General features: G+C 66.7%; 58 protein-coding genes, 1 tRNA gene and 1 pseudogene (1 of these 60 running past the window's edge). 7 read left to right on the top strand and 53 right to left on the bottom strand.

All coding sequences use genetic code 11. The features are described from left to right. The first annotated feature begins 382 nt into the window (after positions 1–382). Complete coding sequence (locus F0P95_RS07735; protein WP_054663411.1) at positions 383–841, top strand: cell wall hydrolase; 459 nt, start codon at positions 383–385, stop codon at positions 839–841. 82 nt (positions 842–923) lie between these two features. Continuing rightward, a complete protein-coding gene (locus F0P95_RS07730; protein ID WP_182336344.1) occupies positions 924–1541 on the top strand; it encodes a glutathione S-transferase family protein in 618 nt (205 codons plus the stop codon). An 89-nt stretch (positions 1542–1630) separates the two neighbouring features. Here the strand turns inward: F0P95_RS07730 and msrA are convergent, their stop codons facing one another. Genes msrA through msrB form a run of 3 tightly spaced genes read right to left on the bottom strand, consistent with a single transcriptional unit; the run spans position 1631 to position 4670 of the window. Next, a complete protein-coding gene (gene msrA / locus F0P95_RS07725; protein ID WP_182336342.1) occupies positions 1631–2365 on the bottom strand; it encodes a peptide-methionine (S)-S-oxide reductase MsrA in 735 nt (244 codons plus the stop codon). A gap of 16 nt (positions 2366–2381) precedes the next feature. After that, entirely contained in the window at positions 2382–4130 is a 1749-nt protein-coding gene (locus tag F0P95_RS07720; protein WP_182336341.1) for a cytochrome c biogenesis protein DipZ, read from the bottom strand. A gap of 36 nt (positions 4131–4166) precedes the next feature. Next, positions 4167–4670 carry a peptide-methionine (R)-S-oxide reductase MsrB gene (gene msrB / locus F0P95_RS07715; RefSeq protein ID WP_182336340.1) on the bottom strand — a complete coding sequence of 168 codons (504 nt, stop codon included), beginning with the start codon at positions 4668–4670 and terminating at the stop codon, positions 4167–4169. A gap of 144 nt (positions 4671–4814) precedes the next feature. Between msrB and F0P95_RS07710 the strand changes: the two genes are divergently transcribed. Both F0P95_RS07710 and F0P95_RS07705 read left to right on the top strand, forming a co-directional pair. After that, positions 4815–5531: a response regulator transcription factor gene (locus tag F0P95_RS07710; protein ID WP_054663396.1), complete on the top strand. Its 717-nt coding sequence runs from the start codon at positions 4815–4817 to the stop codon at positions 5529–5531. After that, complete coding sequence (locus F0P95_RS07705; protein WP_182336339.1) at positions 5528–7024, top strand: sensor histidine kinase; 1497 nt, start codon at positions 5528–5530, stop codon at positions 7022–7024. The genes F0P95_RS07710 and F0P95_RS07705 overlap by 4 nt, the downstream gene beginning before the upstream one ends. Before the next feature lie 24 nt (positions 7025–7048). Here the strand turns inward: F0P95_RS07705 and F0P95_RS07700 are convergent, their stop codons facing one another. From F0P95_RS07700 to F0P95_RS07675, 6 genes are all read right to left on the bottom strand, one after another. After that, the gene (locus F0P95_RS07700; RefSeq protein WP_182336338.1) at positions 7049–8110 is read right to left on the bottom strand and encodes a suppressor of fused domain protein; all 1062 of its coding nucleotides are present in this window, start codon (positions 8108–8110) and stop codon (positions 7049–7051) included. Between the two features lie 105 nt (positions 8111–8215). Beyond that, on the bottom strand, positions 8216–8695 hold the full coding sequence (locus F0P95_RS07695) for a hypothetical protein (RefSeq protein ID WP_182336337.1): 480 nt from the start codon (positions 8693–8695) through the stop codon (positions 8216–8218). Positions 8696–8816: 121 nt separating this feature from the next. Beyond that, a complete protein-coding gene (gene prpE / locus F0P95_RS07690; protein ID WP_182336336.1) occupies positions 8817–10697 on the bottom strand; it encodes a propionate--CoA ligase in 1881 nt (626 codons plus the stop codon). Positions 10698–10803: 106 nt separating this feature from the next. Then, complete coding sequence (locus F0P95_RS07685) at positions 10804–11418, bottom strand: RluA family pseudouridine synthase (protein ID WP_182336335.1); 615 nt, start codon at positions 11416–11418, stop codon at positions 10804–10806. A 131-nt stretch (positions 11419–11549) separates the two neighbouring features. Further along, the gene (locus F0P95_RS07680; RefSeq protein WP_161613304.1) at positions 11550–12533 is read right to left on the bottom strand and encodes a malate dehydrogenase; all 984 of its coding nucleotides are present in this window, start codon (positions 12531–12533) and stop codon (positions 11550–11552) included. 123 nt (positions 12534–12656) lie between these two features. Further along, entirely contained in the window at positions 12657–13151 is a 495-nt protein-coding gene (locus tag F0P95_RS07675; RefSeq protein WP_056931941.1) for a peptidylprolyl isomerase, read from the bottom strand. Between the two features lie 208 nt (positions 13152–13359). Between F0P95_RS07675 and typA the strand changes: the two genes are divergently transcribed. The 3 genes from typA (at position 13360) to F0P95_RS07660 (ending at position 17351) form a co-directional block, all read left to right on the top strand. Beyond that, the gene (typA, locus tag F0P95_RS07670) at positions 13360–15189 is read left to right on the top strand and encodes a translational GTPase TypA (RefSeq protein WP_054663375.1); all 1830 of its coding nucleotides are present in this window, start codon (positions 13360–13362) and stop codon (positions 15187–15189) included. Positions 15190–15194: 5 nt separating this feature from the next. Next, complete coding sequence (locus F0P95_RS07665; RefSeq protein ID WP_182336334.1) at positions 15195–15677, top strand: DUF2127 domain-containing protein; 483 nt, start codon at positions 15195–15197, stop codon at positions 15675–15677. 75 nt (positions 15678–15752) lie between these two features. Beyond that, the gene (locus F0P95_RS07660) at positions 15753–17351 is read left to right on the top strand and encodes an amidase (protein WP_182336333.1); all 1599 of its coding nucleotides are present in this window, start codon (positions 15753–15755) and stop codon (positions 17349–17351) included. A gap of 21 nt (positions 17352–17372) precedes the next feature. Here F0P95_RS07660 and F0P95_RS17505 read toward each other — a convergent pair. The 44 genes and pseudogenes from F0P95_RS17505 to F0P95_RS07445 all read right to left on the bottom strand — a co-directional run. Continuing rightward, positions 17373–17718 (bottom strand): annotated as a pseudogene (locus tag F0P95_RS17505) (mechanosensitive ion channel family protein); the annotation flags it as partial. A 163-nt stretch (positions 17719–17881) separates the two neighbouring features. Then, positions 17882–19267 carry a class II 3-deoxy-7-phosphoheptulonate synthase gene (locus F0P95_RS07655; protein ID WP_182336332.1) on the bottom strand — a complete coding sequence of 462 codons (1386 nt, stop codon included), beginning with the start codon at positions 19265–19267 and terminating at the stop codon, positions 17882–17884. Between the two features lie 49 nt (positions 19268–19316). Beyond that, positions 19317–19832 carry a disulfide bond formation protein B gene (locus F0P95_RS07650; RefSeq protein WP_182336331.1) on the bottom strand — a complete coding sequence of 172 codons (516 nt, stop codon included), beginning with the start codon at positions 19830–19832 and terminating at the stop codon, positions 19317–19319. Between the two features lie 294 nt (positions 19833–20126). Then, positions 20127–20513, bottom strand: coding sequence for a 50S ribosomal protein L17 (gene rplQ, locus F0P95_RS07645; protein WP_054663360.1), 387 nt, complete (start codon positions 20511–20513; stop codon positions 20127–20129). 192 nt (positions 20514–20705) lie between these two features. Continuing rightward, entirely contained in the window at positions 20706–21704 is a 999-nt protein-coding gene (locus tag F0P95_RS07640; protein WP_054663357.1) for a DNA-directed RNA polymerase subunit alpha, read from the bottom strand. Positions 21705–21759: 55 nt separating this feature from the next. Then, positions 21760–22389, bottom strand: coding sequence for a 30S ribosomal protein S4 (gene rpsD / locus F0P95_RS07635; RefSeq protein ID WP_054663355.1), 630 nt, complete (start codon positions 22387–22389; stop codon positions 21760–21762). A gap of 14 nt (positions 22390–22403) precedes the next feature. After that, positions 22404–22796 (bottom strand): 30S ribosomal protein S11, encoded by a 393-nt coding sequence (rpsK, locus tag F0P95_RS07630; protein ID WP_054663352.1) that lies wholly within the window; start codon positions 22794–22796, stop codon positions 22404–22406. Positions 22797–22808: 12 nt separating this feature from the next. Further along, the gene (gene rpsM, locus F0P95_RS07625; RefSeq protein ID WP_054663350.1) at positions 22809–23165 is read right to left on the bottom strand and encodes a 30S ribosomal protein S13; all 357 of its coding nucleotides are present in this window, start codon (positions 23163–23165) and stop codon (positions 22809–22811) included. 348 nt (positions 23166–23513) lie between these two features. After that, complete coding sequence (gene secY, locus F0P95_RS07620) at positions 23514–24869, bottom strand: preprotein translocase subunit SecY (protein ID WP_054663347.1); 1356 nt, start codon at positions 24867–24869, stop codon at positions 23514–23516. Positions 24870–24876: 7 nt separating this feature from the next. Continuing rightward, positions 24877–25320, bottom strand: coding sequence for a 50S ribosomal protein L15 (gene rplO, locus F0P95_RS07615; RefSeq protein ID WP_056931945.1), 444 nt, complete (start codon positions 25318–25320; stop codon positions 24877–24879). 6 nt (positions 25321–25326) lie between these two features. After that, complete coding sequence (gene rpmD / locus F0P95_RS07610) at positions 25327–25518, bottom strand: 50S ribosomal protein L30 (RefSeq protein WP_005408214.1); 192 nt, start codon at positions 25516–25518, stop codon at positions 25327–25329. Continuing rightward, positions 25511–26053, bottom strand: coding sequence for a 30S ribosomal protein S5 (rpsE, locus tag F0P95_RS07605; protein WP_054663341.1), 543 nt, complete (start codon positions 26051–26053; stop codon positions 25511–25513). Before rpsE ends, rpmD begins: the two co-directional genes overlap by 8 nt. A gap of 160 nt (positions 26054–26213) precedes the next feature. Then, positions 26214–26567 (bottom strand): 50S ribosomal protein L18, encoded by a 354-nt coding sequence (gene rplR, locus F0P95_RS07600; protein ID WP_054663339.1) that lies wholly within the window; start codon positions 26565–26567, stop codon positions 26214–26216. A 33-nt stretch (positions 26568–26600) separates the two neighbouring features. Beyond that, positions 26601–27128, bottom strand: a complete 528-nt coding sequence (gene rplF / locus F0P95_RS07595; RefSeq protein ID WP_054663337.1) for a 50S ribosomal protein L6 — start codon at positions 27126–27128, stop codon at positions 26601–26603. Positions 27129–27145: 17 nt separating this feature from the next. Next, positions 27146–27544, bottom strand: a complete 399-nt coding sequence (gene rpsH / locus F0P95_RS07590) for a 30S ribosomal protein S8 (RefSeq protein WP_054663335.1) — start codon at positions 27542–27544, stop codon at positions 27146–27148. Between the two features lie 216 nt (positions 27545–27760). Beyond that, entirely contained in the window at positions 27761–28066 is a 306-nt protein-coding gene (gene rpsN, locus F0P95_RS07585) for a 30S ribosomal protein S14 (protein WP_054663332.1), read from the bottom strand. Positions 28067–28084: 18 nt separating this feature from the next. Then, positions 28085–28627: a 50S ribosomal protein L5 gene (rplE, locus tag F0P95_RS07580; protein WP_054663329.1), complete on the bottom strand. Its 543-nt coding sequence runs from the start codon at positions 28625–28627 to the stop codon at positions 28085–28087. An 11-nt stretch (positions 28628–28638) separates the two neighbouring features. Beyond that, positions 28639–28956 (bottom strand): 50S ribosomal protein L24, encoded by a 318-nt coding sequence (rplX, locus tag F0P95_RS07575; protein ID WP_054663326.1) that lies wholly within the window; start codon positions 28954–28956, stop codon positions 28639–28641. A 16-nt stretch (positions 28957–28972) separates the two neighbouring features. Beyond that, positions 28973–29341 carry a 50S ribosomal protein L14 gene (rplN, locus tag F0P95_RS07570; RefSeq protein ID WP_003479595.1) on the bottom strand — a complete coding sequence of 123 codons (369 nt, stop codon included), beginning with the start codon at positions 29339–29341 and terminating at the stop codon, positions 28973–28975. 12 nt (positions 29342–29353) lie between these two features. Continuing rightward, positions 29354–29623: a 30S ribosomal protein S17 gene (rpsQ, locus tag F0P95_RS07565; protein ID WP_054663323.1), complete on the bottom strand. Its 270-nt coding sequence runs from the start codon at positions 29621–29623 to the stop codon at positions 29354–29356. A gap of 11 nt (positions 29624–29634) precedes the next feature. Next, a complete protein-coding gene (rpmC, locus tag F0P95_RS07560) occupies positions 29635–29820 on the bottom strand; it encodes a 50S ribosomal protein L29 (protein WP_054663321.1) in 186 nt (61 codons plus the stop codon). After that, positions 29820–30233, bottom strand: a complete 414-nt coding sequence (gene rplP, locus F0P95_RS07555) for a 50S ribosomal protein L16 (RefSeq protein ID WP_054663318.1) — start codon at positions 30231–30233, stop codon at positions 29820–29822. Before rplP ends, rpmC begins: the two co-directional genes overlap by 1 nt. A gap of 5 nt (positions 30234–30238) precedes the next feature. Then, positions 30239–30964, bottom strand: a complete 726-nt coding sequence (gene rpsC, locus F0P95_RS07550; protein WP_182336330.1) for a 30S ribosomal protein S3 — start codon at positions 30962–30964, stop codon at positions 30239–30241. Between the two features lie 2 nt (positions 30965–30966). Further along, positions 30967–31302: a 50S ribosomal protein L22 gene (gene rplV, locus F0P95_RS07545; RefSeq protein ID WP_054668596.1), complete on the bottom strand. Its 336-nt coding sequence runs from the start codon at positions 31300–31302 to the stop codon at positions 30967–30969. A gap of 12 nt (positions 31303–31314) precedes the next feature. Continuing rightward, positions 31315–31584, bottom strand: coding sequence for a 30S ribosomal protein S19 (gene rpsS / locus F0P95_RS07540; RefSeq protein WP_055767489.1), 270 nt, complete (start codon positions 31582–31584; stop codon positions 31315–31317). A gap of 6 nt (positions 31585–31590) precedes the next feature. Further along, positions 31591–32418 carry a 50S ribosomal protein L2 gene (rplB, locus tag F0P95_RS07535; RefSeq protein WP_056931946.1) on the bottom strand — a complete coding sequence of 276 codons (828 nt, stop codon included), beginning with the start codon at positions 32416–32418 and terminating at the stop codon, positions 31591–31593. A 10-nt stretch (positions 32419–32428) separates the two neighbouring features. Beyond that, a complete protein-coding gene (gene rplW / locus F0P95_RS07530; RefSeq protein ID WP_054663307.1) occupies positions 32429–32728 on the bottom strand; it encodes a 50S ribosomal protein L23 in 300 nt (99 codons plus the stop codon). Beyond that, entirely contained in the window at positions 32725–33330 is a 606-nt protein-coding gene (rplD, locus tag F0P95_RS07525) for a 50S ribosomal protein L4 (RefSeq protein ID WP_182336329.1), read from the bottom strand. Before rplD ends, rplW begins: the two co-directional genes overlap by 4 nt. A gap of 12 nt (positions 33331–33342) precedes the next feature. Next, positions 33343–33993 (bottom strand): 50S ribosomal protein L3, encoded by a 651-nt coding sequence (gene rplC / locus F0P95_RS07520; protein WP_054663304.1) that lies wholly within the window; start codon positions 33991–33993, stop codon positions 33343–33345. Positions 33994–34004: 11 nt separating this feature from the next. Next, complete coding sequence (gene rpsJ / locus F0P95_RS07515) at positions 34005–34316, bottom strand: 30S ribosomal protein S10 (protein WP_005408208.1); 312 nt, start codon at positions 34314–34316, stop codon at positions 34005–34007. Between the two features lie 400 nt (positions 34317–34716). Next, a complete protein-coding gene (locus tag F0P95_RS07510; RefSeq protein WP_182336328.1) occupies positions 34717–37449 on the bottom strand; it encodes a M14 family metallopeptidase in 2733 nt (910 codons plus the stop codon). A 416-nt stretch (positions 37450–37865) separates the two neighbouring features. Beyond that, on the bottom strand, positions 37866–39056 hold the full coding sequence (tuf, locus tag F0P95_RS07505) for an elongation factor Tu (protein ID WP_054663274.1): 1191 nt from the start codon (positions 39054–39056) through the stop codon (positions 37866–37868). 54 nt (positions 39057–39110) lie between these two features. Continuing rightward, complete coding sequence (fusA, locus tag F0P95_RS07500; RefSeq protein WP_054663300.1) at positions 39111–41240, bottom strand: elongation factor G; 2130 nt, start codon at positions 41238–41240, stop codon at positions 39111–39113. Positions 41241–41379: 139 nt separating this feature from the next. After that, a complete protein-coding gene (gene rpsG, locus F0P95_RS07495) occupies positions 41380–41847 on the bottom strand; it encodes a 30S ribosomal protein S7 (RefSeq protein WP_104938134.1) in 468 nt (155 codons plus the stop codon). Positions 41848–41859: 12 nt separating this feature from the next. Further along, positions 41860–42234 carry a 30S ribosomal protein S12 gene (gene rpsL, locus F0P95_RS07490; protein ID WP_004145320.1) on the bottom strand — a complete coding sequence of 125 codons (375 nt, stop codon included), beginning with the start codon at positions 42232–42234 and terminating at the stop codon, positions 41860–41862. 250 nt (positions 42235–42484) lie between these two features. Then, entirely contained in the window at positions 42485–46708 is a 4224-nt protein-coding gene (gene rpoC, locus F0P95_RS07485; protein WP_054663294.1) for a DNA-directed RNA polymerase subunit beta', read from the bottom strand. Positions 46709–46798: 90 nt separating this feature from the next. Further along, the gene (gene rpoB / locus F0P95_RS07480; RefSeq protein WP_056932020.1) at positions 46799–50992 is read right to left on the bottom strand and encodes a DNA-directed RNA polymerase subunit beta; all 4194 of its coding nucleotides are present in this window, start codon (positions 50990–50992) and stop codon (positions 46799–46801) included. A 309-nt stretch (positions 50993–51301) separates the two neighbouring features. After that, positions 51302–51670: a 50S ribosomal protein L7/L12 gene (gene rplL / locus F0P95_RS07475; RefSeq protein WP_054663288.1), complete on the bottom strand. Its 369-nt coding sequence runs from the start codon at positions 51668–51670 to the stop codon at positions 51302–51304. Positions 51671–51733: 63 nt separating this feature from the next. Further along, a complete protein-coding gene (gene rplJ, locus F0P95_RS07470) occupies positions 51734–52267 on the bottom strand; it encodes a 50S ribosomal protein L10 (RefSeq protein ID WP_054663285.1) in 534 nt (177 codons plus the stop codon). A 383-nt stretch (positions 52268–52650) separates the two neighbouring features. Further along, the gene (gene rplA / locus F0P95_RS07465; RefSeq protein WP_054663283.1) at positions 52651–53349 is read right to left on the bottom strand and encodes a 50S ribosomal protein L1; all 699 of its coding nucleotides are present in this window, start codon (positions 53347–53349) and stop codon (positions 52651–52653) included. A gap of 4 nt (positions 53350–53353) precedes the next feature. After that, the gene (rplK, locus tag F0P95_RS07460; protein WP_054663281.1) at positions 53354–53782 is read right to left on the bottom strand and encodes a 50S ribosomal protein L11; all 429 of its coding nucleotides are present in this window, start codon (positions 53780–53782) and stop codon (positions 53354–53356) included. Between the two features lie 202 nt (positions 53783–53984). Next, positions 53985–54545 carry a transcription termination/antitermination protein NusG gene (nusG, locus tag F0P95_RS07455; protein WP_056931950.1) on the bottom strand — a complete coding sequence of 187 codons (561 nt, stop codon included), beginning with the start codon at positions 54543–54545 and terminating at the stop codon, positions 53985–53987. Between the two features lie 10 nt (positions 54546–54555). Beyond that, entirely contained in the window at positions 54556–54963 is a 408-nt protein-coding gene (gene secE, locus F0P95_RS07450; protein ID WP_182336327.1) for a preprotein translocase subunit SecE, read from the bottom strand. Positions 54964–55010: 47 nt separating this feature from the next. Beyond that, a tRNA-Trp gene (locus F0P95_RS07445) sits at positions 55011–55080 on the bottom strand (it continues 6 nt past the right edge of the window).

The following is a 55080-nucleotide window of genomic DNA, read 5'->3' as shown; positions in this document are numbered from 1 at the left end:
CCCGGGCACGGACGAGCGCCGGCAGCCACCAGTACCGGGCCCGCTGCCCCCATTTTTCGTGACCTGCGACACATCCCGACCGACCCTGGACGACACGCCGCCGCCACATCCGCGCCGGTTCCGGGACCCGCAACGAAGCTGAATGTCAAGAATCCGCATTCAGGATGAGTTTGGGATTACCCCCCTACCTTGCGCCAACTTTCCGCTCACCCCCCAGTTCTGGTGAGCACGGCGCAGCCCCCAGGCGATCGATTGATCGGGGTCTGCCCACGGGGCGGCCCCGATGCCATGGCCGCCTCCCCATGACGCCAAGCTGCTGCCGTCCTGTCCCCTGCTGTGTGGGGAACAGGCAGGTTGCCGCCCATACGGAGCAAGGAGACCTATGAAACTGGCCTGGATTCTCTGGCTGTCGCAGTTGTTGCCGCAGCCGGCCGCCGATTCGCTGTGCCTGAGTACCACCGTCTATCTGGAAGCCCGCGACCAGACCCTGCGCGGCCAGCAGGCCGTGGCCGAAGTCGCGCTGCGCCGCCTCGACAGCGGCCTGTGGGGCGACTCGATGTGCCAGGTGGTGACCGCACGCAAGCAGTTCGCGCCCACCCTGGTGGCACCGGACACCCAGTTGCGCAACAACGATGCCTGGGCCGAGGCCGTGGACGTGGCCTTCGCCGCCGAACGCAACTGGGCCCTGCCGGCCGGCCAGCGCAAGGAGATCGTGCCCGGCGCCAGCCACTTCGCCGCGCACGCGATCGCCAGCCCGAGCTGGCGCAACGCCTACCAGGTCGCCACCATCGGCGGGCACACCTTCTACAAGGTGCAGTCGCTCAAGCCGCGCACGTCCTGAGGCGGCGGCATCGCATGCCGGTCACGCCAGCGAACGCGCCGGCGACGATAATGCGGGGGTCCTTCCACCCCCGAGGTATCCGATGAAGCTCTACACCAAGCCCGGCGCCTGTTCGCTGGCCGACCATATCGCGCTGATCTGGTCCGGCCTGCCGTTCGAGGTCCAGATCGTCGACCATGCCACCATGAAGTCGCCGGCGTACATGGCCATGAACCCGGCCGGTGCGGTGCCGGTGCTCGAGGACGACGGCTGGGTCCTGACCCAGAACGCGGCCATCCTCCACTACATCTGCGACAAGGCGCCGGACGCCGGCCTGGACGGCGGCAGCGACCCGCGCACCCGTGCCGAGGTCAACCGCTGGCTGTCTTTCGTCAACGCCGACCTGCACCCGCAGTACTACCCGATCTTCGGTTCGACCCGATACCTGGAGGACGAGGCGGTCATCGCCCGCACCCAGCAGAATTCGCGCGACAAGCTCAAGGGCCTGTACCAGCGCCTCAACGACCGCCTGGCGCAGGTCGACTGGCTGGGGGGAACGCCGCGCCCGTCCATCGCCGATGCCTACACCTACGTGACCCTGCGCTGGGCACGTGGCCTCAAGATCGATCTGGCCGGCATGGACGCGCTGGACCGCTTCGAGCAGCGCATGCAGGCCGACCCGGCGGTACAGGCCGCGCTCAAGGCCGAAGGCCTGGGCTGAGTCCGCGCTCCAACGCCTGGAAACCGAAGGGCCGCCGGTGGCATAGCCGGCGGCCCTTCGCGTTCTGGAGCCGCTGCGCGGCCCCGGCTTCAACGCACCGATACCGGCATCACCAGCCGTGGCGCGTCGCGGTAGAGCGCCGGGTATCGCTGCTGCAGCGCCTCGACCTTGGGCAGGTCGTAGAACCGGATGTACGCCGCGTCCGGATGCAGCGCGAGGTAGTTCTGGTGGTAGTCCTCCGCCGGGTAGAACCGCCTGCCGCCCTCGACCCGCGTCACCACCGGCGCGGCGAACACGCCGCTGCGCTGCAGCTGGTCGATATAGGCCAGCGTGGCCGCGCGCTGCGCCGCGTCGTCTGCATGGACCGCCGACCGGTACTGGCTGCCGCGGTCCGGGCCCTGGCGGTCGCGCTGGGTGGGGTCGTGCACCACCGAGAAGAACACCTGCAGCAGCTGCGCAAGGCTGACCCGTGACGGGTCGTAGGTCACCTGCACGGCTTCGGCATGGCCGGTGCCGCCGCCGCTGACGCGCGGATAGCGGGCATCGGCAGCGCTGCCGCCGATATAGCCGGACACGGCGCTGTCCACGCCCCTCACGTGCTGGAACACGCCCTGCACGCCCCAGAAGCAGCCGCCGGCGAACACCACCTGCGCGCGGTGTACGCCGGGCTGGCGCAGGTCGGCCGCGCCCGTCGGCACGGGCACATCCACCGATGCCGGCGCCGCATGTACCGGGCGGCCGAGGCCGGACGCGGCCAGCACCAGCAGCCCGGCGACCAGCGCGGCAATGCCGCCGGCCACCCATTTTTCCATGCTCATCGTCATCGCTGGCCTCCGCGGCTCAACCAAAGGTGAAGGCATAGGCGCGCACGCCCGGGTCGAGGAACTCGATCTCGAAACTGCGCTCGCCGACTTCGCCGTCCTGGCGGATCAACTGGTAGAGCCGGTTTTCATCCACCTGGCCATCGCCGCCGGCGCTCACGTCGGCGCCGGCCATCGCGCCCGGCGCATGCCCGTCGACACGCACCCGGAAACGCACCGGCTGGCCGCTGGCCTGCGGCGCCAGCACCAGGTGCAGGTCGCGCGCATGGAAACGGAAGGCGATGCGGCCGCCGGCCTGCTGCAGCCGCGCGTCCTCCTCGCCCACCACCCAGCGCCCTCCCAGCGCCCACTGGTTGAGCCGCAGCACGGGCGGAACCGCATAGTCGAAGGCGCTGCCCGCGCGCTGCCCGCCCGGCGACGCGAAGTTCTCCGCCCGCGAATGGCCGATGTAGGTTTCGGGCGAGCGCAGATTGCCCATGTCCGGCGCACGCTCGACGGCGCCGCGCGCGATGGCGGTCGCCGCCGATGCGTCGCCCGGCAACGTGTTGCCCGCCTCGCGCAGCAGCCGGCGGATGATCCGCTCGGATTCCTCGTAATTGCCCTCGCCGAAGTGATGGGCGCGGATGCGCCCCTGCGCGTCGATGAAGTAATGCGCGGGCCAGTAGCGGTTGTCGAAGCCGCGCCATATGGCGAAATCGTTGTCGAGCGCGACCGGCCAGCCGACACCCAGGTCCTCCACCGCCCGCTGCACGTTGCGCACGTCGCGCTCGAACGCGAACTCCGGCGCGTGCACGCCGACCACCACCAGCCCATGCTCGCGATAGCGCTCGTACCATTGCCGCACATGCGGCAGCGCGCGCAGGCAGTTGATGCACGAGTAGGTCCAGAAATCGACCAGCACCACCTTGCCGCGCAGCGCCTGCGCATCCAGTGGCGGACTGTTGAGCCAGCCGCTGGCGCCGGCCAGCGACGGCAGTTCGCCTTCGACCGGCAGCCCCGCCATCGCGGCCGGGTTGGCGGCCATCATCATCGAGCCGCGCGCCGCCGCGGAGTGCGCGGGCAGCGCGTCCAGCAGCCCCTGCTCGAGCCGCGCGGTGCTCACCGTCGACAGCCGCGTCAGCACGCCGGTATCCCAGCCCATGGCGATGGCCAGCACCGCCAGCAGCGCGGCGATGCCCAGGCCGCGCCGGATCCACTCGCCCGCGCCCAGATGCCGTTTCAGCGCGGCCAGTACCCGGCCACCGACCCACAGCGCCAGCGCCAGCGACGTCGCCGCACCCAGCGCGTAGGCCAGCAGCAGGCCGCTGCTACCGGCATTGGCACCCTGCAGCGCCGCACCAGTGAGGATCAACCCCAGGATCGGCCCGGCGCAGGGCGCCCACAGCAACCCCGTCGCGACACCGATCAGCAGCGAACTGCCCATGCCCTGCCCTGCGCCGGCCGCCGCATCCAGCCGTCCTCCCAGGCGCTGCAGCGGCGACAGCAGGCGGTTGGCCAGTGCCGGCCACAACAGCGCCAGGGCGAATACCGCCATCACCCCCAGCGCGATCCAGCGTCCGGCCTGGTTGGCCTGCGCCACCCAGTGGCTGCCGACCGCCGCCAGGCTGGCGACCACCGCGAACATCAGCGCCATGCCGGCCAGCAGCGGCAGGCCGCTGCGCAGGAACGGCCGGTCCGAACGCGCGAACACGAACGGCAGCACCGGCAGGATGCACGGGCTGGCAATGGTCAGCGCGCCGCCGAGATAGGCCAGCAGGAGCAGGAACATGCGGGAGTCCTTTGTGCGATCGGTGAGGGGCGGCGCTCACGCCGCGATGAAATCCAGGGCCACGCCGTTGATGCAGTAACGCAGACCGGTCGGGCGCGGGCCGTCGTCGAACACGTGGCCGAGGTGGCCACCGCAGCGGTGGCAATGCACTTCCACCCGCAGCATGCCCAGGGTGCTGTCGCGCACCTCGCCGACGGCGCCGTGCAGCGGTGCCCAGAAGCTCGGCCAGCCGGTGCCGCTGTCGAACTTGGCGGCCGACGAAAACAACGCCAGCGCGCAGCCCGCGCAATGGAAAGTGCCGCGCCGGTGCTCGCCGTTGAGCGGGCTGCTGTAGGCGCGTTCGGTCCCGTGCCCGCGCAGCACGGCGTACTGCGCCGGGGTCAGCAGCCGGCGCCACTGGTCGTCGTCGTGCTCGACCTCGAAGGTGCCGCGCCTGGCCGCGGGCGCCGGTGCGGCGCGACCGCAGGCCCCCACCCCGAACAGGCCGGCCGCCGCCAATGCGCCGCCCAGGCCCAGCAGGGTGCGACGGGATAGGGACATGGCCGGTCTCCGGGCAGGAACGATGGGGCCATGCTGCGCCCGCCCGGGTCAACGAATCCTCACGCGCAGTTAAATTTTCCGTGACACATCGGCGCCGGCTTGCACCGACAATGGTGGCCACCTCCCTGCCGGCCGGACGTACCGATGAACCGCGCCAAACGCGTCCTGATCGTCGAGGACGACGTCCACATCGCCAACCTGCTGCGCATGCACCTGCGCGACGAAGGCTACGACGTGACCCATGCGGCCACCGGCGACGACGGCCTGCGCCTGCTGGAAAGCGACGACTGGAGCGCGCTGGTGCTCGACCTGATGCTGCCCGGCGTCGACGGGCTGGAGATCTGCAGGCGCGCGCGTGCGATGACGCGCTACACGCCCATCATCATCACCAGTGCGCGCGCCAGCGAGGTGCATCGCATCCTCGGCCTGGAGCTGGGTGCGGACGACTACCTGGCCAAGCCGTTCTCGATGCTGGAACTGGTCGCGCGGATCAAGGCGCTGCTGCGCCGGGTCGAGGCGATGGCGCAGAACGCGCGCATCGACGCCGGCGCGATCGACGTGGCCGGCATCCGCATCGACCCGGTCGCGCGCACGGCCCAAGTCGATGGCGATGCCCTGGAGCTGACCCCGCGCGAGTTCGACCTGCTGCATTTCTTCGCCCGCCACCCGGACCAGGTGTACTCGCGCATGGAACTGCTCAACCAGGTGTGGGGCCACCGCCACGAGGGCTACGAGCACACCGTCAACACCCACATCAACCGGCTGCGCAACAAGATCGAACGCGACCCGGCCACGCCACGGCGCATCCTCACCGTGTGGGGTCGCGGCTACAAGCTGGCAGGAGGCGGCAACGCACCATGAACCGGCTGGCGCTATGGCAACGGCTGTCGCTGGTGTTCTGCGCGCTGCTGCTGGTGTGCTGCGGCGCGCTGGCGTGGATCCAGATGCGCAGCACGCGCCTGCACGAACAGGAAACCGTGCAGCGTCTGTCGCGCGGGCTGGCCGAACACATCGCGCGCAGCGGCGAGCTGATGGACGCGCGCGGCATGCGCGACGGCGAGGTGCGCGCGCTGTTCGGCAAGTTGATGGCGGTCAACCCCAGTGTCGAGGTCTACCTGCTCGACGACCAGGGCCGGATCCTCGGCCACGATGCGCCGGACGGGCACCTCAGGCGCGACCGCGTCGACCTGGCGCCGGTACATGCGCTGCTGGGCGGCGCGCCACTGCCCATCCTCGGCGACGACCCGCGCAGCAGCGCCGGGCGCAAGGTGTTCAACGCCGCGCCGCTGCGCGTGCAGGGGCGGCAGGTGGGCTACATCTACGTGGTCCTGGTCGGCGAACAGCGCGAGGCATTGGCGGCGGACGTGGCGGCCAGCGCCAGCGTGCGCACCACGCTGTGGGCGCTGGCCATCGTGGCGCTCGTCGGCCTGCTCGCCGGGGTCATCGCCTTCCGCTGGATCACCCGGCCGCTGCGCCGGCTGGCCCGCGACATCCAGGCATTCGACGTCGACGCCGGCACTCCCGCGCTGGCGGCGCCGGCGGTGCCGCCGCGGCCCGGCGAACGCGACGAGCTGGCCATCCTGCAGCACAGCTTCGCGCACATGGCGCAGCGCATCGGCGAGCAATGGCAGCAGTTGCGCCAGCAGGACCTGCAGCGCCGCGAACTGGTGGCCAACATTTCCCACGACCTGCGCACGCCGCTGTCGTCGCTGCACGGTTACCTGGAAACCCTGGCGCTGAAGGACGCCACGCTCGACCCCGCCGAACGCCAGCGCTACCTGTCCATCGCCCTGGCGCAGAGCACCAAGGTCGGCCGCCTGGCGCAGGCGCTGTTCGAACTGGCGCGGCTGGAACACGGCGGCGTGGTGCTGGAGCCGCAGGCGTTCTCGTTGCCGGACCTGGTACAGGACGTGTTCCAGAAATTCGAACTGGCCACGCAGGCGCGCCGGCAGGCGCTGGCCGCGGACATCCCGTCGGGCCTGCCGGCGGTCCACGCCGACCTGGGCCTGGTCGAGCGGGTGCTGACCAACCTGCTCGACAACGCCATCCGCCATACACCCGAGGGCGGCCGCATCACGGTCACGCTGCGCGCGGTCGGCGACGATGTGCAGGTACGCATCGCCGATAGCGGGCCGGGCATCGCCCCGGAACAGCGCGCGCATCTGTTCAGCGCACCGTCCGCGCTCGCCAGCCGGCGCCCGGACAGCGGCGGGCTCGGGCTGTTGATCGTGCAGCGCATCCTGCAGCTGCACCAGCGCCGGATCGAACTGGCCGACAGCGCGTCCGGCGCGGTGTTCGTGTTCTCGCTGGCGGCGGCCGGCCGCCGCCCGCCACCGCGCCAGGACGGAGGCTGAATCCCGCCACGCCGGCAGGTGCGCTCAGCCGATCTCGCCGATCACGTTGCCGCGGCCGTCGCGCAGCTGGGTGGGCACCACTTCGACCTGCAGCTTGCCGCCGGGCAACCGGTACACGCCACGCTCGGCGCGGATGCCCGCCAGCATCGCCGCGATGCTCGCGTCGCACAGCACGCAGCGCGCGCTGTCCTCGTCCAGCTGCAGGTCGTCCGCCACGCCCGGCTCGAACCGCCATTGCCGTTCCCTGCCCAGCACCACCAGCGGCCGGTCGTGGTGCAGGCGCAGCGGCAGCAGTTCCAGCACGCTCTCCACCTGCCCCGCCCCCAGCACCAGGGTGGTACCGATGTCCTCGTCGGACCAGTCCAGCGTCTCCACGAACAACATGCCGGTACTGGAACCTTCGCGGCGGCTGCCCGCCTCCACCCGTTCGGCCAGCGCCGCATCGGCCAGCAGCGAATCGCGCGCGAGCACGGTGATCCACGACGGCATCGCCGGTGCCAGCGCCTCCAGCACGCCGGACGTCGACCAGCGCCTGACCGCCGCCATCTCGTCGTCGGTCAGGCCCACCATCTGCAGGAAATCCAGGCGTCCGTTGGGCGTGTCGATCGCCGGCAACTGCGGATCGGCGACGAACGCCAGGTGGCGCAGCCGGGTGCCGCTGTCCAGCGCGATCGGGCCGTTGGCATCGAGATGGTGCCCGGCCTCGAACACGTTGCCGCTGCCGAACACGTAGCGGGCGACGTTCTGCAGCAGGTTCAGCGGCCACGTCGGTGGCGCGCCGCTGCCGTCCTCGCCGGCTTCGGCGGCCAGACGGAAGGTCAGCTCGAAGCCGAAGCCGCTCGCCTCCGGATCGTCGCTGTGCTTGTCGTACAGCTCGGAAAAGCCATAGGTGACGTAATGCCAGTGGGGGCGCGGCAGCGGGCTCCAGTACACGCTGATGCCGTCCAGCGGATCGTCGCCGCCCAGTGTGTACGAGGCTGCCGTGCCGAAGTGCCGTGGCTCCTGCCCCGCATACACCGGGCGCAACGCCGCGTTGATCGCGTCCCAGCCCGCGGTGCCCGCCCCGCCACCGTTGTATTGATCCATGCCTGGCACTCCCTCGGATACCAACCGCGCATGATAGTGCCGACCACCGGGCGGCCGCCGTGATGCCCCGGGGTTACCGGGGCGCCACGCCGGCAGGCGCGGTCATCACGCCAGCACCAGGGCCCGGGTTTCCTCCAGCCAGCGGCTGGCGAATGCCGGGCTCTTGGCCTTGCCCAGCGCCGCGGCCACTTCCGGCCACAACTGTTCCAGCCCCACCGCATTGCGGCTGCGCTCGATCTTGAGCTGGATCAGGTACCCCTTCAGCCCCAGGTGCCGGCGTACCGACTCGGCCATCCAGTCGCGCAGTTGCTGGTAGCGCAGCGGGTCGTCGCCCAGCTGCGTGGTGACCGGCGCCGGTGGCGCACGCTCCGCGTTGCCACCGACCACCTCGATCAGCTCCAGCGCCAGCAACTGCTCCAGGACATCCTCCGGCGCCCGCAGCCCCTGCGCCATCTGCTGCAGTTCGCGGCTGTCGCGCTGCCCGTCCACCAGCAGCAGCACCGAGCGCAGCGGCGGCGCCAGGCGCAGGCCACGGTCTTCGATCTCGCGACGGCCAGCCGCCGTCTTGGCATGGATCAACGCCATTCCCCCTCCCGCATTTGTGCATCGCAACCACGATGCGCGCGCCCGGCACCCGGGGCCCCCGCCCCGTCCTGCATGCCTGCCCCCGCACCGCCCCCTGCGATCGCCGCGCCAGCGGCCTGCGCTATGTCCCCAGCACGCGGCGGATTTCCTCCAGTGCGCCCGGGTCGTCCAGCGTCGACAGGTCACCCGGGTCGCGCCGCTCCGCCAGGGCCTGCAGCGAACGCCGGAGCAGCTTACCCGAACGGGTCTTGGGAAGCGCGTTGACGATATGCACGTGCGCCGGGCGCGCCACCGCCCCGAGCGAGCCGGTGACCTGCTGCATCATCTCCGCCGACAGCGCCGCGATCTCGTCGGCGGCGGCCGCCCGCTTGAGGGTGACGAACACCAGCGGCACCTGCCCCTTCAGCTCGTCGTGCATGCCGACCACCGCCGCCTCGGCCACGCGCGGGTGGCTGCTGACGGCCTCCTCGATCTCGCGCGTGCCCAGCCGGTGACCGGCCACGTTGATCACGTCGTCGGTGCGGCCGAGGATGAAGGTGTAGCCGTCGGCGTCGCGGATGGCCCAGTCCAGCGAGCTGTACAGAAGCTCCTTGAAGTGGCCGAAATAGCTCTTCAGGAAACGCGCGTCGTCGTTCCACACCGTGCTCATGCAGCCCGGCGGCAGCGGCGGCTGGATCACCAGCACGCCTTTCTGCCCGGGCGCGACTTCGGCCCCGGTGCGCTCGTCGATGACCTTCATCCGGTAGCCGAGGTTGGGGAAGCCGGGCGAGCCGAACTTCACCGGCTTCATCTCCAGCCCCGGCAGCAGGGTCAACGCCGGCCAGCCGGTCTCGGTCTGCCAGTAGTTGTCGATCACCGGCTTGCGCAGCGCGTCGCCGATCCACTGCGCGGTGGGCTCGTCCAGCGGTTCGCCGGCCAGGAACAGGTACTTCAGTCCGGACAGGTCGTGGCGATGGATGAAGTCCACGTCGTGCTTTTTCAGCACGCGGATCGCGGTGGGCGAGGAGAACATCGTGCGTACCCCGTACTGCTCGCACAGCGCCCACCAGATGCCCGGATCCGGATTCGTCGGCAGGCCTTCGTACAGCAGCGACGTGCAGCCGCCGATCAGCGGCCCGTACACGTTGTAGGAATGCCCCACCGCCCAGCCGACATCGGAGGTGGAGAACATCACCTGGCCCGGCGCGCAATCGAACACGGTGCGCATCGACAGCGCCATCGCCACCGCGTAGCCGCCGACATCGCGCTGCACGCCCTTCGGTTTGCCGGTGGTGCCCGAGGTATACAGCAGGTAGCTGGGCGCGTTGGACTCCAGCCATTCCACCGGCACCTGCGTATCGCCCACCTGTGCGCGCAGCGCGGCGTAGTCCTCGTCGCGGCCGTCGATCCGGGGCATGGCCGCATCCAGGCCGCGCGAGACGACCAGCACCTTCGGCGGCGGCGAGGCGGCCTCGGCGCACGCCGCGTCGACCATGGGCTTGTAGGGGATCACCTTGCCGCCGCGCATGCCCGCGTCGGCGGCGATCAGCAGCTTCGGCCTGGCATCGTCGATGCGCAGCGCCAGGTTGTGCGCGGCGAAGCCGCCGAACACCACCGAATGCACCGCACCGATGCGCGCGCACGCCAGCATCGCGAACACCGCCTCGGCCATGTTCGGCATGTAGATCACCACGCGGTCGCCGCGACCGACGTCCAGTAGCTTGAGCACCGCGGCGAAGGCATTCACCTCGCGATGCAGTTCGCGGTAGGTGATCTCGCGGGTGACCTGGGTCTCGGTGGAAATGGCGACCAGCGCGAGCTGGTCGCCGCGTTCGGCCAGGTGCCGGTCCACCGCGTTGTAGCAGAGGTTGGTTTCGCCGCCGACGAACCAGCGCCGGAACGGCGGATTGGAATAGTCCAGGATCTGCTGCGGCGGCTTATGCCAATGGATCGTCCTGGCCTCCTCGGCCCAGAATGCCTCCGGCGCGTCGATGGAACGGCGGTAGGTCTGCTCGTACTGCATGTCACCCTCCGGAACCTGCTGGCCTGCGCCGAGCATAGTCCGGACGGGTGCGCCGCCTCCCTGCGACGATGGTCGTACGACCATCGTTGCAGGACCGGCGCCGTGCTCAGAACGGGCTGGGGGAAACGAACGCCATCCCCACCCCGCTCAGCGGGTGCACGAAGTCCAGCCGGCACGCATGCAGCTGTACGCGCGGCGCGGGCCGGGCGCCGTATAGGCCGTCGCCGACGATCGGATGGCCGGCACTGGCCATGTGCAGCCGCAACTGGTGGCTGCGCCCGGTCACCGGTTCCAGTTCCACCCGGGTCCACGCCTGCCCCGCATCGCGCGCCAGCACCCGCCAGCGGGTCAGCGCCGGCTTGCCCCGTTCAAGGTCCACCATCTGCCTGGGCCGGTTCGGCCAGTCGCAGATCAGCGGCAGCGCGATCTCGCCCGCCTCGCCCGCGACCTGCCCTTCCACCATCGCCTGGTAGCGCTTGTGCACCCGCCGCTGCTCGAACTGCATCGACAGGGCCGCCTGCACCTGCCTGCCGCGTGCGTACAGCATCAGCCCCGACGTCACCTGGTCCAGCCGGTGCACGGTCAGCACGTCGGGAAACGACGCCTGCAGGCGTGCCACCAGGCAGTCCTGGTTCTCCGGCAGGCGCCCGGGTACCGAGAGCAGGCCGGCGGGCTTCTCCGCCACCAGCAACGCCTCGTCGATGTAGTGCAGTCCGATCACCGTTTCCGCCTTTGCACGTCGCCCCGGGGATGCCGCCGGCCACCCTCCCGGGACACCGCGCCGCACCCCCTCCAACAAAAAGGGGGAAGCCGAAGCTTCCCCCCGTCGACCCGGTCGCCCGGCCGCTGCGATCAGAGCAGGTCGGCCACGCCGGCGCGCTCTTCCTCGAGCTCGGCCAGGGTGATGTCGATGTACTTCTTGGAGAAGTCGTCGATCGGCAGGTCCTTGACGATGGTGTACTTGCCGTTCTCGGTGATCACCGGGAAGCCGAACACCACGCCCTCGGGAATGCCGTAGGAGCCGTCGGACGGCACGCCCATCGTCACCCACTTGCCGTTGCTGCCCAGCACCCAGTCATGCACGTGGTCGATGGCGGCATTGGCGGCCGAGGCGGCGGAGGACAGGCCACGGGCGGCGATGATGGCCGCGCCACGCTTGCCGACGGTCGGGATGAAGGTGTTGGCGTTCCATTCCTGGTCGTTGATCAGCTCGGCCACCGAGGCGCCGCCGGTGGTGGCGAAGCGGTAGTCCGGGTACATGGTCGGGCTGTGGTTGCCCCACACCGTGAACTTCTCGAAGCTGTCCACGGCCTTGCCGGTCTTGGCCGACAGCTGGCTCAGGGCGCGGTTGTGGTCCAGGCGCAGCATGGCGGTGAAGTTCTTCGGATCCAGGTCCGGGGCCGACTTCATGGCGATGTAGGCGTTGGTGTTGGCCGGGTTGCCAACCACCAGCACCTTCACGTCGCGCTTGGCCACGGCATTGAGCGCCTTGCCCTGCACGGTGAAGATCTTGGCGTTCTCCAGCAGCAGGTCCTTGCGCTCCATGCCCGGGCCGCGCGGGCGGGCGCCGACCAGCAGGGCCACGTCGACGTCCTTGAACGCCACCAGCGGGTCGGCGGTGGTGACCACGCCGGCCAGCAGCGGGAACGCGCAGTCTTCCAGTTCCATGACCACGCCCTTCAGCGCGGCCTGGGCCTTTTCATTGTCGATCTCGAGCAGCTGCAGGATGACCGGCTGGTCCTTGCCCAGCATTTCGCCGGAGGCGATGCGGAACAGCAGGGCGTAGCCGATATTGCCGGCAGCGCCGGTCACGGCGACACGTACGGGTGCTTTCATGGGGGTTTCCTCTGCTAAGAAAGGTGTCTTGGGACGGCCCCGGCCTCCGCGGCCGCGAAAGCGGGGCTGCAATCGGTGCACATCACGCGAACGGCCACCGTTGCCGGTGGCCGTGGACGGGGATCAGGCGGCGAGGATCTTGTTCCACTCGGCCACGCGCCCGGCCTGGGCGGCCAGCACGGCGTCGGCATCGCCCTCGATGGTGATCTTGTTGATCAGGTCGCCCTGCTTGACCGCGTCGACCACGTCCAAGCCTTCGACCACCTTGCCGAACACGGTGTGCTTGCCGTCCAGCCAGTCGGTCTTGATGTGGGTGATGAAGAACTGGCTGCCGTTGGTGTTGGGGCCGGCATTGGCCATGGACAGCACGCCACGCTCGTGGCGCACGCCGTTGTTGGTCTCGTCCTCGAAGCGGTAGCCCGGGCCGCCGCGGCCGGAGCCTTCCGGGCAGCCGCCCTGGATCATGAAATCGGCGATCACGCGGTGGAAGTTCAGGCCGTCGTAGAACCCGCGCTGGGCCAGGTTGACGAAATTGGCCACGGTCAGCGGCGCCTTGTCGGCGAACAGCTCGACCTTGATCAGGCCGCGGGAGGTGTCGAAATGGGCGGTCAGGGACATGGGAATCCTTGTGGGAGAAGACGTCTATCGCAGACCGCATAGGATACACCCGCCCCCGGCGGGCGACGTCCCCCGCCCTCACCGCACCCGCCGCCGGCTGAACGCCCGTCCCGGCGGCCTTCACGGCCCCTTTTCGCGAATCGGCCGCATGCCCGTATAATGTTGGACTTCTTTTCCCCATTCACGGCACCGGCTGGCCGTCTTTCGCATGTCCATCGAAAACCTTCGCAACATCGCCATCGTCGCCCACGTCGACCATGGCAAGACCACCCTCGTCGACCAGTTGCTGAAGCAGTCTGGCACCCTGTCCGAGCGCACGGTGCTGGCAGAGCGCGTGATGGACAGCAACGACCAGGAAAAGGAACGCGGCATCACCATCCTGGCCAAGAACACCGCCATCAACTGGCGCGGCAACCGCATCAACATCGTCGACACCCCCGGGCACGCCGACTTCGGCGGCGAAGTGGAGCGCGTGCTGTCGATGGTCGACTCGGTGCTGCTGCTGGTCGACGCGATGGACGGCCCGATGCCGCAGACCCGCTTCGTCACCCAGAAGGCCTTCGCGATGGGCTTCAAGCCGATCGTCGTGGTCAACAAGGTCGACCGCCCGGGCGCGCGCCCGGAATGGGTGATCGACCAGGTGTTCGACCTGTTCGACAAGCTCGGCGCCACCAATGAGCAGCTGGACTTCCCGATCGTCTACGCCTCGGGCCTGAACGGCTACGCCGGCATGGAAGACACCGTGCGCGACGGCGACATGACCCCGCTGTACGAAGCGATCATGAAGTACGTGCCGGCGCCGGAAGTCGAGGCCGAAGGCCCGTTCCAGATGCGCATCAGCCAGCTGGACTACAACAACTTCGTCGGCGTGATCGGCATCGGCCGCATCCAGCGCGGCAAGGTCAGGAAGAACATGCCGGTCAGCATCGTCGACCGCGAAGGCAAGAAGCGCCAGGGCAAGATCCTGCAGGTGCTGGGCTTCATGGGCCTGGAGCGCATCGAGGTCGAGGAGGCCCAGGCCGGCGACATCGTGGCCATCTCCGGCATCCAGGAGCTGACCATCTCCGACACCGTCTGCGCGCTGGACACCCCGGAGGCGCTGCCGGCCCTGACCGTGGACGAGCCGACCATCTCGATGACCTTCCAGGTCAACAACTCGCCGTTCGCCGGCAACAAGGACCTGTCCGGCGGCAAGTTCCTGACCAGCCGCCAGCTCAAGGAGCGCCTGGAACGCGAGACCGTGCACAACGTGGCGCTGAAGGTCGAGCAGCTGGAAGACGCCGACAAGTTCCTGGTCTCCGGCCGCGGCGAGCTGCACCTGTCGGTGCTGATCGAAACCATGCGCCGCGAAGGCTATGAACTGGCCGTGTCGCGTCCGGAAGTCATCATCAAGGAAATCGACGGCCAGCTGATGGAGCCGATCGAGCAGCTGGTGGTGGACATCGAAGAGCAGCACCAGGGCGGCGTGATGGAGAAGCTGGGCACCCGCAAGGCCCTGCTGGAGAACATGGAATCGGACGGCAAGGGCCGCGTGCGCCTGGACTTCAAGATCCCGGCGCGCGGCCTGATCGGCTTCCAGAACGAGTTCAAGACGCTGACCCAGGGCTCGGGCCTGCTGTTCCACGTGTTCGACCATTACGGCCCGAAGGAACAGGGCGCCATCGCCAAGCGCCTGAACGGCGTGATGATCGCCAACGCCGCGGGCGCCACGCCGGCCTACTCGCTGGGCCCGCTGCAGGAACGCGGCAAGCTGTTCGCCGCCGAAGGCGACAACGTGTACGAAGGCCAGCTGATCGGCATCCACTCCAAGGACAACGATCTGACGGTCAACGCGATCAAGACCAAGCCGCTGACCAACATGCGCGCTTCGGGCAAGGACGACGCGATCCAGCTGACCCCGGCCATCAAGTTCTCGCTGGAGCAGGCCCTGGACTTCATCGATGACGACGAGCTGGTGGAAATCACCCCCAAGGAAATCCGCCTGCGCAAGAAGTTCCTGACCGAAAGCGATCGCAAGCGCGCCTCCCGCGCCGGCTGATCGACTTGTCCGCGCGCAAGCCCTACAACCCGGATCCGCATGCGCATCCGGGACTTGCCGCCATCGCACTGCTGGAAGCGGTCAAGGCCGCATTGGCCTTTCTGGCCGCCGCGGGCCTGGAGTTCTCCGGGCCCGCCCCCCTCCGCACCTTCGTCAACACCCTGATCCGGCACGTCGGCGGCGATCCCGAACACGGCTCGTCCTCGACGCTGCTGGACATGATCACGCCCGACACCGTGCATGTCGGCGCCCTCGCGCTGGTCGCCTACGGCCTGCTCCGATCGCTGGAAGCCTGGGGCCTGTGGCGCGCCCGGGCCTGGGCCTCGTGGCTGGGCTGCATCTCCGCCGCGCTGTACCTGCCGCTGGACGTGTACGCCATCATCCGCCACCCCGGCTGGGCCTCGTGGCTGCTGCTGGCCGTCAACCTCGTCGTGGTCTGGGTGCTGGCCCGGGACATCGGCAAGCGCCGGCCAGCGACCGCGCGCTGAGCCGCGGGACGCCGGAAATCCGCACCGCGGCACGCTGGTTTGCCAAGGCCAGGCCGGCCCGATAGCCTGCGCGGCATGCGCGCCTTCCACACCTGTTCCCGACTGCTCCTGTCCCTGCTGGCGGCGGCGCTGTGCAGCGCCTGCAATGGCAGCGCCAGCGACACCCCGGCCGGCGAGCCGCCCTTCCCCTACCAGGAAGCGGGCATCGCCGAACTGCAGGCGCGGATGACCGCCGGCGAGCTCGACAGCGTCACCCTCACCGACGCCTATCTGCGGCGCATCGCGCAGCTCGACCGTGCCGGGCCCGCGCTGCGCTCGGTGATCGAGCTCAACCCGGCCGCGCGCCGTGAGGCGGCGCAGCGCGATGCCGAGCGCAGGGCCGGGCGCATCCGCGGCCCGCTGCACGGCATGCCGGTCCTGCTCAAGGACAACATCGGCGCCACGCCCATGCACAACACCGCCGGCTCGCTGGCGCTGAAGACGTTCCGCCCGCGCCGCGACGCCTTCCTGGTGCAGCGCCTGCGCGATGCCGGCGCGGTGATCCTGGGCAAGACCAACCTGAGCGAGTGGGCCAATTTCCGCTCCTCCGGTTCAACCTCCGGCTGGAGCGCGGCGGGCGGGCAGACCCGCAACCCGTACGCGCTCGACCACAACCCCTGCGGCTCCAGTTCCGGCAGCGCCGTGGCCATCTCCGCCAACCTGGCGGTGGCCGCCATCGGCACCGAAACCGACGGCAGCATCGTCTGCCCGGCCGCGGTCAACGGCATCGTCGGGCTCAAGCCCACCGTGGGCCTGGTCAGCCGCGACGGCATCATCCCGATCTCCTTCAGCCAGGACACCGCCGGACCGATGACCCGCAGCGTCGCCGATGCCGCACTGCTGCTCGAAGCGATCGCCGGCCGCGACGAATCCGATCCCGCCACCGCGGCGATGCCCGGGCGCGCCGTATACGACTACGGCAGCCGCCTGCGCCCCGACGCCCTGCGCGGCGCGCGCATCGGCGTGTTGCGCAACGCGCTCGCCGAACGCGCGGAGATCAAGCCGGTGCTCGACCAGGCGGTGGCGGCGATGCGCGCCGCCGGCGCCACCGTCGTGGAAACCACCCTGCCCGGCGAAGGCGCATGGGAAAAGCACGAGCAGACGGTGCTGCTGTATGAATTCAAGAGCGGACTGAACCGGTACTTCCAGCAATGGCGGACGCCGGTGGATTCGCTCGCCACCCTGATCGCGTTCAACCAGGCCAACGCCTCGCAGGAACTGCACCTGTTCGGCCAGGAATTACTGCTGGAGGCCGAACAGTCCGGCACGCTCAAGGACCCGGCCTATATCGCTGCGCGCGGCAACGCCCGCCGGCTTGCCGGCCCCGAGGGCATCGACGCCGCACTGCACGCCGACCGCCTCGATGCGCTGGTGGCACCCACCACCGGTGCCGCCTGGCGCACCACGCCCGGCCAGGGCGACGCCTACCCCGGCGGCAGCTACGGTGCCGCCGCGGTCGCCGGCTACCCGAGCCTGAGCGTGCCCATGGGCCATGCCGGCGGCCTGCCGCTGGGGCTGCTGTTCATGGGCACCGCCTGGAGCGAACCGCGCCTGCTGGAACTGGGGCACGCCTACGAGCAACTGACCCGGGCGCGCAGGCCACCGACCTTCGTGGACACCGCGCAGACCCGTTGACGACCGCGGCGGCAATGCCGCCTACGCCGGCGCACCGTCCTCCGCACCCGGTGAACGGATGTTCGCGGGCTCCCCCACGCGGCGGCCGCGGCAGCGCGGCCGCATGCCCGCGCGCCAGGAATCCGATCATGCGCCCGCGCAACGACGCAGCGCAGGTCGAGGGCATCGCCGGAGTTGCGGGTGCTCGCGAGCGGCCGCACCTGCATGACCTGCATGACCTGCCCGCCCGCCTCGCTCACCCGGGTCACGCAGACCCGGCCGTCCGACAACGGCGACTCCTGCAGATGCGCTCCAGTTCGGCGCGTACCGCCGCAACCGGGATACGGCAGTCCAGCCACAGGAACGCGGTCCCCCGCAGGCCGGTGCTGCGCGTCCTCCGGGGATACGAAAGGAGGTGCCGCACCTGATGCGCCAGGCATCATGGTCGCGATGTCATGCCGCAGGCGCGGCGCTTGCCGCCGCCCTCACCCGTTGTCGCCACGGTGGCTGCCCGCAGGGTCGCGCGCAGCGACCGATACGCCATGCCCGCCTCAGGACGCGTCGGGCCCCTGCTGCCGCTTGCGCACGATCGCCATCGCGATTTCCAGCGACTGCTCGTAGTTCAGCCGCGGGTCGACCGTCGAGCGGTACGCGCGCTCCAGATCGCGGTCGGTCAGTTCGCGCGCGCCACCGGTGCACTCGGTCACGTCCTCGCCGGTCAGCTCCAGGTGCACGCCACCCAGGCGCGTGCCGGCCGCCGCATGCAGGTCGAACGACGCCTCGACCTCGGCCAGGACGTTGTCGAAGCGACGGGTCTTGTAGCCGTTGCTGGTGCTCTCGGTATTGCCGTGCATCGCATCGCAGACCCACAGCACGCGGCGGCCATCGCGCTTCACCGCGCCCAGCAGCGGTGGCAGCCTGTCGGCGATCTGCGTCGCGCCCATGCGATGGATGAAGCTCAGGCGGCCCGGCTCGTCGTCGGGATTGAGCACGTCGATCAGGCGCAGCAGCTGGTCCGGCTGCACCGCCGGCCCCACCTTGATCGCGATCGGGTTGCGCACACCGCGCAGATACTCCACGTGCGCGCCCTCCAGTGCCGCGGTTCGCATGCCGATCCACGGGTAGTGCGTGCTCAGGTTGAACCAGCCGTGCTGGCGCGGCACCTGCCGGGTCAGCGCCTGCTCGTAGGGCAGCAGCAACGCCTCGTGCGACGTATAGAAATCGACCCGGTTGAGGTTGTGCACCCGGGCACCGGACAGCGTCTCCATGAAGCGCACCGCATCGCCGATGGAACCGACCATCTTCTGGTACTCGGCCGCCAGCGGCGAACACCCGACCCAGCTCATGTTCCAGTACTCGGGATGGTGCAGGTCGGCGAAGCCGCCATCGATCAGGGCACGCACGAAATTCATCGTCAGCGCCGAACGCGAATGGGCGACGATCATCCGCTGCGGATCGGGTACCCGCGCCGCCTCGGTGAACTCCGGCGCATTGATCACGTCGCCCCGGTAGCTGGGCAGGGTCACCCCGTCGCGGGTCTCGGTGTCGGCCGAACGCGGCTTGGCGTACTGGCCGGCAAAGCGCCCTACCCGGATCACCGGCTTGCGCAGCCCGTGCACCAGCACCAGGCTCATCTGCAGCAGGACCTTGAGTCGGTTGGAGATCGTGCCGGATTCGCAGTCGGCGAAGTTTTCCGCACAGTCGCCACCCTGCAGCAGGAAACGTTCGCCTTCCTGCGCCTCGGCCAGCTGCTGCTTGAGTGCCAGGATCTCCCACGAGGTCACCAGCGGCGGCAGCTGCCGCAGCTGTGCCAGCGCCGCCTCCAGCGCCTGCGGATCGGGGTAGGTCGGCATCTGCAGCGCCGGGCGCCCGCGCCAGCTGTCCGGCGCCCAGTGCGATGCGGTGGCGGCCGGGGACAAGGACGGGGACAGGTTCATGCGATTACCGTAGCGATAGCAGGGGGATACAGCGGAAAAGCAAAGGGACTCAGAACAGGCGTGTCCGGCGCGCGCGCAGGCCGGCATACAGCGCCCACGCACCCAGCAGCGCGAACCACACCAGGCTCCACATCGGCATGCTCAGGCCGAGGAAGGTCCAGTCGATGTTGCCGCAGTCGCCGGTACCGGTAAGCACGGTACGGAACACCTCGAACGGGCCCATGGTCTCGCTGAGGAAACTCAACGGCGGGCCGCAGCTGCTGCCCAGGTCCTTCGGCAGCAGTTGCACGTACACGTGGCGCCCGGCAATGCCGGCGCCCACCGCCGCGGCGATGAACGCCAGCACGCCGTATGCGCTGCGGCCAGTACGGGCGGACGGCCCGTGCAGCGCGCCCAACAGGAACGCCAGGCCCACCGCGGCGAAGGCGATGCGCTGGAAAATGCACAGCGGACAGGGCTCCAGGCCCATCTCCAGCTGCATCCAGATGGCGAACGCAAGAAGACCCGCACAGGCCAGGAAGCCCAGCAGGCACTGCGCGCGGAAGCTCCACCGCAAAGGATTCATCGTGTCGTTCCGGATCAATGATCCAACAAGCGTAACAGGCCGGCAGCCGCGCGACAGCATCCACCACGCGGACCGTATCGCCGATGCTCGACGCCATGCGGCTGCCGGACCGCGCCATGCCCATGCACTGCGCATCGATCGCACCCGGGTCGCAGCGAACGGTAGCGGCCCCGACGTCCATGCGTCCGGACAGTGCGCCCGGCCAGCCACGCGCCGCAGCGTACGGACTCCGGAAAAGCGAAAAGCCCGGGCGAGGCCGGGCTTTTCGTTTCAGGCTCGTTGCGGAAGGCGCGATTACTCGGCCACTTCCTCGGCAACGGCGGCCGGACGGTCCACCAGCTCGACGTAGGCCATCGGCGCGTTGTCGCCGGCACGGAAGCCGCACTTCAGCAGGCGCAGGTAGCCGCCCGGACGGCTGGCGTAGCGTGGGCCCAGCACGGTGAACAGGTTGCCGACGGCTTCCTTGTCACGCAGGCGGGCGAAAGCCAGGCGGCGGTTGGCGACGGAGTCGACCTTGGCCAGGGTGATCAGCGGCTCGGCGACGCGGCGCAGTTCCTTGGCCTTCGGCAGGGTGGTCTTGATCAGCTCGTGCTTGAACAGCGAGGCGGCCATGTTCTTGAACATCGCTTCGCGGTGGGCGCTGGTGCGGTTGAACTTGCGGCCCGACTTCTGGTGGCGCATGGGTCTATTCCTTGGTCAATGATGGTTCGTTGGACTTCGTTGTCGCCTTCCTGGCGTTGCGGCTGTGGACTGCGGGTGGTCCTGGTCGCCCTGTTCCCTGGACGACCGGCACCGTGGCTTTCAAGCCATCGGCGCGGGTACTGCGTGCTGCCGCTCCCCGCATGGTTGCCCATGCGGGGAAGCAGGGATTGCTCAGCCCAGCATGCCGTGGGCGGAGACGCCGGCCGGCGGCCAGTTCTCCAGCTTCATGCCGAGCGACAGGCCACGCTGGGCCAGCACTTCCTTGATCTCGGTCAGCGACTTCTTGCCGAGGTTCGGGGTCTTGAGCAGCTCCACTTCGGTCTTCTGGATCAGATCGCCGATGTAGTAGATGCTCTCGGCCTTCAGGCAGTTGGCCGAACGGACGGTCAGCTCCAGGTCGTCGATCGGGCGCAGCAGCACCGGATCCACGCCGTTGTTGGCCGGCTTGGCCGCACCGCGGTCGCGGTGGGTGAAGTCACCGAACACCGAGAGCTGATCGCTGAGGATGTCGGCCGCGGTGCGGACGGCTTCCTCGGCATCGATCGTGCCGTTGGTTTCGATATCGATGACCAGCTTGTCCAGGTCGGTGCGCTGTTCGACGCGGGCCGCTTCCACGGCGTAGGCGACGCGGCGGACCGGCGAGAACGAGGCGTCCAGGACCAGGCGGCCGATGGCACGGGTTTCTTCGTCCGGACGACGACGCGAAGCCGCCGGCTGGTAGCCGAAGCCACGCTCGACCTTCAGGCGCATGTTGATCGCCGTGTCCTTGGTCAGGTTGCAGATGATCTGCTCGCCGTTGAGGACTTCGACGTTGTGGTCGACCTTGATGTCGGCGGCAGTCACCACACCCGGACCCTGCTTGGACAGGGAGATGGTGGCACTGTCACCGGAATGCATGCGGATGGCCACGTCCTTCAGGTTGAGCAGGACTTCGAGCACGTCCTCCTGCAGCCCTTCGACCGTGGTGTACTCATGCAGCACGCCGTCGATCTCGACTTCCGTGATGGCGAAGCCCGGGATGGACGACAGCAGCACGCGACGCAGGGCATTGCCCAGCGTATGCCCGTAACCCCGCTCCAAGGGCTCGATAACGACCTTGGCGCGGGTGTCGGTAAGGCGTTCGATCTGCGGACCGCGGGGACGCAGAACCTGGTTGGCGGTAACCGTCATGTTGCGGGTTCTCCTAGTGAACCCCCGGCCGTCGCCGGGGGTTCTCCAATGTGAATTACTTCGAGTACAGCTCGACGATCAGCGCTTCGTTGATGTCCGCCGGCAGGTCGGCGCGATCCGGCACGGCCTTGAACACGCCGCTGAACTTCTTCGAATCGACTTCCACCCACGACGGGCTCAGGTCATGCTGTTCGGCGATGGTCAGGGCTTCCTGGACACGCAGCTGCTTGGCAGCCTTTTCCGACAGGGCGATCGCGTCGCCGGCCTTGACCTGGTACGAGGCCAGGTTGACCGACTTGCCGTTCACGGTGACGCCGCGGTGCGAGACCAGCTGGCGCGCGGCCGGACGGGTCACGGCGAAGCCCATGCGGTAGACGACGTTGTCCAGACGGGTTTCCAGCAGCTGCAGCAGGTTCTCGCCGGTGTTGCCCTTCTTGGTCGAGGCCTTCTTGTAGTAATTGCGGAACTGGCGCTCCAGCAGGCCGTAGATGCGCTTGACCTTCTGCTTCTCGCGCAGCTGGGTGGCGTAGTCGGACAGCTTGCCCTTGCGGGCGGTGGCGCCGTGCTGGCCGGGCTTCTGCTCCAGCTTGCACTTGGAGTCCAGCGCACGGGCCGGGCTCTTCAGCGACAGGTCGGCGCCTTCGCGACGGGCGAGCTTACAGGTAGGACCGATATAACGAGCCATTTCTTATCGCTCCTTTAGACGCGACGCTTCTTCGGCGGACGGCACCCGTTGTGCGGGATCGGCGTCACGTCGATGATGTTGGTGATCTTGTAGCCGACGTTGTTCAACGAACGCACGGCCGACTCACGGCCCGGACCCGGACCCTTGATGCGGACTTCCAGCGACTTCACGCCGTAGTCCAGCGCGGCCTTGCCGGCCTTCTCGGCGGCGACCTGCGCAGCGAACGGGGTCGACTTGCGCGAACCGCGGAAGCCGGCACCACCGGAGGTCGCCCAGGACAGTGCATTGCCCTGGCGGTCGGTGATGGTCACGATGGTGTTGTTGAAAGAAGCGTGGACGTGGGCGACGCCGTCGGTGATGACGCGCTTGATCTTCTTCTTGGTCTTAGCAGCAGCGGGCTTAGCCATTTTCTAGGTCCCTTACTTCTTAAGCGCCTTGCGCGGACCCTTGCGGGTGCGTGCGTTGGTCTTGGTGCGCTGACCACGCAGCGGCAGGCCGCGACGGTGACGCAGGCCGCGGTAGCAGCCCAGGTCCATCAGGCGCTTGATGGCGATGCCGACTTCACGACGCAGGTCGCCTTCGACGATGTACTTGCCCACTTCGAGGCGCAGACGGTCGATTTCCGGCTCCGACAGGTCGCGGATCTTGGTGGTCGAAGTAACGCCTGCGGCTTCGCAGACCTTCTTCGAGCGGGTACGGCCGATGCCGTAAATGCTTTGCAACCCGACCCAGACATGCTTCTGGGCTGGCAGGTTGACGCCTGCAATACGCGCCATGACGCGGTTCTCCAGCTGAGTGATGGCCGAATGCGCACCGCGTGGCGCGCCATTCCGGCAGGATGGATCAAAAAAGTGAACTAGCGATTCTAACAAGGTCCCGGTTTGCTTGGAAGCCCGTGGAACACAAGGTTCCATGAGCCCGGCGTGGGGAGTGTGCCCATGCTCCGGCGCCGGATGTGCCTGGCAGGGAGATTTCTCTCCAGGCCGCCCGCGCTACTCCCGCGCGGAACTACCACATCGCACCCCCACCCGAGACCGCTGCGGGGGCCGCCCTTCTGTCTGGAAGGCCCGCCCGGGGAACCAGGGCGGCCTTCTCGCTATGAAGCGGAAAGTATAACGGGGGAATCAGCCGCGTGCAAAACCGCCGCGGTTGCCACCCTTCAGGTTGGCCTTCTTCAGCAGGCTCTCGTACTGGTGCGACATCAGGTGCGCCTGCACCTGGGCGATGAAGTCCATCACCACCACCACCACGATCAGCAGCGAGGTACCGCCGAAGTAGAACGAGGCATTGAGCTGGGTGCGCATCAGCTCCGGCAGCAGGCACACGATCACCAGGTACAGCGAGCCGGCCGCGGTCAGGCGGGTCAGCACCGCGTCGATGTACTCGGCGGTGGCCTTGCCCGGACGGATACCCGGGATCAGCGCGCCCGACTTCTTCAGGTTGTCGGCGGTTTCCTGCGAGTTGAACACCAGCGCGGTATAGAAGAACGCGAAACCGGTGATCAGCGCGGCGAACACGATCATGTGCAGCGGCTCGCCCGGACCCAGCGCGTTGGCCACCTTCTGCAGCCAGGTCGCGGAGCTGGCCTGGCCGGACCACATCGCCAGCGTCGCCGGGAAGGCCAGGATGCTGGAGGCGAAGATCGCCGGGATCACGCCCGCCATGTTCAGCTTCAGCGGCAGGAACGAGGTCTGGTTCATGTACGCATTGCGGCCACCCTGGCGCCGTGCGTAGTTGACCGTGATGCGACGCTGGCCGCGCTCGACGAACACCACGAAATAGGTGAACGCCAGCACCACGATGACGATCAGCAGCAGCGAGATGAAGCTCATGTTGCCGTCACGGTAGGCATCCAGCGTGTGGATGACCGCTGCCGGCAGGCCGGCGACGATGCCGGCGAAGATGATCAGCGAGACACCGTTGCCGATACCGCGCTCGGTGACCTGCTCGCCGACCCACATCAGGAAGATGGTGCCGGCAGTCAGCGCGACCACGGCGGTGAGCACGAAGCCCATGCCCGGCGCGTAGACGACCGGCGCGCCGCCCGGCGACACCTGGTTCTGCAGCGCCAGGGCGATGCTGCCGCCCTGCACGATGGCCAGGAGCACCGCGCCGATGCGCGAATACTGGGTGATCTTGCGACGGCCCGACTCGCCTTCCTTCTGCATCGCCTTGAGCGCGGGGAAGATGTGGACCGCCAGCTGCATCACGATCGATGCCGAGATGTACGGCATCACGTTCAACGCGAAGATGCTGAAACGGTGCAGGGCGCCGCCCGAGAACATGTTGAACATGTCCACGATACCGCCGCCCTGCGCCTGCATCAGCGCAAGCATGGCATCGGGATTGACGCCCGGCACCGGCACGTAGCAGCCGATGCGATAGACGAGCAATGCCCCGACTACGAACAGAAGACGCTGGCGAAGTTCAGTGAACTTGCCCATTCCGCCCGCGAGGTTACCGATGCCAGCTTGCGCCATGTTCCAGTTACTCCTGTACGCTGCCGCCGGCAGCTTCGATCGCGGCCTTGGCACCGGCCGTGGCGGCGACGCCCTTCAGGGTGAACGCCTTGGTCACGTCGCCCTTGACGACGATCTTGGCCTTCTTGGCGGTGCTCGGAACCAGCTTGGCGGCACGCAGGGCGGCGAAATCGATCTCGCCGGCCGGCAGCTTGTCCAGCTGGTACAGCAGCACTTCAGCGGTGTCCTTGGCGATCGGCGAACGGAAGCCGATCTTCGGCAGACGACGCTGCATGGGGGTCTGGCCGCCTTCGAAGCCAGCCTTGATCTTGCCGCCACCCTTGCGGGCGAACGAACCCTTGTGGCCGCGGCCGGCGGTCTTGCCCAGGCCCGAGCCGATACCACGACCGACGCGGGTGCGCTCGGTGCGGGCGCCCGGAGCCGGGCTCAGTTCATTGAGACGCAGAGTCATGGTCGATTACTCCTCAACCTGGACGAGGTACTGAACCTTGTTGATCAGGCCGCGAACCTGCGGGCTGTCCTTCAGTTCACGCACATCGTTGAGCTTGTTCAGGCCCAGGGCACGCACCGACAGGCGGTGACGCGACTGGGTTCCACGCAGGCCGCGCACCAGGCGCACCTTCACGGTCTTGTTGGACTCATTAGCCATGGTTGAGTTCCTCCACCTTCTTGCCACGCTTGGCCGCGATGCGCGCCGGCGACTGCATGCCGGCCAGGCCCTTCACGGTGGCGCGGACCAGGTTGATCGGGTTGCGCGAACCGGTGGCCTTGGCCAGCACGTTCTTCACGCCAACCGCTTCCAGGACGGCGCGCATGGCACCGCCGGCGATCACGCCGGTACCTTCCGAGGCGGGCTGCATGAACACGCGGGCCGCACCGTGGCCGTCCTTGACCGGATGCCACAGAGTGCCGTTGTTCAGGTCGACGTTGACCAGGTTCTTGCGGGCCTGCTCCATCGACTTCTGGATGGCGACCGGCACTTCGCGCGCCTTGCCATAGCCGAAACCGACCTTGCCTTCGCCGTCGCCGACCACGGTCAGGGCGGTGAAGGTGAACTGGCGACCACCCTTGACGGTCTTGCTGACGCGGTTGACCGCGACCAGCTTCTCGATCATGCCGTCGTCGATCTTCTCTTCGCGGTTGCGGTCGCGGTCGCGACCCCGCTGCTGACGTTCTTCTGCCATGTTGATTCCTTGGTTGTTGGGTATGTACGGCTCGGGGCCGCTTATGGTTGTGGAATGACGCGTTGTTCCGGTGGGCCGCTGCAGAAGAACGGCGCCGTCCGGCCTCGCTCAGGCCGGCGAGCGGGCGGGCAGGAGCCGACAAGGCCCCTGCCCCATTCCCTTAGAACTGCAGGCCGGCCTCGCGCGCGGCGTCCGCCAGGGCCTTGATGCGGCCGTGGTAGCGGTAGCCCGAACGATCGAAGGCGACCTTCTCGACGCCGGCGGCCTTGGCGCGCTCGGCAACGATGCGGCCCACCTTGGCGGCGGCGTCGGCGTTCTTGCCGTTCTTCAGACCGTCCTTGACGTCGGCCTGGGTGGTGTTGGCGGCAGCCAGCACCTTCGAGCCGTCGGCGGTGAAGACCTGCGCGTACAGGTGCTGGCCGGTACGCAGCACCGACAGGCGCGGCACGCCCAGGGTGCGGATGTGCGAACGGGTCGACTTGGCGCGACGCAGGCGAGCGATGTTCTTGTTCATGATCTTTATCCTCGAAAGCTGAAAACCTAGGAATTAGGCCTTCTTGGCTTCCTTGCGAATGATGTTCTCACCGGCGTACTTCACACCCTTGCCCTTGTAGGGCTCCGGCGGACGGTAGCCACGGATCTTGGCGGCGACTTCACCGACCACCTGCTTGTCCGCGCCCTGCACGACGATTTCCGTCTGCGTCGGGGTGGCCAGGGTGATGCCTTCCGGCGCCACGAACACGACGGGGTGCGAGAAGCCCAGCGACAGGTTCAGGTCCTTGCCCTGCATGGCAGCGCGGTAACCCACGCCCACCAGCTCCAGCTTCTTCTCGAAGCCTTCGGACACGCCCTTGACCATGTTGGCCAGGATCGAACGCACGGTGCCGGTCAGCGCGTCGAAGGAGATGTCCTTCGGATTCAGCGTGACGACGCCATTGTCGATGGTGATTTCAACGCCAGCGGCCTTGTTCAGCGACAGGGTGCCCTTCGGGCCCTTCACGCTCACGGATTCCGGCTGGATGTTCAGTTCAACGCCCTTGGGCAGGTTGATCGGCTTCTTGGCTACGCGGGACATGTTCTACTCCTTCTCGCTTAGGCCACGAAGCACAGGACTTCGCCGCCGACGCCCTGCTGGCGCGCCTGCGCATCAGTCATGATGCCCTTGGAGGTGGAAATGATGGCAATGCCCAGGCCGTTGAGGACCTTCGGCAGCTCGCTCTTGCCACGGTACTGGCGCAGGCCCGAACGCGAATAGCGCTTCAGGGTCGCGATGACCGGCTTGCCCTCGAAGTACTTCAGGACGATTTCCAGCTCGGACTTGTTGTTGTCCAGCTGGTTGACGCGCAGGTCGGTGATGTAACCCTCGTCCTTCAGGACCTGGGCAATCGCCACCTTGATCTTGGACGACGGCGCTTTCACCGTCTGCTTGCCAACCGCGGCCGCATTCTTGATGCGGACCAGCAGGTCGGCGATGGGATCAGTCATGCTCATGTGTATACCTTTGAGTGCACCGATATCCGCTTTCGCGAAAATCTCGAGTTTTCCCGGGATGGGCCGGGGCCCTTTTCCAACGTCACCCGCACTTCTGGCCGGGCAAGACGCGGGAGTATACGACAAAAAGTCCGACTTGCGTCGGACTCCCTGTCTTGCCGGCTGGTTGCCCTGCCGGCCCACCGGCCGGACCTTGCGGCCCGGCGCGGGGGTTTCTTACCAGCTGGCCTTGCGCAGGCCCGGCACGTCGCCACGCATGGTGGCTTCACGCAGCTTGTTGCGGCCCAGGCCGAACTTGCGGTACACGCCACGCGGGCGGCCCGACAGTTCGCAGCGGTTGCGCTGGCGGCTCGGCGACGAATCGCGCGGCAGCTTGGACAGCTTGGCCGCGGCTTCGATCTTCTCTTCGTAGCTCGCGTCCACCGAGGACACGATCTTCTTCAGAGCAGCACGCTTGTCGGCGTACTTCTTGGCCAGCTTTTCCCGCTTGATGTCGCGGTTGACCATGGAGGTCTTTGCCATTTCGGTTTCCTCGACGGATCAGTTACGGAACGGGAACTTGAACGCTGCCAGCAGCGCCTTCGCTTCCGCATCGGTCTTGGCGGTGGTGGTGATGGCGATATCCATGCCGCGGATCGCGTCGACGGCGTCGAAGTCGATTTCCGGGAAGATGATCTGTTCCTTCACACCCATGTTGTAGTTGCCGCGACCGTCGAACGAACGACCCGACACGCCGCGGAAGTCACGCACGCGCGGCAGCGAGATGTTGATCAGGCGATCCAGGAATTCGAACATGGTGTTGCGGCGCAGGGTGACCTTGCAACCGATCGGCCAGCCATCGCGGATCTTGAACGAGGCCACCGAGACGCGCGACTTGGTGACCACCGGCTTCTGGCCGGTGATCTTGGTCATGTCGGCCACGGCGTTCTCGAGCACCTTCTTGTTGGTCGCGGCTTCGCCGACGCCCATGTTGACGGTGATCTTGACCAGCTTCGGCACTTCCATCGGATTGGTGTAACCGAACTGCTTCATCAGCGCCGGCACCACTTCTTCCTTGTAGATTTTTTCGAGACGGGAAGTCATCAGCTCATTCCTCAGGCGTCAATCGCCTCACCGCTGGAGCGGAACACACGCAGTTTGCGTCCATCCTCCAGCACCTTGAAGCCAACGCGCTCGCCCTTGCCCGAAGCCGGGTTCAGGACATTGACGTTGGAGATATGGATCGAAGCTTCACGCTCGACCACGCCGCCGGCAACGCCTGCCTGCGGGTTCGGCTTGGTGTGGCGCTTGACGATGTTCACGTTGGCGACGACCACGCGGTCGCCGTCGACGCGGACGACTTCGCCCTGCTTGCCCTTGTCCTTGCCGGTGTTGACGACGACCTGGTCGCCCTTCTTGATACGGTTAGCCATGATTATCTCCTGTCGCTCACAGCACTTCGGGAGCGAGCGAGACGATCTTCATGAACTTCTCGGAACGAAGTTCACGGGTCACCGGCCCGAAGATACGGGTGCCGATCGGCTCCTGCTTGTTGTTCAGCAGGACCGCGGCGTTGCCGTCGAAACGGATCAGCGAACCGTCGGCGCGACGCACACCCTTGCGGGTACGCACCACGACGGCGTCGTACACTTCGCCCTTCTTGACCTTGCCGCGCGGAATCGCGTCCTTCACGGTGACCTTGATGATGTCGCCGATGTGGGCATAACGGCGCTTCGAGCCGCCCAACACCTTGATGCACATCACTTCCTTGGCACCGGAGTTGTCAGCGACGTCGAGGTAGCTCTGCATCTGAATCATGATTCAGGCTCCTTATTTCGCTGCGCGGGTGATGACTTCCACCACCCGCCAGTTCTTGGTCTTGGACAGCGGCGCAATCTCGGTCACACGCACGAAATCACCTTCGTTGCAGGTGTTCTCGGCGTCGTGAGCGTGCAGCTTGGTCGAGCGCTTGATGTACTTGCCGTACAGGGCGTGCTTGACCTGGCGCTCCACCAACACGGTGACCGTCTTGTCCATCTTGTTGCTGACCACACGGCCTTCGACCGTGCGCAGCGTCTTGCTTTCAGTATTTTCGCTCATCGCAGCCATCCTTACTTCGTGCTGCCGATCAGGTGCTTGACGCGAGCGATCTCGCGGCGCACCCGGCGGGTTTCGTGGGTCTTCGGCAGCTGGCCGGTGGCGGCCTGCATGCGGAGCGAGAACTGCTCCTTGCGCAGGTCGCCCAGGTGGGCCTTGAGTTCGTCAGCCGACTTCTCGCGGAGTTGTTTGATGTCCATCAGCGCACCGTCCGGGTCACGAAAGTGGTGGTGACCGAGAGCTTGGCCGATGCCAGGCGGAACGCCTCGCGTGCCACTTCCTCGGAAACACCCTCGATTTCATAGATCATGCGGCCCGGCTGGATCTGGGCGACCCAGTACTCCACGCCACCCTTACCGGCACCCATTCGGACTTCGATGGGCTTCTTGGTGATGGGCTTGTCCGGGAAAACGCGGATCCACATCTTGCCGCCACGCTTGACGTAACGGCTGATCGAACGACGGGCCGCTTCGATCTGGCGCGCGGTCAGCTGGCCGTGAGCGGTGGCCTTCAGGCCGTACTCACCGAAGCTGACGGCATTGGCGCTCCAGCTCAGGCCGTCGTTGCGGCCCTTGAACATCTTGCGGTATTTGGTTCGCTTGGGTTGCAACATTGCCGTTACCTCGCTTCACGAGCCGGGCGCGACGGACGGTCGCCACGATCGTTGCGATCGCTGCGCGGGCTGTCGTCCTGCTTTTCCTGGCCAACCTGGGAGAAATCGAAGACCTCGCCCTTGTAGATCCAGACCTTGATGCCGATGATGCCGTAGGTGGTGCTGGCCTCAGCGAAACCGTAGTCGATGTCGGCGCGCAGGGTGTGCAGCGGCACGCGGCCTTCGCGGTACCACTCCGAACGGGCGATTTCAGCGCCGTTCAAGCGGCCAGCCACGTTGACCTTGATGCCCAGGGCACCCAGGCGCATCGCGTTGCCGACCGCACGCTTCATCGCGCGGCGGAACATGATGCGACGCTCCAGCTGCTGCGCGATCGACTCGGCGACCAGCTGCGCGTCCAGCTCCGGCTTGCGCACTTCGGTGACGTTGATGTGCGCCGGGACGCCCATCACTTCGCTCACTTCCTTGCGCAGCTTCTCGATGTCCTCACCACGCTTGCCGATCACCACGCCCGGACGGGCGGTGTGGATCGTCACGCGCGCGGTCTTGGCCGGACGCTCGATCAGGATCTTGGAGATACCGGCCTGCGCCAGCTTCTTGCGAAGCATCTCGCGGACCTTCAGGTCGGCCGCCAGGTAGCTGGCGAACTCGGCCTTGTTGGCGTACCACTTGGAGTTCCAGTCCTTGGCGATGCCCAGGCGGATACCAATCGGATGAACTTTGTGACCCATCGTTATTTGCCCTCGCCCACGACCACGGTGATGTGGCTGGTGCGCTTGAGAATGCGCGTGCCGCGGCCCTTGGCGCGGGCCATGAAGCGCTTCAGGCTCGGACCTTCATCAACCATGATGGTCTTGACCTTCAGCTCATCGACGTCGGCGCCCTGGTTGTTCTCGGCGTTCGCGATGGCCGACTCCACCACCTTCTTGATGAGGGCGGCAGCCTTCTTGTCCGAGAACTTCAGCAGATTGACCGCACGCTCGGCCGGAAGGCCGCGCACCTGGTCAGCGACCAGACGGGCCTTCTGCGGGGAGATGCGCGCGGTGCGCAGGATTGCTTTCGCTTCCATCGTCATCTCTCCTTACTTGCCCGACTTCTTGTCAGCACCATGACCCTTGAAGGTCCGGGTGATGGCGAATTCGCCGAGCTTGTGGCCGACCATGTTCTCGTTGACGAGAACCGGTACGTGGTTCTTGCCGTTATGCACGGCGATGGTGACGCCTACCATTTCCGGCAGGATCATCGAACGGCGCGACCAAGTCTTGATCGGCTTCTTGCTGCCCGCAGCGGCCTCCACCTTCTTGACGAGGTGGTGATCGACGAACGGGCCCTTCTTGAGTGAACGTGCCATGGTCGATTAGCCCCTACGATCGCGGACGATGAACTGCTGGGTGCGCTTGTTATGGCGCGTCTTGTAGCCCTTGGTCGGGACACCCCACGGGGTGACCGGATGCGGGTTACCCTGGCCGGCCTTGGCCTCACCACCACCGTGCGGGTGGTCCACCGGGTTCATGGCGGCACCGCGGACGGTCGGGCGGACACCGCGCCAACGCTTGGCGCCGGCCTTGCCCAGCTTCTCCAGGTTGTGCTCGTCGTTGCCGACTTCGCCGATGGTGGCGCGGCACTCGACCGGCACCTTGCGCATTTCACCCGAGCGCAGGCGCAGGGTGGCGTAGATGCCTTCACGAGCCACCAGCTGCACCGAAGCACCGGCGGCACGGGCGATCTGGGCGCCCTTGCCCGGCTTCAGCTCGATGCCGTGGATGGTGGTACCGACCGGGATGTTGCGCAGCGGCAGGGTGTTGCCGGTCTTGATCGGCGCATGCGCACCGGAGATGACCTGGTCACCCGCCTTCAGGCCCTTCGGGGCGATGATGTAGCGGCGCTCACCGTCGACGTAGCACAGCAGGGCGATGTGGGCGGTGCGGTTCGGATCGTATTCGATGCGTTCCACGCGCGCCGGAATGCCTTCCTTGTTGCGCTTGAAGTCGATGATGCGGTAGTGCTGCTTGTGGCCACCACCAACGTGACGGGTGGTGATGCGGCCGTGGTGGTTGCGACCACCGGACTTGCTCTGCGACTCCACCAGCGCAGCGTGCGGCGCACCCTTGTGCAGATCGGGCGTGACCACGCGCAGGGCCGAGCGGCGGCCTGCGGAGGTGGGCTTGAATTTCATCAATGGCATGGGATGTACCTCAGGCCTTGGCCGTTACATCGATGGACTGGCCATCGGCCAGGCGCACGTACGCCTTGCGCCAATCGCCGCGGCGGCCAGCGCGGTTACGGAAGGACTTGCTCTTGCCCTTGACGTTGACCACGTTGACGGCCTCGACCTTGACGTCGAACAGCTGCTCGACCGCGGCCTTCACATCGGCCTTGGTTGCTTCGTTCGAGACTTCGAAGACGTACTGGTTGGAGAGTTCCTGCAGGCGCGCGGTCTTTTCGGAGACTCGCGGAGCGCGCAGCACGCTGAAGATTTTTTCGTTGCTGCTCATGCCAGCCACTCCTCGACCTTCTTGACCGCGTCGGCGGTGATGACGACCGTGTCGGCACCGACCAGAGCGACCGGATCCAGACCCTGGACGTCACGCACCTGCACGTAGGGCAGGTTGCGGGCCGACAGGTACAGATGCTCGGAAGCCTCTTCGGTGACGATCAGCGGACGCTTGCCCACTTCCAGGCCAGCCAGCTTGCCGATCAGACCCTTGGTGCTGGTCGCGTCCACGTCGAAGGACTCGACGATGGTCAGGCGGCCCTGGCGGTTCAGCTCGGACAGGATGGCGCACATGGCGGCGCGATACTGCTTGCGGTTGACCTTCTGCTCGAAGCTGCGCGGCTTGGCCGCGAACGTGACGCCACCGCCGACGAAGATCGGAGCGGTCAGGGCACCGTGGCGAGCGCCACCACCCTTCTGCTTCTTCGACTTCTTGGTGGTGCCGGCCACTTCAGAGCGCGTCTTCTGTGCCTTGGTACCGGCGCGAGCGGCGTTGCGGTAGGCAACGACGACCTGGTGGACCAGATCTTCGCTGAAATCGCGACCGAACACGGCTTCGGAGACCGAGACCTTGTTGTTGCTACCCGTGATAACGAGTTCCATCGTCATCTCTCCTTATGCCTTGCTCGCCGGACGCACGATCACGTCGCCACCGGCAGCACCCGGAACGGCACCACGGACGGCAATCAGACCACGCTCGACGTCGACCTTGACCACTTCCAGGTTCTGCGTGCTCTGCTGCACGGCACCCATGTGGCCGGCCATCTTCTTGCCCGGGAAAACGCGACCCGGGGTCTGGCGCTGGCCCAACGAACCCGGCGCGCGATGCGACAGCGAGTTACCGTGGGTGGCGTCGCCCATGGTGAAGTTGTAGCGCTTGATGGTGCCCTGGAAGCCCTTGCCCTTGGTGACACCCTGGACGTCGACCTTCTGGCCAACGGCAAAGATGTCCGCCTTGACTTCGCCACCGACGGCGTAATCGCCGATCTGGGCGTCCTCGACGCGGAATTCCCACAGGCCACGGCCGGCTTCGACCTTGGCCTTGGCGAAGTGGCCGGCTTCCGGCTTGTTCACCAGGGCGGCGCGACGGGCGCCGACGGTCACCTGCACGGCGCTGTAGCCGTCGGTTTCGACGGTCTTGACCTGCGCGATGCGGTTCGGGGTGGCTTCGATCAGGGTCACCGGGATGGACTGGCCGTCCTCGGTGAAAACGCGGCTCATGCCGGCCTTGCGGCCCACGAAGCCCAACGAATACTTCTTCGTCATGGTCGCAGTCCTCAGGTCAGCTTGATCTGAACGTCGACGCCGGCAGCCAGTTCGAGCTTCATCAGCGCGTCCACGGTCTTGTCGTTGGGGTCGACGATGTCGAGCACGCGCTTGTGCGTGCGGGTTTCGTACTGGTCACGCGCGTCCTTGTCGACGTGCGGGGAAACCAGAACGGTGTAACGTTCGATCTTGGTAGGCAGCGGGATCGGGCCACGCACTTGCGCGCCGGTCCGCTTGGCCGTTTCAACGATCTCGCTGGCCGAGCGGTCGATCAAGCGATGATCGAACGCCTTCAGCCGAATCCGGATCTTTTGGTCCGCCATGACGGTGTTCCTATAGGTCTAAAGAGCGACAGGCCCGGCCTCTTGTGTACCGGACCCCATGAATGCGCGGCGTTGTCCACCAGGCCGCCGCGCGAATCCCTTCAAAACAGCAAGGCGGCCCGGTTACCCGGCCCGCCCCAGACACAAACAAACGCGCAGAAAGCGCCCCGATGCCCTGGAGCGACCCACGCGACCTGTCCTTAGTCTGGCGAATACGAAGCGCGTCCTGCCCTTCATTTCGCTGGTTGCGGGGCCCATGCAAGCATGAGTCCCGCGAGTGGTCGTGCATTCTGTCAGCATTCCCGGGGCTTTGCAAGTCCCGGGCGCCGCCTGCCTCTTGCGCTTCAGCTGCCGGCCATGCTTGGCCGGCGGCGACGGGGGCCATGCCGGCCCCGGCGCCTCATTCCGGGTCGCCCCCGGCCTGCAGCAGGCTGTTGAACAGCAGCTTGAACGAGCCGTGGGCCTGCGCACGGAAGGTGATGTCCGTGCCGAAGAAGGTCAGGCGCCCGGCGCCGACATCGGCCTCGGCGGCCAGCACCCCGCCCTGCAGGTATTCCTGGCCCCAGGCCCAGCCGCTGCGCAGCGGGGTGGCCGTATCGAAGCGCAACAGCGGGCGGATGTCGGTGCGGCCGGCCGGCAGGTCGAACACCGGCGCATTGTCCCAGCGGCCGTCGGAGAAGTACACATCCAGCCGCTGCGGCAGCCCCCAGGCAAGCGGCCGCGACTTGTCCACCGCGACCTGCAGCACGCTGCCGGGGATGTAGTACTCGCGCTGGCTCAGCGCCCGCGGCTGGCCGTCGGCACCGGTCGACTGCAGATGACTGCGCAGCGGCAGGCCCAACTGCAGCGCCAGTCCACTGGACGAGCCGGTTGCCACGACATGGCCACCGGCCTGCAGGAAACGGCGCAGCGCGGCGACCGCGGCCTCACCCTGCAGTTCGCCGAGCAGCGGGTGGAATTCGGCCGGGATGGTGGCCGGATCCGGCGAGGCCGGCGCGCGCCCGGCCTTGCCCTCGACCGCCAGCTCCGCCGGCAGCGGCAGCGCGCCGCTGGGCAGGATCAACACGTCGAACCGGCTGCGCAGGTCGTCATCGAGGATCTGCCGCGGATACACCACTTCGTAATCGAAGCCGAAGCTGTCCAGGACCAGCCGGGTCCAACCGGACACCATGGAGCCGCCGTAGTGGTCCCACAGCGCGATCCGCGGCGCCTTCACCGACACCCCGCCAGTGACGCGGCGGTCGGCGGCAAGCGCCCGCACGCCGGTCCCGCGCAGGGCGGTGGCCAGCGCTTCGGGCGCGGCCGCCGGCACGAAGAAGGCGCCATCGCGGTCCTGCAGGCGCCGCACCGGCACGCCCGCCTTCAGCAGGCGATTGACCGCGATCACGCTGTTGTTGGCACGCGCATCGAGCAGGTAGCCGTTGGCCGAACCCGGCACCGGCACATCGGCGGGCACCTGCAGCTGCCCGGCCGGCAGCGCCTGGAACGGGCCGTCGAAGGCATCCAGCACCCGGTCGAAGGCAACCCCCATCTGGAACGCCAGCGTCCAGCCGGCGGAGTCGTAGGGCGCGATCGGCGGGCCACCCTCGTACTCGAAGTCATGCGGGTGGTCCTGCGGTTCGAACATGTCCAGCACGTGCGGCCGGAAGGCCTGGTCGGCCCGGACCACGAACGAGCCGGCCGGGTACCTGCGGCCGGCCACCACGAACGGCCGGCTGGCGCGCGATACCTCGACGCCCGCCAGCTGCAGCGCATTGACGAAGGCGGTCGCGGTCGGGAAGTCCGCCTGGTCGGCCGGGATGATGTAGCCGCGCGGGTCACGCTGGTCCGGGCTGCGCAGCAGCGCCTGCACCTGGCCCGCATCGAGCTCCGCGGCGGGCTTGCCGTCCTTGCCGGCGGCGGCGCGGGCCCTGGCCAGCACGCTCGGGCGCGGGGTCCAGGTATCGCGGCTGCCGCGCTCGATGGAATTGCGGCCCATGCGGTAGATGTTCCACAGCAGCTGCTCGCGATTGCGCGAGGCATAGTCCAGCAACGCCCAGTTGGCAGTCAGGCTGTAGTCGATGGACTGGCGGAAATGCCAGGTCTGCGCCGGCACCGGTGCCGGCAGGTTGCTGTCGGGCAGCTGCCGCTCCGGCAGGAACGGGATCTGCATCGGCGTCGGGTTGCCGGTGATCTCGGTCAGCACGCCAAGCATGTTGTGGAAGTACGGCATGGTGCGCAGGCCGCCATTCCACCAGGTGGAATACACGCTGCCGCCCTTGGATACCGCACCGGGCTTGTCCTCCTGCAGGTAGCGCAGGTTCATGGCCGACCCCAGCGCCTCCAGCCCGACCGGGATCATCGCGTCGATGTTGTAGTTGTAGGGATCGCGATACGGCGGGATGACGATGACCGTGCCCTTGGGCGAGGTCTGGTGGTGGTTGTAGACGATCTGCGGGTACCAGCGCGTGTACATGGCCAGGTTGAGGTTGCGCGTTTCCTGCAGCGCGGCCATGTAGAAATCGCGGTTGTTGTCGTGCCCTGCGTACTTCTGGTACAGGCGCGGCGGCTTGTCGAGCACGCGCCTGGCCGGCACCGGCTCGCGCATGTACCAGTCCGAGTACAGCTCCTGCCCGTCCGGGTTGGCATGGACCAGCAGGATGATGGTGTCGTCGAGGATGCGGCGGGTCTCGGCGTCGTCGCGACTGGCCAGCTGCCAGACGGTCTCGATCAACTGGTGCGCGCCGACCGTCTCGTTGGCATGCAGGCCGCCATCGATCCAGACCACCGCCTTGCCCTGCTCAGCCAACCCGCGCGCGACCGCGGCATCGTCACGCGCCCGCGCCAGCCGCTCGGAAATGGCCCGGTATTCGTCCAGCCTGGCCAGGTTGGACGGCGAGGAGGCGATCAGCATCACCTGCGCGCGCCCCTCGGAGGTCCTGCCCAGTTCCACCAGCCGGAAACGGTCGGAGCCGGCCGCGACCTTGCGGAAGTAGGCCTCGGTCCGGGTGTAGTTGGCGAGCATGTAGTCGTCGCCGATGCTGAAGCCGAAGTGCTCCTCCGGCGCCGGCGCCGCCGCCTGCGCTACCGCCGCGAACGCCGCCAGCGCTACTGCCAGCGCCCTGCGCCGCCCCTTTCCCACTGCTCGCAACATCCCTCTTCTCCTCGCGTCTGTACTGTCGGCGACCATCGCCACCGCACGCAGCACCTTAGGTGCATCCATCGCCCGGTTCACGTAGCGAAGGTCATGGCGGCGACAGCCGATTCCGGCGCGCCATGTGCGCACCCCGTCGATACAAGAGCGCGAAAGCGGGCGTTTTCCGCCATCGGCGACAACAAAGCCCGGCACCTGCCGTGCACCCCGCCCCCGCCCGGGCATGCACCAACCCAACCAGCCACCCGGGCGCGGACCTGGCTGCCGATGCCACGGCCCGGGCACGCAGCAGGTGCGCCTGCCGGCACTGCCGTGCGCCCGCTCCGGCAAAGCCACCGGCGTACGCCGCCGGCAACAAAAAAGGGCGGCCCGGAGGCCGCCCTTTTCCACGCTTCCCGCGAACGGGAAAGACGCGATTACTTGGTGATCTTGGCGACGACGCCGGCGCCGACGGTGCGGCCGCCTTCGCGGATGGCGAAGCGCAGGCCTTCGTCCATCGCCACCGGGTTGATCAGCGTGACCGACATCTTCACGTTGTCGCCCGGCATCACCATCTCGACGCCCTCCGGCAGCTGCACGGCACCGGTGATGTCGGTGGTACGGAAGTAGAACTGCGGACGGTAGCCCTTGAAGAACGGGGTGTGACGGCCACCTTCGTCCTTGGACAGCACGTACACCTCGGCTTCGAACTCGGTGTGCGGGGTGATCGAACCCGGCTTGGCCAGCACCTGGCCGCGCTCCACGTCGTCACGCTTGGTGCCGCGCAGCAGCAGGCCAGCGTTGTCGCCCGCCTGACCCTGGTCCAGCAGCTTGCGGAACATTTCCACGCCGGTCACGGTGGTCTTCTGGGTCGGACGGATACCGACGATTTCGATTTCCTCGCCCACCTTGATCACGCCGCGCTCGATACGGCCGGTCACCACGGTGCCGCGGCCCGAGATCGAGAACACGTCTTCCACCGGCATCAGGAACGGCTTGTCGACGTCACGCTCCGGGGTCGGGATCCAGCTGTCCAGCGCATCGACCAGCTTCAGGATCGCCGGCACGCCGATCTCGCTCTGGTCGCCTTCCAGCGCCAGGCGGGCCGAACCGTGCACGATCGGGGTGTCGTCGCCCGGGAAGTCGTACTTGCTCAGCAGCTCGCGCACTTCCATCTCGACCAGCTCGAGCAGCTCGGCGTCGTCCACCATGTCGGCCTTGTTCAGGAACACGACGATGTACGGCACGCCAACCTGACGCGACAGCAGGATGTGCTCGCGGGTCTGCGGCATCGGGCCGTCAGCGGCCGAGCACACCAGGATCGCGCCGTCCATCTGCGCCGCACCCGTGATCATGTTCTTCACGTAGTCGGCGTGGCCCGGGCAGTCCACGTGGGCGTAGTGGCGGGTCGCGGATTCATACTCGACGTGCGCGGTCGAGATCGTGATGCCACGCGCCTTCTCTTCCGGCGCGGCGTCGATCGAGGAGTAGTCCTTGAACTCGCCACCGAAACGCTCGGCACCGATCTTGGTCAGCGCGGCGGTCAGCGTGGTCTTGCCATGGTCGACGTGGCCGATGGTGCCGACGTTGACGTGCGGCTTGGTACGTTCGAACTTACCCTTGGACATTTTGATATTCCTTGATTAGCTGAAAGTTGTGTGGAGAACCTGAGCCCCGCGGGCTCAGGCCTTCTTGATGACGGTTTCGGCGATGTTGTTCGGCGCCGGCTCGTAGTGGTCGAATTCCATCGAGAACGTGGCGCGACCCTGGCTCATCGAACGCAGCTGGGTGGCGTAACCGAACATTTCGCCCAGCGGGATCATCGCATTGATGACAACGCCCGAAACGCTGGTGTCCGAACCCTGCAGCACGCCGCGGCGACGGCTCACGTCGCCCATCACGTCGCCCTGGTAGTCCTCCGGGGTCACGATCTCGACCTTCATGATCGGCTCCAGCAGCACCGGCTTGGCCTTGGCGAAGCCCTGCTTGAACGCCATCGAGGCGGCCAGCTTGAACGCCATTTCCGAGGAGTCGACGTCGTGGTACGAACCGAACACCAGCTTGACCTTCACGTCCACCACCGGGAAGCCGGCCAGCGGGCCGCTGGTGATGGTCTCGCGCAGGCCCTTTTCGACCGACGGGATGAATTCCTTCGGAATCACGCCACCGGTGATCTCGTTCAGGAACAGGAAGTCGTCCTTGATGTCGGCGCCGTGCTTCTCGCGGTCGGCAGCGGTGATCGGGGACATCTCGATCACGACGTGACCGTACTGGCCCTTACCACCGGACTGCTTGGCGTGCTTGTAGTCCGACTTCACGTCCGCGGCCTGGATGGTCTCGCGGTACGCGACCTGCGGCTTGCCGACGTTGGCTTCGACGTTGAACTCGCGCTTCAGGCGGTCGACGATGATGTCCAGGTGCAGCTCGCCCATGCCCGAGATGATCGTCTGGCCCGACTCTTCGTCGGTCTTGACGCGGAACGACGGGTCTTCCTGCGCCAGACGGCCCAGGGCCATGCCCATCTTTTCCTGGTCGGACTTGGTCTTCGGCTCGACCGCCATGGAGATCACCGGCTCCGGGAACGCCATGCGCTCCAGGACGATCGGGGCGTCGATGGCGCACAGGGTGTCACCGGTGGTGACATCCTTCAGGCCCACCGCCGCGGCGATGTCGCCGGCCAGCACTTCCTTGATCTCTTCGCGGTTGTTGGAGTGCATCTGCAGCACGCGGCCGATGCGCTCCTTCTTGTTGCGCACCGAGTTCAGCACCTGGTCGCCGGCGTTCAGCACGCCCGAGTAGACGCGGAAGAAGGTCAGCGAACCCACGAACGGGTCGGTCATGATCTTGAACGCCAGCGCCGAGAACGGGGCCTTGTCGCTGGATTCGCGCGACATTTCCTTGGTCTCGTCGTCGATGTCGGTGCCCTTGACCGACGGCACGTCGACCGGCGACGGCAGCAGCTTGATGACGCCGTCGAGCATGGCCTGCACGCCCTTGTTCTTGAACGCCGAGCCGCAGAACATCGGCACGATCTCGGTCGCCAGCGTACGGATACGCAGGGCGTTGTAGATCTCGTCCTCGGTCAGCTCCTCGCCGCCCAGGTACTTCTCCATCAGCTCTTCGCTGGCTTCGGCGGCCGACTCGACCATGAACGCGCGCGCTTCCTCGGCCTGGGCCTGCAGCTCGGCCGGGATGTCGCGGTACTCGAAGCTCATGCCCTGGGACTTCTCGTCCCACGCGATGGCCTTCATCTTCACCAGGTCAACCACGCCCTGGAAGTTGTCCTCGGCACCCACCGGGATCTGCATCGGCACCGGCACGGCGCCCAGGCGGGCCTTCAGCTGGTCACGGACCTTGAAGAAGTTGGCGCCGGTGCGGTCCATCTTGTTGACGAACGCGATGCGCGGCACGTGGTACTTGTTGGCCTGGCGCCACACGGTCTCGGACTGCGGCTGCACGCCACCGACGGCGCACAGCACGAACACCGCACCGTCGAGCACGCGCAGCGAACGCTCGACTTCGATGGTGAAGTCGACGTGCCCGGGGGTATCGATGATGTTGAAGCGGTGCTCCGGCATGGACTTGTCCATGCCCTTCCAGAACGCGGTGGTGGCAGCGGACTGGATCGTGATGCCACGCTCCTGCTCCTGCTCCATCCAGTCCATGGTGGCGGCGCCATCGTGCACCTCACCCAGCTTGTGGCTCTTGCCGGTGTAGAACAGGATGCGCTCGGACGTGGTGGTCTTGCCGGCATCGATGTGGGCCATGATGCCGAAGTTGCGGTAACGCTCGATGGGAGTGGTGCGGGCCACGGGGAGCCTCTCAGATTTTTCGGATTTCGGAATGGCCGAACGCCGCCTTTCGGCGGCCTTCGGGTTGACGCGGCGATTCTGTCACCGCGAGGTGACACCCAGATGGTGTCACCGGCCTGTGTTCACAAGGCCTTCAAACTCACCAGCGGTAGTGCGCGAACGCCTTGTTCGCTTCCGCCATGCGGTGGGTTTCTTCACGCTTCTTGATGGCGCCGCCACGGTTTTCCGAGGCGTCCAGCAGCTCGGCGGCCAGCTTGCGCGGCATCGAGTTCTCGCCGCGCTTGCGGGCAGACTCGATCAGCCAGCGCATGGCCAGGGCCATCTTGCGCGAGGCGCGCACTTCGACCGGCACCTGGTAGGTGGCGCCGCCGACGCGGCGGGACTTCACTTCGACGGCCGGGGCCACGTTGTCCAGCGCCTTCTGCACCAGCTCGATGGCATTCGGATTCTTTTCGCCGATCACGTCCATGGCGCCGTACACGATCTTCTCGGCGACCGACTTCTTGCCGCTCTGCATGACCATGTTGATGAAGCGGGCGATGGTTTCGCTTCCGTGCTTCGGATCGGGCAGGACGGAACGCTGCGGAGTATTACCCTTACGCGACATAGTGCTCTCTCCTTAGGCCTTCGGACGCTTGGCGCCGTACTTGGAACGGGCCTGGCGACGCTTGGCGACGCCGGCGGCGTCGAGCGAGCCACGAACGGTGTGGTAACGCACACCCGGCAGGTCCTTGACGCGACCGCCGCGGATCAGGACCACGGAGTGCTCCTGCAGGTTGTGGCCTTCACCACCGATGTAGGAAATCACCTCTTCCTGGTTGGTCAGGCGGACCTTGGCAACCTTGCGCAGAGCCGAGTTCGGCTTCTTCGGGGTGGTGGTGTAGACACGGGTGCAGACGCCACGGCGCTGCGGGCACTTGTCGAGCGCCGGCGAGGCACTCTTGTAGGTGGTCGCTTGCCGCGGCTTGCGGACCAGCTGGTTGATCGTCGCCATCAGTAGGTTCTTCTGATTGGGGCCGCAAAAACGGCCAGATGCGGAAAATGGAAAGCAGGCCCGAAATTCAGGCCTGCCGAGACAGACGATTGTAGCAACCCGTCCGGAACGCAGTCAAACGCGCTCCTTCCAGGCCAGCCCTGATCCCGGGCCGTTACAGGGGGGCCTCCATGTACCCCGTTCAGGTTGAACCGCCGGCCGGTCCTGGCCGGCAGTTCTTCAAAGCGCCCGGCCAATGGCCGGACCTACCTCATTCCTCGCCGCCTGCAGCCTGTTCAGCTTCAGCCGGTGCAACCTCCGACTCGATCACCGCCGTACCGGCCAGGGTCTCGATCTCCGACTCGGTCAGGCCGGAGGCGCCGCGACGGCGCTTGGTGTGGTACGCAAGGCCGGTACCCGCCGGAATCAGGCGGCCGACGATGACGTTTTCCTTCAGGCCGCGCAGGTTGTCCGCGGTGCCGCGCACGGCCGCCTCGGTCAGCACGCGGGTGGTCTCCTGGAACGACGCGGCCGAGATGAACGACTCGGTCGCCAGCGAGGCCTTGGTGATGCCCAGCAGCACCGGCTCGAAACGCGCCGGCAGTTCGTTGCGGGTCGCCAGCTTGGCATTTTCCTCGATCACGCGCTGGCGCTCGGCCTGCTCGCCATTGAGGAACTTGCTGCTGCCCTGGTCGACGATCTCGACCTTGCGCAGCATCTGGCGCGAGATCACCTCGATGTGCTTGTCGTTGATCTTCACGCCCTGCAGGCGGTACACGTCCTGGATTTCCTTGACCAGGTAGCGCGCCAGCTCCTCCACGCCCTTCAGGCGCAGGATGTCCTGCGGGCTCGGCTCGCCGTCCACGATGGTTTCGCCGCGGCTGACGTGCTCGCCTTCGAACACGATGATCTGGCGGTACTTCGGAATCAGCTCCTCGTGCTCGGAACCATCGGTGTCCTTGATGATCAGGCGCTGCTTGCCCTTGGTGTCCTTGCCGAAGCTGATGATGCCCGAACGCTCGGCCAGGATCGCCGGATCCTTCGGCTTGCGCGCCTCGAACAGGTCGGCCACGCGCGGCAGACCACCGGTGATGTCGCGGGTCTTGGACGCTTCCTGCGGGATCTTGGCGACCACGTCGCCCACGCCCACCGGGGCGCCATCCTGCAGGTTGACGATCGAACGCGGCGGCAGCAGGTACTGCGCCGGCAGGTCGGTGCCCGGGATGGTCAGGTCGTTGCCCTTGCCATCGACGATGCGCACCAGCGGACGCAGATCCTTGGCCTGCGAGCCACGGCGCTTGGGATCGGTGATCTCGCGCGAGGCCAGGCCGGTCAGCTCGTCGGTCTTCTCGATGACGGTGACGCCGTCGATGAAGTCGATGAAGCGGATGAAGCCGGCCACTTCCGACACGATCGGGTGGTTGTGCGGATCCCAGTTGGCCACGGTCTGGCCAGCCTTGATCTCGGCACCGTCCTTGACGGTGATGGTGGCACCGTACGGCAGCTTGTAGCGCTCGCGCTCGCGGCCGTGGGCGTCGAGCACCGACACTTCGCCCGAACGCGACACCGCCACCAGCGAACCGTTGGCATGGTCGACGTGCTTGAGGTTGTTGAACTTCACCGAACCGGTGGTCTTGACGGTGATGTTGTCCACCGCCGCCGCACGCGACGCCGCGCCACCGATGTGGAACGTACGCATGGTCAGCTGGGTACCCGGCTCGCCGATCGACTGCGCGGCGATGACGCCGACCGCTTCGCCGATGTTGACCAGGTGACCACGGGCCAGGTCGCGGCCGTAGCAGCGCGAGCACACGCCGAACGAGCTTTCGCAGGTGATGGTCGAGCGCACCTTGATCGACTGGACGCCGGCATCCTCGAGCTTCTGCACCCAGGCTTCGTCGAGCAGCGTGTTGCGGGTGACGATCGGATCCTCGTCGTTGCCCGGCAGGAACACGTCCTCGGCCACGACGCGGCCCAGCACGCGGTCCTTCAGCGGCTCGACCACGTCGCCGCCTTCCACGATCGGGGTCATGGTCAGGCCGTCGACGGTGCCGCAGTCGACTTCGGTGATCACCACGTCCTGCGCCACGTCGACCAGGCGACGGGTCAGGTAACCGGAGTTGGCGGTCTTCAGCGCGGTATCGGCCAGACCCTTACGGGCACCGTGGGTGGAGTTGAAGTACTCCTGCACGTTCAGGCCTTCGCGGAAGTTCGCCTTGATGGGCGTCTCGATGATCGAGCCGTCCGGGCGGGCCATCAGGCCACGCATGCCGGCCAGCTGGCGGATCTGCGCCTGGCTACCACGGGCGCCGGAGTCGGCCATGATGTACAGCGAGTTCATCGACTTCTGGTCGACCAGCTTGCCCTCGCCGTCCTCGACCTTCTCGGTACCGATGGTTTCCATCATCGCCTTGGCGATGCGCTCGTTGGTACGCGACCAGATGTCGACCACCTTGTTGTAGCGCTCGCCGGCGGTGACCAGGCCCGACTGGTACTGCTCCTGGATTTCCAGCACTTCCTGCTCGGCTTCGCCCAGGATGCCCTTCTTCTCGTCCGGGATGAGCATGTCGTCGATGCCGATCGACACGCCGGCGCGGGTCGCGTAGGCGTAGCCGGTGTACATCAGCTTGTCGGCGAACACCACGGTGTCCTTCAGGCCGAGCAGGCGGTAGCTCTGGTTGATCAGGCGCGAGATGTTCTTCTTGGTCATCTCGGTGTTGCACAGCTCGAACGGCAGGCCCTCGGGCATGATCTCGCTCAGCAGCGCACGGCCGACGGTGGTGTCCTGGATCGAGGTCTTGCTGACCTTGTTGCCCTGCTCGTCGCGCTCGACCTGGGTGATGCGCACCTTGACCTTGGCGTGCAGCTCGACCACGCGGTTGTCGTAGGCGCGCTTCACTTCGTTGGTGTTCGCGAACACCATGCCCTCGCCCTTCTTGTTGATCAGGGCGCGGCTGAGGTAGTACAGGCCCAACACCACGTCCTGCGACGGCACGATGATCGGCTCGCCGTTGGCCGGCGACAGGATGTTGTTGGTGGACATCATCAGCGCACGCGCTTCCAGCTGGGCTTCCAGCGAAAGCGGCACGTGCACGGCCATCTGGTCACCGTCGAAGTCGGCGTTGAACGCGGTGCAGACCAGCGGGTGCAGCTGGATGGCCTTGCCCTCGATCAGCAGCGGCTCGAACGCCTGGATGCCGAGGCGGTGCAGGGTCGGCGCGCGGTTCAGCAGCACCGGATGCTCGCGGATGACTTCTTCCAGGATGTCCCAGACCTCGCCTTCCTCGCGCTCGACCAGCTTCTTGGCGGCCTTGATGGTGGTGGCCAGGCCGCGACGCTGCAGCTTGGCGAACACGAACGGCTTGAACAGCTCCAGCGCCATCTTCTTCGGCAGGCCGCACTGGTGCAGCTTCAGGTACGGACCCACGGTGATGACCGAACGGCCCGAGTAGTCGACGCGCTTGCCCAGCAGGTTCTGGCGGAAGCGACCCTGCTTGCCCTTGATCATGTCGGCCAGCGACTTGAGCGGGCGCTTGTTGGTGCCGGTGATGGCACGGCCGCGGCGGCCGTTGTCCAACAGGGCGTCAACCGATTCCTGCAGCATGCGCTTTTCGTTGCGCACGATGATGTCCGGAGCGTTGAGCTCCAGCAGGCGGCGCAGGCGGTTGTTGCGGTTGATGACGCGGCGGTACAGGTCGTTCAGGTCGGAGGTCGCGAAGCGGCCGCCGTCCAGCGGAACCAGCGGGCGCAGGTCCGGCGGCAGCACCGGCAGCACGGTCATGACCATCCACTCCGGACGGTTGCCCGACTCCAGGAAGGCCTCGACCAGCTTGATCCGCTTGGTCAGGCGCTTGAGCTTGGTTTCCGAACCGGTGGAGGCGATCTCCTCCTTCAGCTTCACCATCTCGGCCTGCAGGTCGATGGTGCGCAGCAGTTCGTACACGGCCTCGGCGCCCATGGCGGCGTCGAAGTCGTCACCGTGCTCCTGGCGCGCCTGCAGGTACTGCTCTTCGGTCAGCAGCTGGCGGCGCTCCAGGGCGGTCAGGCCCGGCTCGGTCACCACGTACGCTTCGAAGTACAGCACGCGCTCGATGTCGCGCAGGGTCATGTCCAGCATCAGGCCGATGCGCGACGGCAGCGACTTGAGGAACCAGATGTGGGCGACCGGCGAAGCCAGGTCGATATGGCCCATGCGCTCGCGGCGCACCTTGGCCAGGGTCACTTCGGTGCCGCACTTCTCGCACACGACGCCGCGGTGCTTCATGCGCTTGTACTTGCCGCACAGGCACTCGTAGTCCTTCACCGGGCCGAAGATGGCGGCGCAGAACAGGCCGTCGCGTTCCGGCTTGAAGGTACGGTAATTGATGGTTTCCGGCTTCTTCACCTCGCCGAAGGACCAGGAGCGGATCAGGTCCGGCGAAGCCAGGCCGATCTTGATCGCGTCGAAGTCCAGCGTCTGGCGCTGCTGGTTGAAGAGATTGAGCAGGTCTTTCATGGTGTTCTCCGAAAGGAGGAATGCTGTGTCGATGGGCTGTCAGGTGGCTGCCGGCGGCGCCGCCGCATCGCTGCGGCGGCGCCTGCTCGATCAGTTGTCTTCCAGTTCCATGTTGATGGCCAGGGAGCGGATTTCCTTCACCAGCACGTTGAAGGATTCCGGCATGCCCGCGACCATCTCGTGCTCGCCGTCGACGATGTTCTTGTACATCTGGTTGCGGCCCTGCACGTCGTCGGACTTCACCGTCAGCATTTCCTGCAGGGTGTAGGCCGCGCCGTAGGCTTCCAGCGCCCAGACTTCCATCTCACCGAAGCGCTGGCCGCCGAACTGCGCCTTGCCGCCCAGCGGCTGCTGGGTGACGAGCGAGTACGGACCGGTCGAACGGGCGTGCATCTTGTCGTCGACCAGGTGGTTCAGCTTCAGGTAGTGCATGTAGCCGACGGTGGTCTTGCGGTCGAACGCCTCGCCGGTGCGGCCGTCGTACAGCTGCATCTGCGTCTTGCTGGCGTTGAAGCCCAGCTGCTCGGTGTCCTTGTCGCCGTCCGGGTATGCCAGGTTCAGCATCTCGCGGATCTCGTCCTCGTGCGCACCGTCGAACACCGGGGTGGCCATCGGCACGCCATCGGTCAGGTTGCGGGCCAGCGCCACCAGCTCCTCGTCGCTGAACTGCGACAGGTCGACGCGATCACCGGCCAGCTTGCTGTCGTGGTTGTAGATCTTGCCGAGGAACTCGCGCAGCTCGTTCACCGCACGCTGCTGCTCCAGCATCTTCTGGATGCGCCGGCCCAGGCCCTTGGCGGCCCAGCCCAGGTGCACTTCGAGGATCTGGCCGATGTTCATGCGCGACGGCACGCCCAGCGGGTTCAGACAGATGTCCACCGAGGTACCGTCGGCCATGTACGGCATGTCCTCGACCGGCACCACGTTGGAGACCACACCCTTGTTGCCGTGGCGACCAGCCATCTTGTCGCCCGGCTGGATGCGGCGCTTCACCGCCAGGAACACCTTGACCATCTTCAGCACGCCCGGGGCCAGATCGTCGCCCTGGGTGATCTTGCCGCGCTTGTCGGCAAAGCGGCGCTCGAACTCCTTCTCGTGCGCCTGGATCTGCTTCTGGGCGCGCTCGATCGCCTCGGAGGCGTCCTCGTCCTTCATGCGCAGGGTGAACCAGTCGGCCTTCTTCAGGCCATCCAGGAAGGCGTCGGTGATGGTGTCGCCCTTCTTCAGGCCGGCACCGCCGTTGGCCACCTTGCCCACGATCTGCGAGCGCAGGCGCGCGTAGATCGCCGCTTCCAGGATGCGGAACTGGTCGTCGAAGTCCTTCTTGACGCGCTTGATCTCGTTCTCTTCGATCTGGCGCGCGCGCTTGTCCTTCTCGATGCCGTCGCGGGTGAAGACCTGCACGTCGATGACGGTGCCGTCCATGCCCGGCGGCACGCGCAGCGAGCTGTCCTTAACGTCGGAAGCCTTCTCGCCGAAGATCGCGCGCAGCAGCTTCTCTTCCGGGGTCAGCTGGCTCTCGCCCTTCGGCGTGACCTTGCCCACCAGGATGTCGCCGGCGCGGACTTCCGCACCGATGTACACCACGCCGCTCTCGTCCAGGCGGTTCAGCGCCTGCTCGGAGACGTTCGGGATGTCGGCCGAGATTTCCTCCGGCCCCAGCTTGGTGTCGCGCGCGACGCAGGTCAGCTCTTCGATGTGGATCGTGGTGTAGCGATCCTCTTCCACCACGCGCTCGGAGAGCAGGATGGAGTCTTCGAAGTTGTAGCCGTTCCACGGCATGAACGCGATCAGCATGTTCTGGCCCAGGGCCAGCTCGCCGATGTCGGTCGACGGGCCGTCGGCCAGCACGTCGCCGCGGGCGATCACGTCGCCCACCTTCACCAGCGGACGCTGGTTGATGCAGGTGTTCTGGTTCGAGCGGGTGTACTTGATCAGGTTGTAGATGTCGACGCCGGCGTCGGACGCGTCGGTGATCTCGTTCTCGTTGACCTTGACCACGATGCGGCCGGCGTCGATCTGCACGATATCGCCGCCACGACGGGCGTTCACGGTCACGCCCGAGTCACGCGCCACCGCGCGCTCGATGCCGGTGCCCACCAGCGGCTTCTGCGCACGCAGGGTCGGAACGGCCTGGCGCTGCATGTTCGCGCCCATCAGTGCGCGGTTGGCGTCGTCGTGCTCCAGGAACGGCACCAGCGCCGCGGCGACCGACACGGTCTGCATCGGCGAGACGTCCATGAAGTGCACTTCCGCCGGCGGCTTCAGCAGCGACTCGCCCTGGTAGCGGCACGGCACGAACTGCTCGGTGAGCATGTTCTTGGCGTCGGTCAGGGCGTTGGCCTGGGCGATGACGTACTCGTTCTCCTCGATCGCCGACAGGTACTCGACGTCGTCGGTGACCTTGCCATCCACGACCTTGCGGTACGGGGTCTCGAGGAAACCGTACTGGTTGGTGCGGGCGAACACGGCCAGCGAGTTGATCAGGCCGATGTTCGGGCCTTCCGGGGTTTCGATGGTGCAGACGCGGCCGTAATGGGTCGGGTGCACGTCGCGCACTTCGAAGCCGGCGCGCTCGCGGGTCAGACCGCCCGGGCCCAGTGCCGAGACGCGGCGCTTGTGCGTCACTTCCGACAGCGGGTTGTTCTGGTCCATGAACTGCGACAGCTGCGAGGAACCGAAGAATTCCTTGATGGCAGCGGCGACCGGCTTGGCGTTGATCAGCTCCTGCGGGGTCAGGCCCTCGGACTCGGCCATCGACAGGCGCTCCTTGACCGCGCGCTCGACGCGGACCAGGCCCACGCGGAACACGTTCTCGGCCATTTCGCCGACCGAACGCACGCGGCGGTTGCCCAGGTGGTCGATGTCGTCCACCACGCCACGGCCGTTGCGGATCTCGGTCAGGACCTTGATCACGTCCAGGATGTCGGACCCGTCGCCATGGGTGGAGACCAGGCGCTTGGACTCTTCGTCGTTGCGCTCGCCGAAGTACTTGCTGTCGTACAGCACGGCTTCGCCGGTGACTTCCTTGCGGCCGACACGGCGGTTGAACTTCATGCGGCCGACCGTGGACAGGTCGTAGCGCTCGAAGGTGAAGAACAGGTTGTGGAACAGGTTCTGCGCGGCGTCCTTGGTCGGCGGCTCGCCCGGGCGCATCATGCGGTAGATCTCGACCAGGGCCTCGAGCTGGGTCTTGGTCGGGTCGATGCGCAGGGTGTTGGACAGGTACGGGCCACGGTCCAGGTCGTTCACCCACAGGGTGCCAACCGCGTCCACGCCGGCCTTGCGGAAGTTCTGCAGCTGCTCTTCGGTGATCTCGTCGTTGGCCTGGGCCAGCAGTTCGCCGGTGTTGGCGTCGACCACGTCATGCGACAGGATGCGGCCCACCAGGTAGTCGTCCGGCACGGCCAGCGCGGCGATGCCCGAGGCCTGCAGCTGCTTGACGTGGCGCGCGGTGATGCGCTTGCCGGCTTCCACGATGACCTTGTCGCCATCGGCCAGGTCGAAGCCCAGGGTCTCGCCACGCAGGCGTTCGGCCACCAGCTCCAGCTGCACGCCCTCGCCTTCCGGCAGGATGTGGAAGGTGTTGATGTCGAAGAACTCGTTGAGCATTTCTTCGTTGTTGTAGCCGAGCGCGCGCAGCAGGATCGACACCGGCAGCTTGCGGCGGCGGTCGATACGGGTGAACAGCGCGTCCTTCGGGTCGAACTCGAAGTCCAGCCAGGAGCCGCGGTAAGGAATGATGCGGGCGCTGTACAGCAGCTTGCCCGAGCTGTGCGTCTTGCCGCGGTCGTGGTCGAAGAACACGCCCGGCGAACGGTGCAGCTGCGAAACGATGACGCGCTCGGTACCGTTGACGATGAAGGTGCCGTTGTCGGTCATCAGCGGGATTTCGCCGAGGTAGACCTCCTGCTCCTTCACGTACTTGATCGCCTTGGTGGACGATTCCTTGTCGTAGATGACCAGGCGCACGGTCACGCGCAGCGGGGCGCCGTAGCTCATGCCACGCTGGCGGCACTCGCGTTCGTCGAACACCGGCTCGCCCAGCTTGTAGCCCACGTACTCCAGGGCGGCGTTGCCGCTGTAGCTGGAGATCGGGAACACCGACTTCAGCGCGGCGTGCAGGCCGTGGTCGGAGCGCTTGGCCGGGTCAGTGTTCTCCTGCAGGAACTCGCGGTAGGAGTCGACCTGGATGGCCAGCAGGAACGGCACCTCGAGGATCGAGCGCTGCTTGCCGAAATCCTTGCGGATGCGCTTTTTTTCGGTGTACGAATAGGACGTCATGGGATCTTCCACCTTGTTGTGCGGGCCGCGCGTCCACGACCCGGAAGGGAACTTTTAAATTGTCAGTTGGAAGTCGCTGGTATTGCCGGCACCAGCACGCCTTCTCCCGCTACTTCCAACTGCCAACTCGTCTGCCTGCCACCCTGCCCGCCGCGCGATGCGCTGGCCGGCCTGGCTTGGAACGCAGCCCGTGTTGGGCTTTTCACCGCACCGGGCACCGCCCGGCTCTACAACGACCAAAGGCCGGGGGCTTTAGGCCCCCAGCCCTGGCTGCATCGCCGTGAATCGATGGCGACGCAAGGGAACTGCTTACTTCAGCTCGACGGTGGCGCCGGCGGCTTCCAGTTCCTTCTTGAACTTCTCGGCGTCTTCCTTCGAAGCGCCTTCCTTCACGACGCCACCGGCCTCGGCCAGATCCTTCGCTTCCTTCAGGCCCAGGCCGGTGATGGCGCGGACGGCCTTGATCACTTCGACCTTCTTGGCGCCGGCATCCTTCAGGATGACGTTGAACTCGGTCTGCTCTTCCACGGCAGCGGCCGGGCCGGCGGCGGCGACGGCCATGACCGGGGCAGCGGCGGAAACGCCGAACTTGTCTTCGATGGCCTTGACCAGCTCCATCACTTCCATCAGGGACTTCTCGGCGATGGCGTCGACGATCTGTTCGTTGGTAAGGGACATTTTGATTACCTTTGGAAAATATTCTGGGTTGAGGTTCTATTCAGAACCACGGAAACGTCGAACTCAGGCGGTTTCAGCGGCCGGCTCGGCAGCTTCGACAGCCGCACCACCGTTCTGCTTCTCACCAACAGCCTTGACGGCGCGCGCGAACATGGTGACCGGCTCGGTCAGGACGCGGGCCAGCATGGCCAGGGCCTGATCACGGGTCGGCAGCGATGCCAGCACATCGACGTGGCTCGGCGGGTAGACTTCGCCACCCACTGCCACGATCTTCGCCTGCAGCTTGTCGTTGCCCTTGGCGGCATCCTTGATCAGGCGACCGGCGGCGCCGGGCTCCTCGAGCGAAAACGCATACAGCAGCGGACCGACCATCTGGTCCTTGGCGACTGCGAATTCGGTGCCTTCAACGGCGCGCGCGGCCAGCGTGTTCTTGACAACCTTCAAGAAAACGCCGGTTTCGCGGGCCTGCTTGCGCATCGCGGTCATCTGAGCGACCGTGGTGCCAGCATATTCGGCTGCGATCAAGGAGTGGGCCTTGGCGGCGACGTCTGCCAGTTCGGCGACTACTTCTTGCTTCTGGGACAGATTGAGAGCCATTGCACTCCTCCAATTGAACTCCGCTTACGGCTCCTGCCGTGTGCGGTCCTGTGCGGCATCCATCCTGGACGCCGGGAGCATCGGGGTGACGCTCCGGTGGTGGCCATTCCAGACCTGGAGTGTGCTGGCCCGGGGAATCCCAGACCTGCGTGAACCAGAAAAACTCCAGAAGGGCGGCACCATCTACGCAGGGTGATTCCGGGGAATCGATTAAGCGATCCCGCTATGCCGGCGGCGACTCCTTGCCAGATCGAGCTTCCGTGCCCGTCGCCGGTATGCGCTGACCGCGCCTGCGGTCTTTGACGGCTACCGGGCCGGACGAACCGGCTCGGCGCCTTCAAAATGACGGACGCGGCACAGGGTGCCGCATCCGCTTGAAACGATTACTTCAGGGTCAGCGACGACTGATCGACGGTGACGCCCGGGCCCATCGTCGAGCTGACCGAAACCTTCTGCAGGTAGGTGCCCTTCGAGGTGGCCGGCTTGGCCTTGATCAGGTCCAGCAGCAGCGCCTGCAGGTTCGACTGCAGCGCGGCGTTGTCGAAGCTGGCCTTGCCGATGGTGCAGTGGATGATGCCGGCCTTGTCGGTGCGGTAACGGACCTGGCCCGACTTGGCGTTCTTCACGGCTTCACCCGGGTTCGGGGAAACGGTGCCGACCTTCGGGTTCGGCATCAGGCCGCGCGGGCCCAGCACGGTACCCAGCTTGCCGACGACGCGCATGGCGTCCGGGGTCGCGATGACCACGTCGTAGTTCAGGTCGCCGGCCTGCATCTTCTCGGCCAGGTCGTCCATGCCGACGGCTTCGGCGCCAGCGGCCAGGGCTTCGTCAGCCTTGGCACCGGCCGGAGCGAACACGGCGACGCGCACCGACTTGCCGGTACCGGCCGGCAGCACGGTCGAACCGCGCACCTGCTGGTCGGACTTCTTCGCATCCACGCCCAGGCGCACGGCGACGTCGATCGACTCGACGAACTTGGCCTTGGTGGCGGTCTTCAGGATATTGATCGCGTCCTCGAAGGCGTAGCTCTTGCCCGGGACGACGGCGGCCTTGATGGCCTTCTCACGCTTGGTCTGTGCCATCTGATTAACCCTCCACCACCAGGCCCATGGAACGGGCCGAGCCCGCGATCGTACGCACGGCGGCGTCCAGGTCGGCAGCCGTCAGGTCCGGCTCCTTCGCCTTGCAGATTTCTTCAAGCTGCTTGCGGGTGACCTTGCCCACCTTGTCGGTGTTCGGGCGCTTGGAGCCCGAGGTGATGCCCGCCGCCTTCTTGAGCAGCACGGTGGCCGGGGTGCTCTTGGTGATGAAGGTGAAGGTACGGTCCGAATAGGCCGTGATGATCACCGGCACCGGGATACCCGGCTCCAGCTTCTGCGTGGCGGCATTGAACGCCTTGCAGAATTCCATGATGTTCAGGCCGCGCTGACCCAGCGCAGGACCGACCGGCGGCGAGGGGTTGGCCTGACCGGCCTTCACCTGCAGCTTGATGTAACCGACAACTTTCTTTGCCATTTGAGTGCTCTCCGGGTGCTAGCGCCTTGCGACAACAGGCTCCCCATCGGACCGGGAATCACGCGTCCCGGCATCGCGTTTTGAAATCTTGGAATCGCGGCAAAGGCCACCTCGCGGCGGCCTTTGGTCTCAGCCCCTTTCAGGGAGCCGGCAATTCTAGCAGTTTTTGCGCCGCCAACCTGAACAGGCTGGCGGCAGCACGTCAGACCGCCTTCTCGACCTGCCCGAACTCGAGCTCGACCGGGGTGGCACGGCCGAAGATCAGCACCGACACGCGCAGGCGGCTCTTCTCGTAGTTGACTTCCTCGACCACGCCGTTGAAGTCGTTGAACGGGCCATCGATGACGCGGACCATCTGGCCCGGCTCGAACAGCACCTTCGGGCGCGGCTTCTCGACGCCTTCCTGGACGCGATCCAGGATGGCGGCCGCCTCGTCGTCGCGGATCGGCAACGGGCGATCGGCGGTACCGCCGATGAAACCCAGCACCTTCGGGGTTTCCTTGACCAGGTGCCAGCTCTCGTTGTCGATGCGCGGGATGCCGGCTTCTTCGTGGGTCTCGATCTGGACCAGCACGTAACCCGGGAAGAACTTGCGCTCGGAACGGCGCTTCTGGCCGGAGCGCATCTCCACCACTTCCTCGGTCGGAACCAGGACGTCGCCGAAACGCTCCTCCATGCCCTCGCGGGCGATGCGGTCACGCAGGGCCTGGGCAACCGACTTCTCGAAGCCCGAATAGGCGTGGACGACGTACCAACGTTTCACTGTTATCTCCTCAACGCCCCAGGAACCACTGGGTCAGCTTCTGGATCACGAAGTCGAAGCCACCCAGCAGCAGGCTCAGCACGATCACGACCACGATCACCACCCAGGTCATGCGGATGGCTTCCTGGCGGGTCGGCCATACGACCTTGCGCAGCTCGAACCGGGACTCGGAAAGGAATTCGCGGACCTGGTGGCCCTTGGCGGTGAACATGAACAACGCGCCGCCCGCGACCAGGCCGACGACAACGGCCAGCGCACGCAGCTGACCCGACCACGCGCCCAGCTGCGCCGCGCGCGCCGGAGTGGAGAACCAGAACCAGACGAACAAGCCCGCCAGCACCAGCAGGGCGGCGCCAACGTACTTGACCATATCGCCACCGGAGGCGGCGCTCTTGGAATGCTCGATCTTGCTGTTCATCCGACTCTTGCTGCGGGCGCGACCAAGGTCACTGGATAGGTGGCAAGTGGCACGCCAGGAGGGACTCGAACCCCCAACCTGCGGTTTTGGAGACCGCTGCTCTGCCAATTGAGCTAC

Origin of the sequence: Stenotrophomonas acidaminiphila, assembly GCF_014109845.1 — a bacterium.
GTDB classification, from domain to species: domain Bacteria; phylum Pseudomonadota; class Gammaproteobacteria; order Xanthomonadales; family Xanthomonadaceae; genus Stenotrophomonas; species Stenotrophomonas acidaminiphila.
The sequence above is the reverse complement of the archived record's forward strand: the minus strand, read 5'-3'. Positions and strand labels throughout refer to the sequence as shown.

Excerpts from the sequence above, each read along its gene's own strand:
- rpsK (WP_054663352.1), bottom strand. The coding sequence starts at position 22,796 with ATGGCTAAGCCCGCTGCTGCTAAGACCAAGAAGAAGATCAAGCGCGTC.
- rpsL (WP_004145320.1), bottom strand. The coding sequence starts at position 42,234 with ATGGCGACGATCAACCAGCTGGTCCGCAAGCCGCGGCAAGCGACCACC.
- rplE (WP_054663329.1), bottom strand. The coding sequence starts at position 28,627 with ATGACTTCCCGTCTCGAAAAAATCTACAAGGAAGAAGTGGTGCCGGCG.
- rplW (WP_054663307.1), bottom strand. The coding sequence starts at position 32,728 with ATGAGCAGCAACGAAAAAATCTTCAGCGTGCTGCGCGCTCCGCGAGTC.
- rpsH (WP_054663335.1), bottom strand. The coding sequence starts at position 27,544 with ATGAGCATGACTGATCCCATCGCCGACCTGCTGGTCCGCATCAAGAAT.
- secE (WP_182336327.1), bottom strand. The coding sequence starts at position 54,963 with ATGAACAGCAAGATCGAGCATTCCAAGAGCGCCGCCTCCGGTGGCGAT.
- F0P95_RS07680 (WP_161613304.1), bottom strand. The coding sequence starts at position 12,533 with ATGAAAGCACCCGTACGTGTCGCCGTGACCGGCGCTGCCGGCAATATC.
- F0P95_RS07730 (WP_182336344.1), top strand. The coding sequence starts at position 924 with ATGAAGCTCTACACCAAGCCCGGCGCCTGTTCGCTGGCCGACCATATC.
- rplD (WP_182336329.1), bottom strand. The coding sequence starts at position 33,330 with ATGGAACTCGTTATCACGGGTAGCAACAACAAGGTCTCGGTCTCCGAA.
- rpsC (WP_182336330.1), bottom strand. The coding sequence starts at position 30,964 with ATGGGTCACAAAGTTCATCCGATTGGTATCCGCCTGGGCATCGCCAAG.
- rpsQ (WP_054663323.1), bottom strand. The coding sequence starts at position 29,623 with ATGAGCGAAAATACTGAAAGCAAGACGCTGCGCACGGTCGAAGGCCGT.
- F0P95_RS07660 (WP_182336333.1), top strand. The coding sequence starts at position 15,753 with ATGCGCGCCTTCCACACCTGTTCCCGACTGCTCCTGTCCCTGCTGGCG.
- rplO (WP_056931945.1), bottom strand. The coding sequence starts at position 25,320 with ATGACTCTGCGTCTCAATGAACTGAGCCCGGCTCCGGGCGCCCGCACC.
- rplQ (WP_054663360.1), bottom strand. The coding sequence starts at position 20,513 with ATGCGCCACCAGAAGTCGGGCCGCAAGTTCAACCGCACCAGCGCCCAC.
- F0P95_RS07675 (WP_056931941.1), bottom strand. The coding sequence starts at position 13,151 with ATGTCCCTGACCGCCCATTTCGACACCTCCCGCGGCCTGATCAAGGTC.
- rplK (WP_054663281.1), bottom strand. The coding sequence starts at position 53,782 with ATGGCAAAGAAAGTTGTCGGTTACATCAAGCTGCAGGTGAAGGCCGGT.
- typA (WP_054663375.1), top strand. The coding sequence starts at position 13,360 with ATGTCCATCGAAAACCTTCGCAACATCGCCATCGTCGCCCACGTCGAC.
- F0P95_RS07710 (WP_054663396.1), top strand. The coding sequence starts at position 4,815 with ATGAACCGCGCCAAACGCGTCCTGATCGTCGAGGACGACGTCCACATC.
- rplV (WP_054668596.1), bottom strand. The coding sequence starts at position 31,302 with ATGGAAGCGAAAGCAATCCTGCGCACCGCGCGCATCTCCCCGCAGAAG.
- rplC (WP_054663304.1), bottom strand. The coding sequence starts at position 33,993 with ATGACGAAGAAGTATTCGTTGGGCTTCGTGGGCCGCAAGGCCGGCATG.
- F0P95_RS07650 (WP_182336331.1), bottom strand. The coding sequence starts at position 19,832 with ATGAATCCTTTGCGGTGGAGCTTCCGCGCGCAGTGCCTGCTGGGCTTC.
- rpmC (WP_054663321.1), bottom strand. The coding sequence starts at position 29,820 with ATGGACATCAAACAACTCCGCGAGAAGTCGGCTGACGAACTCAAGGCC.
- rplF (WP_054663337.1), bottom strand. The coding sequence starts at position 27,128 with ATGTCCCGCGTAGCCAAGAAGCCGATCAACCTGCCCAAGGGCGTTGAA.
- rplJ (WP_054663285.1), bottom strand. The coding sequence starts at position 52,267 with ATGGCTCTCAATCTGTCCCAGAAGCAAGAAGTAGTCGCCGAACTGGCA.
- tuf (WP_054663274.1), bottom strand. The coding sequence starts at position 39,056 with ATGTCCAAGGGTAAGTTCGAACGTACCAAGCCGCACGTCAACGTCGGC.
- rplL (WP_054663288.1), bottom strand. The coding sequence starts at position 51,670 with ATGTCCCTTACCAACGAACAGATCGTCGACGCCATCGCCGAGAAGTCC.
- msrA (WP_182336342.1), bottom strand. The coding sequence starts at position 2,365 with ATGACGATGAGCATGGAAAAATGGGTGGCCGGCGGCATTGCCGCGCTG.
- rpsG (WP_104938134.1), bottom strand. The coding sequence starts at position 41,847 with ATGTCGCGTAAGGGTAATACTCCGCAGCGTTCCGTCCTGCCCGATCCG.
- rpoB (WP_056932020.1), bottom strand. The coding sequence starts at position 50,992 with ATGACGTCCTATTCGTACACCGAAAAAAAGCGCATCCGCAAGGATTTC.
- rplB (WP_056931946.1), bottom strand. The coding sequence starts at position 32,418 with ATGCCATTGATGAAATTCAAGCCCACCTCCGCAGGCCGCCGCTCGGCC.
- secY (WP_054663347.1), bottom strand. The coding sequence starts at position 24,869 with ATGGCGCAAGCTGGCATCGGTAACCTCGCGGGCGGAATGGGCAAGTTC.
- rpsM (WP_054663350.1), bottom strand. The coding sequence starts at position 23,165 with ATGGCGCGTATTGCAGGCGTCAACCTGCCAGCCCAGAAGCATGTCTGG.
- rplA (WP_054663283.1), bottom strand. The coding sequence starts at position 53,349 with ATGGCACAGACCAAGCGTGAGAAGGCCATCAAGGCCGCCGTCGTCCCG.
- F0P95_RS07655 (WP_182336332.1), bottom strand. The coding sequence starts at position 19,267 with ATGAACCTGTCCCCGTCCTTGTCCCCGGCCGCCACCGCATCGCACTGG.
- F0P95_RS07700 (WP_182336338.1), bottom strand. The coding sequence starts at position 8,110 with ATGGATCAATACAACGGTGGCGGGGCGGGCACCGCGGGCTGGGACGCG.
- F0P95_RS07720 (WP_182336341.1), bottom strand. The coding sequence starts at position 4,130 with ATGTTCCTGCTCCTGCTGGCCTATCTCGGCGGCGCGCTGACCATTGCC.
- F0P95_RS07510 (WP_182336328.1), bottom strand. The coding sequence starts at position 37,449 with ATGTTGCGAGCAGTGGGAAAGGGGCGGCGCAGGGCGCTGGCAGTAGCG.
- msrB (WP_182336340.1), bottom strand. The coding sequence starts at position 4,670 with ATGTCCCTATCCCGTCGCACCCTGCTGGGCCTGGGCGGCGCATTGGCG.
- rpoC (WP_054663294.1), bottom strand. The coding sequence starts at position 46,708 with ATGAAAGACCTGCTCAATCTCTTCAACCAGCAGCGCCAGACGCTGGAC.
- F0P95_RS07735 (WP_054663411.1), top strand. The coding sequence starts at position 383 with ATGAAACTGGCCTGGATTCTCTGGCTGTCGCAGTTGTTGCCGCAGCCG.
- rpsJ (WP_005408208.1), bottom strand. The coding sequence starts at position 34,316 with ATGGCGGACCAAAAGATCCGGATTCGGCTGAAGGCGTTCGATCATCGC.
- rplN (WP_003479595.1), bottom strand. The coding sequence starts at position 29,341 with ATGATTCAGATGCAGAGCTACCTCGACGTCGCTGACAACTCCGGTGCC.
- rpsD (WP_054663355.1), bottom strand. The coding sequence starts at position 22,389 with ATGGCTCGTTATATCGGTCCTACCTGTAAGCTCGCCCGTCGCGAAGGC.
- rpsE (WP_054663341.1), bottom strand. The coding sequence starts at position 26,053 with ATGGCAGAAGAACGTCAGCAGCGGGGTCGCGACCGCGACCGCAACCGC.
- rpsS (WP_055767489.1), bottom strand. The coding sequence starts at position 31,584 with ATGGCACGTTCACTCAAGAAGGGCCCGTTCGTCGATCACCACCTCGTC.
- rplR (WP_054663339.1), bottom strand. The coding sequence starts at position 26,567 with ATGAACAAGAACATCGCTCGCCTGCGTCGCGCCAAGTCGACCCGTTCG.
- rpmD (WP_005408214.1), bottom strand. The coding sequence starts at position 25,518 with ATGGCTAATGAGTCCAACAAGACCGTGAAGGTGCGCCTGGTGCGCGGC.
- prpE (WP_182336336.1), bottom strand. The coding sequence starts at position 10,697 with ATGCAGTACGAGCAGACCTACCGCCGTTCCATCGACGCGCCGGAGGCA.
- rplX (WP_054663326.1), bottom strand. The coding sequence starts at position 28,956 with ATGGCTAACCGTATCAAGAAGGGCGACCAGGTCGTCGTCAACACCGGC.
- F0P95_RS07695 (WP_182336337.1), bottom strand. The coding sequence starts at position 8,695 with ATGGCGTTGATCCATGCCAAGACGGCGGCTGGCCGTCGCGAGATCGAA.
- F0P95_RS07640 (WP_054663357.1), bottom strand. The coding sequence starts at position 21,704 with ATGACGGTTACCGCCAACCAGGTTCTGCGTCCCCGCGGTCCGCAGATC.
- F0P95_RS07705 (WP_182336339.1), top strand. The coding sequence starts at position 5,528 with ATGAACCGGCTGGCGCTATGGCAACGGCTGTCGCTGGTGTTCTGCGCG.
- rpsN (WP_054663332.1), bottom strand. The coding sequence starts at position 28,066 with ATGGCAAAGACCTCCATGGTCAACCGCGACATCAAGCGGGAAAAGCTG.
- rplP (WP_054663318.1), bottom strand. The coding sequence starts at position 30,233 with ATGTTGCAACCCAAGCGAACCAAATACCGCAAGATGTTCAAGGGCCGC.